Here is a 44,668-nt window from a genome sequence, read left to right on the forward strand (position 1 = left end):
GCCGCACGTCGCACATTCTCATGAGCATCAGATTGAATCAGTTGTTTGAGCAGGGGTAAAGTATCTGGGTAATCTTTCCATCCTTTCGCTAATTCCTCTATCGCTGCACGTCGGATATCCCAATTATCATCAGATTGAATCCGTTGTTTGAGCAGGGGTAAAGTATCTGGGTCTTGTTTCCATCCTCTGGCTAATTCCTGTATCGCCGCACGTCGGACATTCCCATCATCATCAGATTGAATCAGTTGTTTGAGTAAAGGTAAAATATCCAGGTCATCTTTCCATCCTTTGGCTAATTCCTGTACTGCTGCACCTCGAACATTCTCATGAGCATCAGATTGAATTAGTTGTTTAAGTAGGGGTAAAGTATCTGGGTCATTTTTCCATCCTTTCGCTAATTCCTGTATCGCCACACCTCGAACATTCTCATGAGCATCAGATTGAATTAGTTGTTTGAGCAAGGATAAAGTATCTGGGTCATCTTTCCATCCTTTCGCTAATTCCTCTATCGCTGCTATCGCTGCACGTCGGATATCCCAATCATCATCAGATTGAATCAGATGTTTGAGCAGGGGTAAAGTATCCGGCTCATCTTTCCATCCTCTGGCTAATTCCTCTACCGCCGCACCTCGAACATCCCCATCATCATCAAATTGAATCAGTTGTTTGAGCAGGGGTAAAGTATCTGGGTCTTCTTTCCAAGTTGTGGCAATTGCAGTAATTGCTTGGGTACGAATTTCTTCAACTAGGTCGAGAAACTCCAAAGCTCTATTAGAGTAAGGCATAAAGATCATATAACCATACTCTGTTAATCCTTTCAACCGCTCAAGCAATTTATTATCCGTCTCTAATATCCCCTGCCGATTCTTCACCTCCTCCAAACACTGCGCCGCCAGAAACACATTCATAAACTTCTCATCTTCCCCCTCCTGATTCATCAAATACTCAATAATCTCCCCCGCAAACCTTGACTCCTCAATCATCCCCACAATCAACCGCAAAACCTCATGCCAAGATTCATCCTGCCAATGCTTGCCAAAAACCTCCGTTTTCAACCCCTCCAGGGATAACCGCTGCGTCTCCTTAAACTGCCAAATAAACTCCCACGCACAGAAATATTCCAAAAACGTCCGATGCACAAACCCATAATAATCCGCTCCCAAATAACAGAGAATAAAATTACGTTCCCGTAATTGACGAATCAGTACCCGCGCCACTAACCGCGCCTGATTCACCTCTAGATTTTTCAAGGATTCGGTTAAAATCCGTTCTAAATCCTCCGCCCGAATCAAATTTCCTGCCAATCCCTGATCTGTGGCTTGCATAAAATACGCCACTCGGCGCAACATTGCCTGCTTATCCTTATAATCAATCGTCTTCGGATCAAGGCGCGAATCCTCAATTAACGCCCGTTCCACATCCCATTGATGCAGTAAAACTCGCGACGCTTGATGATACAATTCCGGTCTATCTCTAGGTAACTCCTGATTCCGATTTAAAATTGCCATCATCGTCAGCAATAGGGGATTCCCGGCTAATTCCCGAATTGCTTTTGACGTATCAATTGCCCGTTGTAATCGTTCTCGCTTCCAACCCTTACCCACCTCATCAGTAAAGGTTAATTCATGCCAACGATAGATAAAATCCTGAATCTGTTTCTCATCCAACTCTTGCAACAGGAAGTGGTGAAACTCCGCATTCCGTAATCGCTGCGGCTTATAGCCAATCACGCGAGACGTAACAATCACCTGCACATCTGGATACTCATTCGTGAAGCGATGAATATCAGTAATCACATCCTCCCGTTTACCCGGATCAAATACCTCATCCAACCCATCAAACAGCATCAACACCTTCCCCGCCTTTAACTGTTCCTGGAGTTGATGCTGATTCAGATGACAAATTGCCCCACTACTTTGATGCAAAAACTCTAAGAAATTCTGGCATTGTCCTAAATCTCGATTCCGCATATAGGTGCGTAATTCAATTAAGATGGGAATCGCTAAGGAAATGGCATTCTGTAGCGGCGACTGGGCATACATTAATGCCAGATATTGTAATAACGTAGACTTCCCCGAACCCGGATCACCTAAAATCACCAAATAGGGATAATTTCGTTTATCATTAATAACATCCAAAACCGACTGTATCGGCGCGTCTGAATAGACCCGTTGATAGCGGTTTAATTCCCCGAACTGAAACTCTGGATTTAACTGATCCGTTTCCCGCAATCGCCGCTGATGTTCCTTGGGCAATTCATACACTTGTGGCAAAACTTCATGGACTTTTCGCACGTTTTGTGCTATAAATATTCGCCATAACTTCAGCGCATTATAGGCACAGCCCGTGGTATCCAAACTATCTAAGCGCAGATTGCCATAGGCTTCCCGCAACCCCTCCTGATAGCGGCGCAAATCGAACTCCGGTATAATCCCCGCAGACTCCTGAGTATAGCGTGCGATCGCCTCCAACTTCTGCGAATCCAAAATCTCCCGCAATTCAGGCGATTCCCGGATTAACGCCTTGACTTTTCTGAGATACCGCTTCCCCACCTGTTCCCAATCAAAATCTTCTGGGAGCGATCGCAGGTTAAGCTGATACCATAGATTCCCCAACCCCTGCGTATCCAAACTCGAACACTCATCCTGAAACCCACTCCCCAAAATCCCCTTCACTGAGGAATTGTGGATAAACTTGGTTAACGCCGGAGAATACTCCTCCACCTCCACTTCCGACACCTCAGCATCTTCCAACTCCTGCTGTACCAACACCAGAAACTCTTTCAACGCTTTCCCGACAACCGTGTTTAGCGTATTGTCCTCAAAACACCCGGAAAAATCCCGAATACAATCCTTAAGAAAATCTTTCGTGTAATCTTCCAGCGTTCCCTTCGCCAGAGGCGCTAATACTTCCCGAAACACAAAGCCAGTAACGGAATAGACACCCCAAGCCGCGAACCAATCCAGCATGACTCTCGCATTCGTCTCTATTTTGTATCGAGTATAACTGTAGAATCACAGTCTTGATTAATCACCGTCTGCCCTCTGCCCTCGATCCTCCTGTTTTCACTGTATGTTTAATATTACACTTGTAAGACAGTAACGCCACAGTTTATGCTTTAATGATAAAAAAATCAGCATAAATTGATTCGCTTCTTATTCAGCGATTTTATTCAGGAAAGTCAGAACTTTCACTGAAGAGAACCTTCGGATTATTCAAAAAATTCAGAAAATTCAGTTTTATGCTAGCGTGGTCATCAGAGGTATGAATTGGAATGCCAGATGGCAGATGCAGAGGTCATAAGACTGATCGAATTAGCCGAGTATTGGATTGCCCAGAAGACAGGAAACGTACTAAACGACGCCCAAAAGACTATCCTGAGTCAAGCCTTAGCGGGTAAGAAACTCAAAACCATTCAGGTTATGGGCTATAGCCAAAATACTGTCCAGCGCGATTTAGCGCCGAAGTTATGGAAACAGTTGTCTGAAGTCACCGGGAAACGAGTCACGATTAAAACGTTACGTTTAATCCTCGCAGGATTGCCAGACGCAGATACCGAGAACTCCGAGACTCTGACTCCCCCACCGCCTCCCCCAGTCAGTACAACCACCTTCCCCTCTCCCATCTGGGAACTACCCGGAGGACAACTTGATTTAGCCTCACCCTGCTATGTCGAACGTCCAGCCGATGAATCTCGCGCCTATGAAGAAATTAGTAAGCCGGGAAGTTTGATTCGGATCAAAGCGCCGCGACAAATGGGCAAAACATCCCTAATGGTACGATTACTGTATCACGCTGAACGACAAGGATGTCAGTCTGTCGCCTTAAACTTTGAGTTAGCGGAACGGGAAGTCTTTGCGGATTTAAATCAATTCCTGCAATGGTTTTGTGCTACTGTTACCGATGACTTACACCTGCCGATTCAGTTAGAAAACCGTTGGAGTAAGTTTTTGGGCAGTAAAAAAAACTGTACCAATTATTTTGAAAAATATCTATTACCTACCCTGAGAAGTCCCCTAGCATTAGGACTTGATGCCGTTGACCGAATTTTTCATTACGAACAGGTCGCCGATGACTTTTTCGGCTTACTCCGGGCTTGGCATGAAAAGGCAAAACAACATGAAATTTGGAAAAACTTTCGCCTGATTATTGTTCATGGCACAGAAGTTTATATTCCCCTCAGTAACGACCAATCCCCCTTTAATGTCGGATTACCGATTGAATTATCCGAATTTGACGCCCATCAGGTGCAAGACTTAGCCCTGCGCTATGGTTTAGACTTCACTTGGAATGATGTCAAACAACTGATGGCAATGGTTGGCGGACATCCCCATTTGATCCGATTAGCCCTGTATAAAATTGCCCGTCAGGATATTACCTTAAACCGACTCCTAGAAGACGCCCCTACTGAAACCGGAATCTATGCGGATCATTTGCGCTTACATCGCTGGAATTTAGAGAAACATCCCGACTTAGCCGACGCCCTCACCCAAATCCTGGAAGCCGATCGCCCGGTGCAGCTAAAAGGTGCGATCGCGTTTAAACTGAATAGTATGGGATTAGTCTATCTGGTAGGAAATCAGGTGAGTATTCGTAATGATTTATACCGCCAGTATTTTCGCGAACGACTGCATCTGGAAAAACTTCAAAGTCAAGACACCAAAGAATACCGAGGCAGAATCATTCCCCATTCTCTGGGGGATAATGTCCTAGCCGCTATTGTCTTTACCGATATCAAAGACTCCACCCAAAAGCAGCATGAAAACCAGCAACCCACCCTAGCCGCCATTCATCGTGATCTCAAACTAATGACCAAATTATGCCACCAATTTGAAGGAGAAGTTCTCAAATCCATGGGTGATGGATTACTCATGTACTTTGTCTCCGCCGTCAAAGCCGTTGATTGTTCCCAAACTATTCAAAAAACCCTCTCCCTCGCCGCCAGAGGATTACCGAATGAGGCGGTATTACAGCATCGAATTGGCATTCACTTAGCTGATGTTTTTTTCAATGGCACCGATGTACAAGGAGATGGCGTCAATATTGCCGCCCGTTTACAATCTCAATCAAAACCCGGTGGAATTTGTATTTCCTGGATAGTGTATGAAGCGGTCAAAAATCACCTACAATTACACGTCACCGATAGTGAACACCGCTTGTTAAGAGGAATTGATGAACCCATGTTGTTATATCAAATAAGCGTTGACGGATAGAATAGTTTTGAGTGTTGACCCTTCACTACATTTGAGGGAACCTGGTTTTTATTGGTGTGTAGGGGCGGGTTTCATATCGTTTGAAATGGTGCGTTACGCTACGCTAACGCACCCTACTGGCGTGACCCACCTAAAATGGTGAAATAGATTTGGTTCGTAGTGAGGGCTTTAGCCCTCTCCAGCTAGGCGTTAAAGCACTAAAGTGCTTACTACAAACAAAGTCCTATTTTAACCCGGTCACGCCACTACACCCGCCCCGACTTCAACGAATGACCAATAACCAATGACCAATGACCAATGACCAATGACCAACGGTACAAACTATGCCTAAATGGAAACTGATAACCGAATTTACATTTGATAGCGCCCATTACATCAAAGACTACGACGGACCTTGTGGTCGGATGCATGGACATACCTATACAGTACGATTAGAAGCCACATCTTCAACCCTTCACGCCTCAGAACATTGTCCCCACCCCGTTATGGTGGCTGATTTCAAAAGCTTACGCTGGGCAAAAAAAGATGTCACCAAAGGCGGTTTAGATCACGGAATTCTTAATCAAATATTACCCGAAGGATACGAAACAACCGCCGAAATGATTGCCCAATACATTTATGACGAAACCAAAAAACGCATTCCCGAAGGCGTACAACTCAAAGTTGCGGTATCAGAGACACCGAATAGTTGGGTAGAATATGAGGAATAAATTATCAGGAATAAATGATTACGAATGTTTTTAGTCCATTTAGACGGCGGCGAGTCGAGATAGGTTAATTCTGATACCGCTACATTTGCCCAGGGACCATTGGTGTCAACTTAAGCTCAACCCCTCACCCCCAGCCCCTCTCCCACGCCGACGGGGAGAGGGGAGCAAGAGAATCCGGTTCCCCTTCTCCCCACGGAGGGAGAAGGGGTTAGGGGATGAGGGGGAAAATGTCGAGGAGTAGATAGACATGCATTAAATTAACAGAACCGACTTATAAATCTATCGGGTCGCCCTGCTTCCAGAAACGGGTGGTAAAATACCCCGCCGCTTTAAGGTTGCTTCAATTTGCCGTAACAGTTCAAAATCATTATCGGGCAACGGATAATTGTCTTGATTACCGCCATTTTCACTACCCTTTAAATCCGGTTCCAGAAACACAAACGCTTGGCGAAACTGTTCCGAATTTGCCGCAATTGACCCCTCCAAATGACAGGGAATAATCCGTTCAAACTCCCAACTGGCTACCTTCTCCACCCAGTTTAACGTTTCTTTCGGGGCGCGGTTCAAAATCAAAGTTTGCAGAATTGGTGCAACAAAGGGACGCCCATTCCCCCGCAAGGCGTCAAAGGATTTTTGCCAACCGGGTTTCCATTGGAAGGGAAATAAACCAAAATAGGCTTGCTTTGACCAATCCGGTGCCTTTCTCGCCTCCCGTAACGCCTGCGTAAAGGGTATTGTGTCCAAGGTACTGGGGCGGAAGAAAAATGCAAACAAACAGATGCGTTGCCATCCCTTGCGCCGAGTCATCTTATTATCGATAACGATATCCAAGGCATGATCTCTAGCATGGAATAATAACGGATAGGGATCAAGTTGCGCGATCGCAGGCGGATTTTCGGGTACACTAACTACAGTATCCGTCACCAGAAGCGTGCGCGATCGCTTGTGCCAAAATCCCACTTCAGCAAAGGGTCCTAACCCCAAATTCACTGGACCCAATACAGCATAATCAAATTCATCAGCAAAAGGCGTTTGGCGACTATCTGCGGGTAAAACATGAGTCCGTTTCCTGGGAAACCCCAGCCAACTCAGGGGCAAATTCACCGGATAACTCCACTGGTGCGGCGCAACAAACACCTGGGCGTGAGGAAACTTGCGGGCAAAGGGACCGACAAACACTTTATGCTCAATCCCCGACACCGTGGGCAGAATGATATATTTTACCTCACCATGCTCTGCCACCAATTTCTGAACTAATCGGATGCATTCCGGCGTTGGTGCAACAGGCGCATAAATCAACAGCCCTCCAGCATCCAGCTTAATCACCGTCATCCGAATAGGTACAACCACATAGAGAATCCCCTGAATCTGGTCAAACGTCCAAATCCTATCCTTGACCACTTCCACACAGATAGTGCGTCGTTTGCCATAAGGATACAGGGGTACAGGAAACCAAAGCGACCATGACCAGTCTTGAGAGTGGATGCTCGGATGACCCTGGTGTTCCTGCATCTGCGGTTCATTCCTCCTGTATTGTCTAAAGACTCAACCTGTTGGGCGGGAAATTTCCCCTATTATTCTACAACCGGAAGCGCCTCCACCAAAACGCTGTACGCCACGACAGCAAAAATGCTTTATCGTAATTTCCCGTCTGATGCGGTATCGGGAAGGGCGCAAGCCTTGCGCCCCTACAGTTCCTTAATCTATCAATTTAGGTGTGCCACGCCACGACATCTCTTAACTAATCTATTCTGAATCCGGGTCAATGCCCATGGCTCTTAATCGTTCCGCCAATCTTGCCGATTTTTGCTCGGCTTGTTCGGCGCGTTGGTGTTCTTGTTCGGCGCGTTGACGTTCTTGTTCAGCACGTTGGTGTTCTTGTTCAGCGCGTTGACGTTCTTGTTCGGCGCGTTGACGTTCTAATTGGGCGCGTTCTTCACCAATTAACAAAAGATTGCCTTCACTATCCCACCAACGCAACCAATATTGAGTTTGATTTTGATAAGTCCCGTGCCAAAGTCCCAGTTCTACTCCTAAGGGCGTAATCGGATAGTGACCCCGTTCATTCGGTTGGAGTTTTTGATAAGAAAAATTCAGCCAATTATAAACTTCAAGTTTTCTAGTTTTGACTTCAAAAATGCCATAGTAGGGAATGCGAATAATCCGTTCATACACCCAGAATTTACCGGGTTTAGTGGTTTCTCCTTCAGCGGAAACCGATAAGGGTGTAGCATCTCGTTCCTCGTCTCCATTGCCACTGGCAAATTCTAAGGCAATCATTGGTGCCATCAATTCCCGCCAGAGAACATAAGAACGGCGAATTTCACCATTCAGTAATGGGGGAACATTGGGAACATAGAACCAATCGGGAGCCTCTGCACCTTTTTCTGGAGGTTCGGTTTCGCGCCAATAAATCCCGCAATCTTGTCCAATAGCGTAGTCACCATCAGGATGGAGTTGCTGCAAAACTGAACCAATGGAATCGGTCAAAATTAGGCTTTGAGGATGTTCTTGGAAATTTTTCACAAAGGTGCCATCAGATTCAGGTAGTTGGGTATGGTCAGGAAAGGCAGGGGGTAAATCAATTTTAGTTTGAGTCATGTCTTAATCACAGGTAACAGAGAATCTACTCAATTTCAGGGTTGGTCTAGCACTTATATTTGAATAGTGTGACACAATTGTTCGGCTTAATCAGAGTAGTCGGGTGGGCAAGGGTTATCAATCATCAGAAAAGAGGCTTTGTCGGGGCGACCCGCCGCACCAAAGTAACACCGCCCATTGATTAATTTTATCGGGTCGCCCTGGATCAAATATCGGCTATTAAAGGGTGACCCGAGTCTATTAAGTGGATTGGTGTTATTAATTGATACAAGCGGGTCGCCCCTACACAATCACTCTTAGGTTCTTATCTGTTAGGTGACAGATATTTTTGGTCTTCATGTTTTATATCAGGGTAAAGTTTAAATAACTTTGTATGGCTGGTACGTGTAATACTTCGGGCGTGAATCGAGCCGAATATGCAACCAATACACCCCTAACCCGGAGGTGCTTACCCAGGTAGGACGCGGATTCAGTCGTTGTTCTAACGCTGACCCCACATTTTGCCACAAGGAGTGCTGCTGATGTTCGGGTGCTTCACGCATAAAAGCCGCCAGATGGCAGTATGGAGACATAGAGGTTTGTGGACAAGGCACAACCAGCAACGCATCCTTTCCCAGATTCGGGAATGTCACAATTGACTCGTTCTCACCTGCGGCGGAAAAATGGCGAGCAAAATCACTGGGATCAGCTTGTACATTTACCAGGGATGGACTATTGACGAGAACAAACTCGAATACCTGGTTTACTGTCGCGTCGGTGATAGGAGGGGTTTCCCAGAAAAAGGCGGAAAATGGAGCATCGGCGAGTAGGGAAATGAAAAATGTCCGAAAATCCGGGTTATCCTGCCATAGCTGGATGATTTCTGAGTAGAGGATTGGGTTATTATTGGACAGAAGCGAAATCTTCTGTATCCGACCCTTGTTGAGTGATTCGATGGATGATTTCCACATTGAGAGATCCGGTATTTTGTTTGATGATTAGACAAGTCACTTATTGACTAAGTATAACTGTTTAATTTTATTGAAAATAAGTTAAATGAATGGATTAGTTTTGGATGTTGTTCAGTGCAGGTAAACGTCCTTATATATTTTTTTAACGCAGAGGTTGGCGATCCAGGGACGCAGAGGGATTGGAAGTATGGGGAAAAAGATTTTATAAAATGACAAATGACGACGGACGAAGGACGAATGACCAATGACCAATGACGAAGGACAAATGACGAAGGTTAAACAGCGGGTTCAAGAACTGCGAAACCTTTTGCAACAAGCGAGTTATGCTTATTATGTCCGTGATAATCCCATTATGGAGGATGCGGTCTATGACCAACTCTATCGGGAATTACAAGACTTAGAAAGCCAGTATCCTAAGTTAGTCACTCCGGATAGTCCGACGCAGCGCGTGGGCGAGAAACCTGCATCAGAATTTTCCTCGGTTCGCCATAATATCCCCCTTTATAGTTTAGAGAATGCGTTTAATTTAGAGGAGTTGGCGAAGTGGCAAGAACGATGGCAACGTTATGCACCGGATGTCAAGGATGTAGAATATGTCTGTGAACTGAAGATCGATGGTTCCGCGATCGCACTCACGTACAAAGACGGTATATTGGTGCGGGGAGTTACACGGGGCGATGGTGTCACGGGGGAAGATATTACCCAGAATATTCGCACGATTCGCTCGATTCCTTTACGGTTAAGTACGGAAACACCGCCGCCAATTGTAGAAGTGCGAGGCGAGGCATTTTTGCCCTTGGAGGTCTTTGACGGGATTAATCGGGAACGAGAAGCCGCCGGGGAAGCGTTATTTGCCAATCCTCGGAATGCGGCGGCGGGTACGTTGCGACAATTAGATCCGAAAATCGTCGATCGCAGACAGTTGGATTTCTTTGCCTATACCTTACATCTTCCCGGATCAGAGGAACAGGAAACCGTACCAACTCTCAAGTCTCAATGGGAAGCGTTGGAATTCCTGCGGGATTTGGGATTCCGGGTGAATCCAAATCGGAAACGTTGCGCGTCTCTAGCAGAGGTGGAGGAGTATTATAAATATTGGGATAGTCAACGGCGTAGTTTACCCTACATGACGGATGGGGTGGTAGTAAAGCTGAACTCGTTTTCGCTACAAGATCAGTTAGGCTTTACCCAAAAATTTCCCCGATGGGCGATCGCACTCAAGTATCCGGCGGAAGAATCCCCTACACTGCTGCAAAAGGTTACAGTTCAGGTGGGACGAACGGGTGCATTAACCCCAGTCGCCGAACTCAAACCCGTACAGCTAGCCGGGACAACGGTTTCACGGGCAACGTTACATAACCGCGATCGCATCGAGGAATTAGATCTGCATCTCGGCGATACCGTCATTGTTCGCAAAGCCGGAGAAATTATCCCCGAAGTCGTGCGCGTACTTCCAGAATTACGTCCACCGGAGGCTAAACCCGTACAAATGCCTACTGATTGTCCGGTGTGCCATCAACCCGTCGTGCGTCCCCCAGGGGAGGCGGTAACGCGCTGTATTAATGCCTCTTGTCCCGCCATTCTCAAAGGTTCACTCAACCATTGGGCAAGTCGTGGTGCATTGGATATCAACGGGTTAGGAGAAAAGCTGGTGAATCAGCTAGTCGATTCCGGTTTAGTCCATTCCGTTGCGGACCTTTATCAACTTACTTTAGATCAATTAACCGATTTAGAACGCATGGGTGAAAAATCCGCCCAGAAATTAATCAACCAAATTGAACAATCCAAAACGCAACCCTGGTCACGAGTTCTCTACGGTTTAGGGATTCGCTATGTGGGTACAGTGAATGCTCAAATTTTAGCTCAACAGTTTCCCTCTGTAGACCAACTAGCCGCCGCCCGTGTTACTGATATTGAAAGCGTCTATGGAATTGGATCAGAAATTGCCCAATCAGTTTATGATTGGTTTCGAGTTCCCAGTAATCAGACCTTAATCAATCGACTGCGAGAAGCAAATGTAAAACTGGCGGGTGAACCCAAGGAAGCATCTGCGGAGGCAAAATCTCAACCGTTGCAGGGAAAAACCTTTGTGATTACCGGAACGTTACCCACACTGAAACGAGATGAAGCCAAAAAATTAATTCAAAACGCTGGCGGGAAAGTAACCAGTTCTGTCAGTTCTAAAACCGACTATTTACTGCTTGGTGAAGATGCCGGATCGAAATTAGAAAAAGCCCAAGAATTAGGTATTAATCAGATCAGCGAATCTGACCTTTTACAATGGTTGAAGGAATAGGTTGTAACTCAATTATAGGGGCGGGTTTAGGGACAATTGTCGGGGCGGGTTTAGGGACAATTGTCGGGGCGGGTTTAGGGACAATTGTCGGGGCGGGTTTAGGGACAATTGTCGGGGCGGGTTTAGGGAATTAATTCAGCTATTCACCGATAAATGAACAACAAAACCCGCCCTCCCCACCGATAAAGGACGAATGACGAATTGATAAACTTTAGCTTAAGTCTTGGAGCGCTTGCTCCCAATCCCAAACACCTATCCCTTCACCTTGAAAGCGCGATAGGTGTTTTAGGTTTCTTCGTCGTATCCCGACTCATCAGCCATCCAGCCATTGACCAGTTCGATGACATCCTTTAGGGAATCATCTTCTGTTTCTGGGGATGAAGATTGGCGAATAGAACCTAGGCTCTCATTAAACAGGCTCTGATTAAAAATCGGAGCTTGTGGAGTGGTTCTTTTGTAAGTTTTTACCGAAACATCCCGACAAGCCGCTAATATTATAATGTCTTCACTGATATCTTCACGTTTAAGCAAATATTTTGATTCAATCAAGGCATCGATTTTTCTCCTAGCCTCTAACAACTGCTCTAGAGAAAGGGCATCCAGTCGTTGAATAATTTCGTCAAGGGGTTTGGTTTCTGTCATAACGATTAAAGGCAACTCGACTCTCTCTATCCTAACGGGGACTGAGTTTCAGCGCTGACTCCACACCACCTCTTACCCTCCTACCTCCTGCTTCCTGCCTTCTACCGTAATAACCGAACCGCACCAGAATTAGCACTCACGTAACAAGAGTGCTAAATTTGCTAATGGAGTAACGAGCAAGTATTGGGAACCCTATGGCAAAAATCGTTTCGTTTAACGAAGAATCACGGCGAGCCTTAGAACGGGGAGTCAATGCTCTGGCAGATGCAGTCCGGATTACCCTTGGACCCAAAGGGCGGAATGTACTGCTAGAGAAATCCTTTGGCGCTCCCCAGATTGTTAATGATGGTATCACCGTCGCCCAAGATATTGAACTAGAAGACCCCTTAGAGAATACAGGGGCGCGACTGATTCGAGAAGTCGCATCCAAGACCAAAGAAATTGCCGGAGATGGTACCACAACCGCTACCGTTCTGGCACAGGAGATGATTCGGGAAGGACTCAAAAACGTTGCGGCTGGTGCTAATCCAGTGGCTGTACGTCGAGGAATTGAGAAAACCATTAATCATCTGGTTAAAGAAATTGAGTCCATGGCTCAACCCGTCGTTGGTGACGCGATCGCACAAGTCGCCACTGTCTCCGCCGGGAACGACGAGGAAGTCGGGCAAATGATTGCCGAGGCGATGGACAAGGTAACCAAGGATGGAGTAATTACCGTAGAAGAGTCAAAATCGCTCTCCACTGAACTGGAAGTCGTGGAAGGGATGCAAATTGACCGGGGTTACCTCTCCCCCTACTTTGTCAGCGATCAGGAACGGATGACCGTGGAATTTGAAGATTCCTATATCCTGATTACTGATAAAAAAATTAATAACATCCAAGAATTAGTTTCCATCCTGGAAAAAGTTGCCCGTGCCAGTAAACCCCTACTGATTATTTCTGAAGATGTAGAAGGGGAAGCCTTAGCCACCTTGGTGGTAAACAAAGCACGGGGAGTTCTCAACGTCGCCGCCGTCAAAGCGCCAGGATTTGGCGATCGCCGCAAGCAGATGCTGCAAGATATTGCGGTTCTGACTGGGGGTCAGCTAATTTCTGAAGAAATCGGTCTCAGCTTAGATAGCGCTTCTACTGAGATGATGGGAACGGCACGGAAAATCACCATCGACAAAGACTCAACCACTATTGTCGCCAGTGGTGAAACCAAGCCAGAAGTGGATAAGCGCATTGCCCAAATCCGCAAACAGCTTGAGGAAACCGATTCTGACTACGATAAAGAGAAACTGCAAGAGCGGATTGCTAAACTTGCTGGTGGTGTAGCGGTAATTAAAGTCGGTGCAGCCACAGAAACAGAACTCAAAGATCGCAAGCTGCGGATTGAAGATGCCCTGAATGCCACCAAAGCCGCGATCGATGAAGGGATTGTTCCTGGCGGTGCAACCACACTGATTCGCTTAATTTCCAAAGTTGATGGCATCAAAGCTAACCTGGATGCTGAAGAGAAAATCGGTGCGGATATTGTCGCCAAAACCTTAGAAGCCCCCCTGCGTCAGATGGCAGATAATGCCGGGGTTGAAGGTGCAGTGATTGTCGAGAAAGTGCGAGAGAGCCAAGGCAATATAGGTTACAATGCCGCAACTGGCAAGCTGGAAGACTTAATTGCTGCTGGTATTCTCGATCCCGCTAAGGTTGTGCGTTCAGCACTTCAGAATGCAGGTTCCATTGCCGGGATGGTTCTAACCACCGAAGCCCTGGTTGTCGAGAAACCTGAGCCGCAACCCGCAGCGCCTGACATGGGCGGCATGGGCGGCATGGGCGGCATGGGCGGCATGGGCGGCATGGGCGGCATGGGTGGCATGGGTGGTATGGGCATGATGTAGTCCTCACCTATCTGCTATAGTTCATGACCGAAGCAGCTTGTCTAGTTGGACAGGCTGCTTTTTTGGCTATAAGGCAGAGGGTCAAAGGGGTAAGGTGGGCATTGCCCACCCTACTAGGCTGGCAAGCTTAAAGTTGTGGGTAAAATTTTTCTGGAGCGCTACTCTCATAAGGGTTTCAGGAAATACTTGACCACTGTTTTAACCTTGCCAAGCTACTACATAGGGCTTGCTGAATAAGTGTTGTGGTGGGGTTAGAAAGCAGGGGAAGCAGAGGGAACCTGATGTAAAGTTTTTTTTCAATCGTCCGTCTGGTTCGTAGGAGGCACTCAGGTTTCTAGAGTAACCAATGAAACGGTTATTGATCGAGGTGACGTATGTTCAAACAACTGCCTTTCAAACGACTAGGACTAACCTTATTAATGGCGTCCAGTGTCAGTTTTGCCATTAACTTGAGTTATTCACCACCATCATTGGCAGAATTGTTCACGCTTCAGGATGGCACTCAATGCCAAGGAAACTTTCAAGGATCAAATGGTAGAGGGTTGTGCGTTTATGAGAGAGACCCCCAAGGTAACCCTTACAACTATTATGAAGGAGAAATTCGCAATGGTTTGCCATCAGGTCGAGGAATCTTCGTATATAACAATAATGACCGCTATGAAGGAGACTTCAACAACGGTCTTCCCCACGGTAAAGGAACATTTATCTTTGAGAATGGCGATCGCTATATCGGAGACTTCAAGGAAGGTGTACCCAACGGAACGGGAACATTTCTCTATGATAACGGGGATCACTATTCAGGAGGAATTCTTAATGGTCAGTTCCACGGTTTTGGCACATTTATTTTTGCTAACAACCGATACGAATCTGATGACGATGATCGGTACGATGGACAGTTTCTTTTAGGTCAAGCTAAGGGCAACGGTACACTAAGATACGCTGATGGCATCATTTGTCGAGGCAACTTCTACAATAGTACTTTTACGGGACGCGGTACTTGCACCTATCCCCAAGGTTCCTCCTATCGAAGTTATACAGGAGAAATACATGATGGTATGCCTGGAGGTGTTGGTGTTCTGACGTATGTGAATGGTGAAGTGTACAGAGGAAATTGGCGCGATCGCCCTCGGTAAAAGTTAGCTTTGTTGTGTAGGGGCGACCCGCTTGCACAAATCAACACCTGTGTCCACTCACTTGGCTTGGGTCGCCCTTTAAAAAGGGGGTAATAACTGGCGAATATGAGGATAATTGAGATATAGTCCGAAAGTCAAACCCTTGAAACAGGATGAGGCGTGGGTGATGTTCCCAATCCTTCGACAACTGATTAAACGCCAAATTAGCCGCATTTACGTTTTCCTGGCTGTCTTAACCTTCTGTGTCACAACCCTGACTCACCTCCCGGCTACTCAAGCGACTCTTCCCCCAACCGCACAACCTTCAATTTCTCCGCAAACGATGGCGCAACAGGGGAAAACCCACTACGACGCCGGAGAGTACATAGACGCCATTAATCTGTTACAACAAGCTGCCGATGCTTTCCAATCACAGGGAGATACATTACGGCAAGCCATGACATTGACCAATTTAGCCTTAGCCTATCAACAATTAGGACAGTGGCAGGATGCCCAGGATACGATTACCACTAGCTTACAACTTCTCGATAATGCCCAAACCCCTGACGCCTGGACATTACAAGGGGCGGCGTTTAATGTTCAAGGACAATTGTATTTGGCCCAAGGGAATCTAGAAGCCGCCCTAGATAGTTTTACCACGGCGGTCAATCGCTATACTCAAACCGAGGATGAAGTCGGTTTGCTGCACAGTCAAATTAATCAAGCTCAAGCCTTACAATTGGCAGGGATGTATCGCCGCGCCCTGGATAGTTTGCAACAAATTGAACCTCGATTACAACAACAACCCGATTCGGCGCTAAAGGCGATTGGTTTGAGACGGTTAGGGAATGTACTGCGCTTAGTCGGGACAATGGATGATGCCAAAGAACGATTAACCCAAAGTTTACAAGTGGCACAAGTGATTCAATCTCCCGAACAGATTAGTGCTGCCTTTCTGGGATTAGGAAATACGGCGCGATCGCAAGGACAAATCGAAGCCGCGCTCAATTATTATCAACAAGCCGCTGATACGCTTTCAGGTGACTCCTCAACTCAGATTCAAGCGCAACTCAATCAACTAAGTCTCATCGTTGCAACACCAAGCCTCTCTGCTGATCCAGCATTTATTCAATCGTTGCAAAATCAAATTAGTCAACTCCCGGCGTCTCGTACTGCAATAGAAGCACGAATTAATTTAGTGGGTTCGCTGAGGAAACTTCAATCTCAGGACTATGCTAAAACCTCAGATATTGCCCAGTCTTTGGCGATAGCCGTGGAACAAGCCAAACAGCTTGGCGACAACCGCAGCCAATCCCTCGCCCTGGGTGAATTAGGGGCGCTTTATGAACAAACGCAACAATGGAAAGAAGCGCAAGACTTAACCGAACAAGCGTTAGTCATCGCCCAGTCGATTAACGCCCCCGATATTGCCTATAATTGGCAGTGGCAATTAGGACGACTGCTGAAAGCACAGGGAAAACGAGACGGTGCGATCGCGGCGTATAATGCAGCAGTAAATACCCTGGAATCGTTACGTCGAGATTTGGTGAGTATTAATTCTCAGGTACAATTCTCGTTTCGCGATCGCGTGGAACCAATTTATCGGGAATTGGTGCGATTATTATTATCCTCACCCACTGACAATCCGGATCAAAACGATTTAGCCCAAGCCCGCGATGTGATAGAATCGCTGCAACAAGCCGAATTAGTCAATTTCTTCCGGGAAGATTGCTTAAATGCGAACCGGATTGTGATTGACGAAGTGGATCAAAATGCGGCGGTAATTTACCCAATTGTATTAGGCGATCGCTTGGATGTGGTAGTATCCTTACCCGATGCACCTCTGCGTCATTTCGGGACACAACTACCTCAAGGGAAAGACTCCAATCTATTTAGCCAACTGCGAGCCGCGATTTCTCCTTTAAGTGTAGAACCCAATCGCGGACAGCTAATTACTATCCCTGAATCCTTGCAAAACATTTTTCGGGCGCAAATTTTGGTAAAGGAGGGGAATCGTCGGGCGACATCTGAGGAATATTTACCCTTAGCCCAACAGCTTTATGATTGGTTAATTCGCCCGATTGAGTCAGACTTAGCCGCCAGTGGCGCGAAAACCCTCGTTTTTGTCTTGGATAGTCCCCTGCTAAATCTACCCATGGCGGTTCTTCACGATGGTAACCAGTTTCTGATTGAAAAGTATGCGATCGCCTATACGCCGGGACTGCAACTTTTAGACCCCAAACCCTTGACAAGAGGCGACATTTATGCATTCACAGGCGGGCTTTCCGAATCGCGCCAAGGGTTACCTGCCTTACCATTTGTGGAAACCGAATTGCAGCAAATTCAAGCTCAAGTGTCCGGTCAACTGCTACTGAATCAGGAGTTTACCACAACCGCTATTGAACAGGCAATTGATTCCGTACCCTTTCCGGTGGTTCACCTCGCCACCCATGGTCAGTTTAGTTCTAAACTGGAAGATACCTTTATTCTCACCTGGGATAATCGCCTCAACATCAATCAACTGAATACCTTATTGCAAACCAGAGCCGGAGGCGATCGCCAACCCATTGAATTATTGGTACTTAGTGCTTGCCAAACTGCAACAGGGGATAAACGGGCGGCGTTAGGATTAGCAGGTGTAGCGGTAAGGGCGGGGGCGCGTAGTACCTTGGCGACGCTATGGTTTGTTAATGATGCGGCTACGGCTAATTTGATGATTCGTTTTTATCAAGAATTAACCGACAAAACGTTGACGAAAGCCGAAGCCCTGCGCCGCGTTCAAGTTTCTTTATTAAAGGAAAAAAAGTATCAGAATCCGGTATACTGGGCACCGTTTGTGTTGGTGGGGAATTGGTTATAGTTGTCATTTGTCATTTGTCATTTGTCATTTGTCATTTGTCATTCGTCATTCGTCATTTGTCATTCGTCATTCGTCATTTGTCATTTGGTCTCCCCCATGGAACAAAAAGCGAAGCATCCTTTGGTCTCCCCCTTTTTAAGGGGGACGGAAGGGGGATCTTAAAGGTGGGCTAGGAGAGATCAGTCTTATCCAATCAGTATTGGCGTTAATTCTATGTCTAAAATTGAAGCATCTACTCTTGAAGAAGCCAGAACCAATTGGTGTATCTACGCTCAACGGATAATAGAAAACTATCATCGCGATGCGATTAATCCAAATAATGTCGTCAATACTATCTATACCCGTTTGGACAAGTTTCTGGAAAGTAAGCCAACGGTGGAAAATGGCAAAATCTACACCAGCACGTATTTTCCTTCCGTAAATGAAGTTAACGCTGATTACGAACAGATTTGGTGCAAAGTCAATACAGCTCATCGCATTGATGCTGCTAATTTAGGGTTTCGCTCTCTAGGGGAACATCAATCTAACTCAAAAATGAACGAACTGGCGTTAAACTGGGCATACAATTATGTTGATGATCTTATCAAAAACGCCTATCAAGCTGCCGATATCACTATAGATTATCGGGAAAGCCAACAGTTAACCGGATTTGCCTGGTCTCGTACCGAACTTGTTTGGCAAAAGATTAACAATAAATTCTATAGTTTAGAGACTCCTTATTTGAGAACGGGAAATTTATTGTTCGAGGCTTTGAGCTATAAACATTACTGCAAACTTTTATCTCCGAAAGGAGCAGTTGATTTTATCGAAGAAATCAGTAAAATGTAATCAGCAACAAAAAAATATTTTTCCCAATCAGACATTGGAGTTAACGATGATTGAACTGAAACCACTGATTTTTCCCGCTTTAGCCACAATTGCCACTCTTTTGGTTTACTTTGTTCTCACGATCAATGTGGGTCGAGCCAGGGCAAAATATAATGTACCTGCACCTCAAATCTCAGGAGATGTCAATTTTGAGCGTGTGTTCCGCGTGCAACAAAATACGTCAGAACAATTGCTCCTATTTTTACCCAGTTTATGGTTATTCTCTCTGTTTGTTAGTCCAATTTGGGGAGCGGGAATTGGTGCGATTTGGGTAATTGGACGAATTATTTATGCCTGGGGTTACTATACAGCGGCGGAAAAACGCGGTATTGGTTTTGGAATTAATTCTCTATCTCTTCTCGTTCTGCTAATCGGTGCTTTAGTGGGAATTATTAAATTGTTCATCAATACCCCTTTTGGAGTATAAGGAAGCTGTTCGGCATTTAAACCTTAATTTCAACCGAAATCACAGTTCCCACTTTTACCGCATTAAACACTAATAGTCCTTAACCACCAACGACTAACTGCGCCGTCATCTTCAGTTTTAGAACGTTTAAGAGCTTCTTCAACTAAATCAATCGCTAATCCCGGCAAGACTTGAGATTCTCGAATCAATTCAGCGTTTGTTGCGGACAGAGAATAAGCGATTATCTTGCCAGCATTGACATTGGCAACCCAATATTCTCGTACTCCTAGACGTTGATAGAGTTTTTGTTTGCGCTCTGTGTCATCCTCCAAAGATGAAGCGGCAATTTCAACCACTAACGTTGGGGGATCAAGTTCATTCAAGTTAACGGGTGCATTAGTATGAGGCGGAAAAGTTATAGTTTTACCGATGTAGAAGGCAATATCCGGCTGGCATTCTCGCAATCTGGCTTTCCTGAAGCTGGTATTCGTTAGTTCTTTGATGGGAATATTTTTAATGGTGGCATACAAGACAATCACCGTAGAGAGAATGGAGTTGTCCTGACCGTGTGCCGAACCGAGTGGAGCCATTTCAATCCTCATGTAACCCTGATCATAATAAAACCTGCCACTGGCTAAGGTGGGATCATCAGCAAAGGTGAGAAAATCTTCCCAGTTGGCTTCAACCCAAGTATCGGTAGCAACAGTGGATATAATGGGCGGTGAATTGACCATATCTAGAACGTGCAGCTTCTGTGGCTCTCCATTAGCTTAACGTACAAATGCCGTCAAATCCTTTCACCAAAACTCTCAATTTCCACCTTATCCCCTACTTGCAGTGTTCCCAACTGTTCTTGAATCACGTTTTGCCCAAAAAAGATTTGCCCATTCCGCAGCCGATAGTTTGCCAATGTCGCTAACGGTTCTTTGCCTCGTATACCCTGAGATTGATCTACTGTGGTAATCGTACATCGAGAACAAGGTTTAACCACGCGAAAGGGAATTGCACCGATGCGAATTTGACGCCAACTGTCTTCGGCATAGGCTTCACAGCCAGAAACCACTAAATTAGGACGGAATCGATTTATGGGAACAGCTTGTTCTAACCGTTGATTTAAGTCGTGCAACGAGGCTTCAGAAATGAGTAAAAAGGGAAATCCATCGGCAAAACTAACCGATTCGCTGGGATTAGCATAATTTGGATTAATCGGGCGGATGGAGTCCTCTGGCATATAGACTAACTGACAGGGAATGTCGAGAAATTTGCTAAACCACTGACTGAATTCTTTATCCAATGGCATAGCTTGGCAGATATCATTCCAGATTTGCACTGGGAGGCGATGGTCACTTTCATAGTCTAGGGGAATGGATAAGCTGGGCTGGTTGGGTGCTTCTACGACTAACTCGTTCTCCCCCAACCGCACTTGAATCAACGCCATGCGAGGAAACTGACGCTGGGTGAGAAACTTACCCTTTTCATCCACGAGCATCCAGCGTCGATCATAGTGTAAACCGCGATCGCTCACCTGAGCCGTAGAGAGTGCGATCCCGCCTGCTGACTTAATCTGGTAGATATAGAGTCCACTCAACTGAATAGAAGCCATGTTTAAGCCGCCGATTTAACCGTAAAATCTATCCCACAATTTTAGCTGGGTCACGCCAGTAGACTAAGTTCAGAGGAACTTCTACTATACGCAATAACTACCATGAAAACCGCAGCGCGTGTTATTCATAGTGACCCTGACATCCTGGGCGGAACCCCTGTTTTTGTTGGAACTCGTGTACCGTTTGAAACGTTGCTCGATTATCTCGAAGCTGGCGATCCACTCGATGAATTCTTAGATCATTTTCCCAGTGTTCGGCGTGAGCAAGCGATCGCAGCTCTTGAATTGGCAAAGGAAATGCTGATAGCTTATGCGAATCCTGCTTGATGAGTGCGCCGTTCTACAACACTTGGACAAAGCTAGACAAAATTGGATCTTGTTAGACATTATCCGGATTGCTTCCTGTTTCACTCTGGCGGTGTCGGCACTCGACCAGTCCACAGTGTCCAGCTTTTTAGTTACAGTTACTTCCCCCAGGTATATGGCTACGGCAGCAACCCCTTGAACTCAATAATTACCAATCGTTTCAGCCTGATTGTGCCGATAGTAACCAGAACTTATCTTCCGTAGTAGTTAAGATTAAGAGTGGAAACAGTTCCAACCCTGGTAGGGTAATGCCGTTATCCCTAAACCTCAGTCGTTTAGTCTCCCAGTTTAAAACCTGTTAGGACTCTGCCAAGGTTTACTCTTCCAATCATGTTCGTCGAGTTCCTGCTAGATAAATATGACGACTGTCACTCAATCTCCCTACACTGAAGACCAAATTTCAGCTTGGCTGCGCGGCTTGTGTACCGTGGCTTGGGCTGATGGTCACTTTGATCCCGAAGAAAAAGAGATCGTTTCTCAACTGACTCATGAACTCCTGGAGGTGGATAAAGATCCACAGTCAGTTGAACAAACGATTTCTGCCGAAGAACTGGCTGCGGCGTTAGGTCACGACAAGCATACCGCCGAGAATTTTATCAGAACGGCTGTCATGGTAGCGATGGCAGATGGTATCTACTCGGTGAAGGAAGCAGATGTTCTGCAAGAATTCTGCGAAGCGCTGGGACTGCAAATCGAGGCATTGAATGCCCTGCGGCATACCCTTTACGATGGTGAGGGAACGGATACCCCGGATGTTGTCCACCAAGACGCCCAGCAACCAGGAACCTCTCCCCATCCCCATTCAGATATTCTGCATCCTCTACGCAAATGGCTAGACGGGATGGAAGTTCATGACCCACGAGTTGCCCGATTTGTTTGTAATATTATCCCCTCTCAATGTCCGTTTGAACGAGATGTAAACCTATTTGGTCGCAAAGTCGCCCACATTCCAGCCATGTGCAAGCTCAATCCACTCTATGATCAGTTAGTCGGCTTGCGCTTCCGGGCATTATCCTATCTGGCAGATGAACGGGGCGAAGATGTCTCGAAATATTTTTAGTGTAGAGATGTGCCATGATTCGTCTGTAGGGGCGGGTTTCACTACTATCATTTCTTCCCTCACCCAGATGTAACTAAACCCGCCCCGACTAGATTAAACGTAAGACGTCTTTGACAAATGACCAATGACGAATGACAAATGACAAATCATGCAATTTATTGATCAAGCAGAAATTGAAGTAGAAGCTGGGAAGGGCGGCGATGGGATTGTCGCCTTCCGGCGGGAGAAATATGTGCCTGCGGGAGGACCTGCGGGTGGGAATGGGGGACGCGGGGGAGATGTGATTTTGGTGGCGGCTGAACACCTGCAAACCTTGCTGGATTTCAAATATGCCCATCGCTTCCAAGCCGACAATGGAGGACGTGGGGGACCAAATAATCGAACGGGTGCTAATGGGCGCGATCGCACAATTCAAGTTCCCTGCGGTACAGTTATCTATGATGCAGATACCCAGGAAATTATCGGGGATTTAGTCCAATCAGGACAAACCTTTTGCGCGGCTAAGGGAGGTAAGGGAGGATTAGGGAACAAGCATTTTTTGAGCAATCGCAATCGCGCTCCTGATTATGCCTTACCCGGACTCCTTGGAGAGTATCGCCGCTTGCGTTTGGAGTTGAAATTACTGGCAGAAGTGGGCATTATTGGTTTACCCAATGCGGGTAAGTCTACCCTCATTGCTGCCCTTTCTGCTGCACGCCCGAAAATTGCCGACTATCCGTTTACAACGTTAGTACCCAATTTAGGTGTGGTTCGCAAACCTACAGGTGATGGTACAGTGTTTGCCGATATTCCGGGATTAATTGAAGGGGCGCATCTGGGAACCGGGTTAGGGTATGACTTTCTCCGCCATATCGAACGCACGCGCTTATTATTGCACCTAATTGACGCTACGGCTGATGATCCGATTGGCGATTACCAAACCATTCAAGCCGAGTTACAGGCTTATGGACGGGGATTGTCAGAACGTCCTCAAATTCTGGCATTGAATAAGATAGATGCGGTTGATTCAGAGACGGTAGAACTGCTGGCGACTGAACTCAATCACTTAACCCATGTACCCGTGTTCCAAATTTCAGCTGTGACTCAAAAAGGGTTAGAGTCGCTGTTGCAAACCGTTTGGCAGTCTTTGGATCAGTTGAAAGATGTAGAGGCGGAAACGGTTACCAAGGTTTGATAGTGGGCAGGGTGTGGGGTGTGGGGTGTGGGGTGTGGGGTGTGGGTGTTTAAATCGCTCCAATCCCTGGAAATAAAGGGAGAAAAGCTGCCTTGTTTTGAAAAGCGGCATTAACTTTACCTTTTACAAGTAAAATTGTCAAATACAAATAAGTAATTATACAGCGCTTTTCAAGTGAGGTACACAGACAGATCCCCGACTTCTTCGAGAAGTCGGGGATCTTGCTTAGAGACTGTACCTCATCAACCACCAAATCTGCTGTAATTATCCTGAAAACGAAAATTAAGTTCCAGAATTCCGGAATGAGGGGATGAAAGGATGAAGGTAAAATTACACCCTTATCCAAGGTTCTGCTAGTTCGTCTCTGTTGAGCAACGTTTATACCTCTTTACATTCCATGATATAAATACTCTTTCAAGAAAAGAAAAGCCAACCGTAACGTTGATTGCTTTTCCAACGACAGTTGGTTGCAAGGCTTCAGAGTCTAGCTAAGATCTAAAGTCAAAGAAGTCTTAGTTAAACATAGTTTTTGGAAAAATAAAAATGGATTCGACCAGCAGACGATTAACGGATGCGGCAAAATGTCATATCTAATTTCTAATCAAGGTTTTAAATCGGGAGCAAAGTTTATCACAACTTTATTTAAGTCATCTTGACTATGTTTTTTCCGTAAATCATGGCTATAACGCTTGTAGTTTGACTTGGCAAGATGCAATTATAAACAATAAGGACATTTCGAGATTAAAGCTGGATAATCTCTCAGACAATAAAACAGCTTGACTATTGACTTGCCACACATTCAATTTTTTTATTTCCATCAGGGCTAGGCATCTCCACAACTCAGTTTGAATTTTTTTGGACATACATTTCATCATGGCTCATTCAAAGGTCATTGGCAAATTATCACTAACGACAGCTCTGGCTACGTTAATTGCCGTATTAAGCAGTCCAGCCGCCCAAGCACTGGTTATTGATTTTGAAGATAATGCGATTGAACCTAACACTAATGAAGATGTTTTATCCTCGATAACGTCGCAAGATTTTTTGTTCAAGCCCACTCTCCCCCGTGACCAAACGCAGTATGCATTAGCGAATAATGTATTTGAGGCACACAATGACAGCACCTATTTTGTGATCCGGAATTTAGTAGACAACGACACATTGGAGCCGTTCATCAATCCTGTCATCATGTCTAAAGTTGACAAAACTCCCTTTTCGTTAATCAGCTTAGACTTAGCCGAATGGGGGGAACCCTGGGATCAAGCCAAAATGGTTGAAGTCACTGGCTTTTTAGCCGGAGGCGGTTCAATTACAACAATGATCTCCTTTGATGGCATTACTGATGGAAGTGGACCTCAAGAGGATTTTCAAACCGTAGCCTTTAACCAGCAGTGGAGTAACTTGAATAGCGTTGAGTTTAAAGGAATAGATGCACCTGTTTCTGATGATCCCAGTGAAGAGCCTGGTTTTCAGGTTAATAGCTTTGCTATTGACAACATTGAAGTAGAAGAAGCGTTTGAAGAACCCCATACAGAAGTTCCTGAACCTGCTTCGATTCTAGGTATCTTTACACTGGGAGTAGTAGGGTTTGGTTCTAGATTGACGAAAAAAATAACTCAGCGTTAACTAATCTGAAACACTGATATAGATTGGCTTCGTAGTGAGGGCTTCAGCCCTCTTCAGCTAGGCATTAGAGTACTAAAGTACTCACTACAAACAAAGCCCTATTTTAGCGGGGTCATACCACTAGGGGCGTGGATCGATTCCTTGGTAAGCGATGATAAAGTTAATCGCTAAGTAGGGTTGCAGGTTATTGTGGGCGTTGTTCTCACTACTACCGATACTAGAAATACAGTCCATTTCCACGAAATTAGTAGCTCCAGTAGCGTAGATGCTACTTCTCGGTTTCGACAAAAGGGCAGATCCACTCGGACTGGTTTCGTTGGAGTCAGCATTCGTCGCTTTTAATTTCATTTGAATTTCTGGTAAGTTCGCTTGAGTTAATTCAACCTGCTCTGTTCCACTTTTATCACCCAAGCCATAGGAGTTGCGATCATTATCACTATTTCCTGCCATCGGGTTTATCCCCAGAGGAACGCGACCTCTCAAATCAGGGACGCGAAATTTGTTTTCATCATCACACTGTCCATACAATCCCTGTAAAATTTCCGCCAAAACTTGGGTTGCTGTTGTGACCGGATGGCATTCTCCATTACATAGAAACCAACCATCAGGAGCAAAATCAAAAGCAACCATGGCAATTTGACCAATAAACGGTTCTGTCATCATCAACTCCTCAAGTTTTGTATAAGGTAACGTTGCGCTAAAACTCCCCTCTGCTTCCTGTCGTCCTAACAAAAAGGCGGGAAATGATGTAATCATTCTTGGGGTTCAGGACTCCATTAGTTTTCTTTAGAGCTTAATGACATAGTAATGTAGCCAAACTTTACCGAACCGTCAAGAAGATTTTGTTACAAAGTTTAAGATTTAACCCTATCAACGTGGCGTCGATATTTTTATTTTTTCAAAAAAAATAGTCAAACTAGAGTTAGCGAGTAAAACTCCTGAAGATAACTGAGTTTCGCCATACCCTGTCTCTGTAGACTGGAGGGAAATAGCGAAGGGTAAGTCCTGAGCCATTATTTTTGAGACGAGAATATAAAGTATGCTGGATTTGGCAAGTTCTACCGGATTGGGGGACTAGCGATGAAACCTATCTCATTGTGCATTCGCTGCTTGTTTGTCGGTGTTGTCCTCACCGGGGTAATGCCTTACCTAAATTTTCCCGAAACAGGACGGTTTCCTAAGCGCGATCGCACCTTAAAATCAGCGATAGCTTGGCTGGACTCAATTCCCCCAGCCCAGGCTCAACCCATTACCCCAGCCGCCGATGGTACTGACACCAGAGTTACCCCTGAGGGAAACCGCTTGGATATCCACGGTGGAACGCTTTCGGGAGATGGCGCAAATCTCTTCCATAGCTTTGATCAATTTGGACTCTCCCCCGATCAAATTGCCAACTTTATCTCCGATCCCCAAATTCGCAACATTCTGGGACGGGTAGTTGGCGGAGATACCTCTGTGATTAATGGTCTAATTCAGGTAACTGGCGGAAATTCTAATCTATTCTTAATGAATCCGGCGGGGATCATTTTTGGCGCTGATGCCCAGCTTAATGTTCCGGCTGCTTTTACTGCAACCACAGCGACGGGGATTGGCTTTGGCTCGGAGAATTGGTTTAATGCCTTCGGTGAGACTAATTATCAAAATTTAATTGGGACTCCGACTAGCTTAGCGTTTGACTTGGCTGAATCAGCAGCGATTATTAATCATGCCAATCTAGAGGTGGGAGAAGGTCAGACTTTAATCTTAGCGGGTGGTAGTATTGCCAACACAGGGCAACTGACAGCACCAGGAGGACAAGTTGCGATCGCGGCTGTACCGGGCGAGAATTTGCTCAGAATCAGTCAACCGGGTAGCCCCCTCACGTTAGAGATTACACCCCCTCGCTCCGCCACTGGGGAGCAATTGCCCATTAATCCCCTCGATTTACCTGTTTTACTGACGGGGAATAGCGGTCAACTTGTCAACGAAGGGCAAGTATCAACCACCGATACGAATCAGGGGGGTTCAATTCATGTCGTTGGTTCTAGGGTGGATAACTTGGGTCAAATTCTGGCTGATGGGGCGAATGGGGGTAATATTCAGGTTCAAACTGATCATTTCCTGGACACGGGACAACTGAGTGCAACCGGGAACCAGGGAAATGGTGGGGAAATTCAGGTTAATTCTACAGGCACAGTCATTCAAACCGCTAGCGCAACAATCCGGGCAAATGGTTCTCAACAGGGAGGGGTAATTGAATTTAAGGGTAATGCTGATACAGTCTTAACCACTTCAGGTGACATTGAGGCGACAGGAGAAGTGGGCGGTACCGTCCATTTATTTGCTGAGACGGTTCAGTTATTGGCGACTGATATTGATGTTAGTGGTAACAGTGGCGGTGGAGAGATTTTAGTCGGTGGTGATTTTCAGGGACAAACGTCAAATGCCATTAATGCCCAAAATACCATCATTAATCATAGCAGTCGTTTAAACGCCAACGCTTTGACCACTGGTAACGGAGGACGGGCGATTGTTTGGTCTGACCAACACACTCAATTTTCCGGTACGATTCAGGCACAAGGTGGTGCAATTAGCGGTAACGGTGGTTTTGTGGAAGTATCGGGTAAAAATACACTCTCGATGACAGGTTTCGTTGATGTGGGGGCTGTAAATGGATTGGCTGGGACACTGTTACTCGATCCAAAAAATATCATAATTGACGATAGTGTAGGCGCTATTCCTCAGTTTGACCTCGTTGATCCGAACGCTGACAATGGTTCTGGATTTGGTGATGCCATTGTGCCATTGAGTACGGGGAATGTGGCAGTCACTAATCCAGAGGATAACTTTGGTGGGGATAATGCGGGTGCGGTTTATCTGTTCAACGGTTCAACCGGGGCATTACTTAGCACACTGACGGGTCAAATGGATGACCAAGTGGGGAGTGGTGGTGTTACAGCCTTAAGTAATGGGAATTACGTCGTTGCTAGTCCACAGTGGGACAATACCGTTGAAGGCGCTACAAATGCTGGGGCAGTAACATGGGTTGATGGCGCTGTGGGAATTAGTGGGGTTGTTGATGCAACCAACAGTTTAATTGGCACTAAGCGTGATGATCTCGTGGGTGATGGCAACCCATTTTCAGGGGTTGAAGGTATAACCGCACTCGCCAATGGTAACTATGTTGTCGTTAGCCCAAACTGGAATGGCTCAGCAGGAGCGGTAACTTGGGGTGATGGCACAACTGGGATAACTGGAGAAGTAAACGCTGCTAACAGTTTAGTTGGTAATGTGTCCGGTGATTTTGTTGGTAATAGTGGTGTTACAGCACTTGCCAACGGTAATTATGTAGTGAGTAGTCCGTTCTGGAATAGTGCAGGAACTAATAATGTTGGAGCAGTGACTTGGCGTGATGGTACCACTCCCACAGGTAATCAGCAGGTGAATGAAACCAATAGTTTAGTGGGAACTCAAGCCAATGATGAAATTGGTAGTGGGGGTGTGACAGCACTCACGAATGGCAATTATGTGGTGGGTAGCCCCGATTGGGATGGAAATCGGGGAGCAGTAACTTGGCGTGATGGTACTATTCCCACAGTTAACGAAAATGTGAATGAAACCAATAGTTTAGTGGGAACTCAAGCCAATGATGAAATTGGTAGTGGGGGTGTGACAGCGCTCACGAATGGCAATTATGTGGTGGGTAGCCCCGATTGGGATGGAAATCGGGGAGCAGTAACTTGGCGTGATGGTACTATTCCCACAGGTAATCAGCAGGTGAATGAAACCAATAGTTTAGTGGGAACTCAAGCCAATGATGAAATTGGTAGTGGGGGTGTGACAGCGCTCACGAATGGCAATTATGTGGTGAGTAGCCCCGATTGGGATGGAAATCGGGGAGCAGTAACTTGGCGTGATGGTACTATTCCCACAGATAATCAGCAGGTGGATGAAAGCAACAGTTTAGTGGGAACTCAAGCCAATGATGAAATTGGTAGTGGGGGTGTGACAGCGCTAACGAATGGCAATTATGTGGTGAGTAGCCCTAACTGGGATGGAAATCGGGGAGCCGTAACTTGGCGTGATGATACTACTCCCACAGGTAATCAGCAGGTGGATGAAAGCAACAGTTTAGTGGGAACTCAAGCCAATGACCAAGTGGGTAGTAGTGGCGTTGTTGAATTAAACAATAGCAATTATGTTGTCAGCAGTCCCAACTGGGACAATAATACAGGAGCCGTTACTTTGATGGATGGAAGTACTGGACAAGCCTGGGATGGTACAAATAGTATTAGCGATCAAAATAGCATTACTGGTCGCCAGTCGAATTCAGGTTTAGATACAGTTGTTAATGACCCAGTTAATCAGACGTTTTGGGTACAATTTGCCAACGAAGGTAATGGTCGAGTAACCGTCGGCGTTCCCACTGATCTAACATTTGCTAACTTATCTGGTAATTCGGTAACATTCTCTCCCTTCTTTTTACAACGCACCCTGAATACGGGTACAGCCGTTGTGCTGCAAGCCAATAATGATATTACTCTTAATACTCCACTGGATATCGATAATCTTAGCGGCAATGGCGGAAACCTCACGTTTCAAGCCGGACGCAGTATTTTTATTAACGAAAACATCACGACAGATAATGGGGATTTAACGTTAATTGCCAACGAAACTCTGGCAAATGGAGTGGTTGATAGCCAGCGAGATAGCGGTAAGGCTGACATCGTATTGGCAGATGGAATAACACTAGATACAGGTGAGGGAGATATTAATATTACCCTGAATACAGGTGAGGGGTTAACCCATAATCAAAGCGGTACTATTACTCTAGAGGGTATCATCAACACCAATCATCTGACGATTGAACATAAGGGCTTAAGGGGTGAGGTAATTATCGCACAAACCGCTAACTTTGACGTGATCGGCAATCTCACGATCTCTAGTCGTACCTTGACTCTCCCGGAAACCATCGAACTTAACCTGGAGGGCGGATTACAATTAAATATCACCGAAGCGGTAGAGTTGGCGGGTCAAATTACAACGACGAATGGTAGCCTGGAGTTGAATGCACCAATTACTCTAACTGGCGATACTGTCTTTAATACAGGTGGTGCAGGCACTATTCTGTTTAACAACACGCTTGACGGTAATCATAACCTTGAACTTTCTGCTGGCACGAATAGTATTACCTTTGATAATCTAATTGGCAATAGTACCCCACTGGATAACCTGACGATTAATGGGGGTTTAAATCTCGCCACTACGATTAACTTGACGGGAGGATTGGAGCAAAATGGCACAAATCCAGTGAATTTGGCTGGGACAATTACCACAACAACTGGCACGATTGATTTAAATGGTGCGGTTACGCTGACGGGTGATAGTCGTCTGAATACGAGTGCGGGTGATGTCCGTTTGCTGAATCCAATTAATGGGAGAAATGGAACGGAAACCCTAAACCTAATCGCGGAAACGGGTACAGTTAAATTACCCGAAACGATAGGGAGTACAACCCCAATTGGCAATCTAACAATTCTTAGTGGTAATCTGGATATCCCGACAACAGCCCGGATTAATCTCACGGACAATTTTCAACTCAATGGCGCGAATCCGCTGAATTTCGCGGGTGAGGTGACAACAGCGAATGGTACGATTGAATTTAATGCTCCAACCATCCTAAATGGCGATACATTCCTGAGGACAAATGGCGGTGATATCCGGTTTAATAATAGGCTCAACGGTAACGGGAGTTTGGCTAATCTAAACCTAGCGGCGGCGGGAATGGGAAATATCGCGTTTGCCGATAGTGTTGGTGAAACAATGCCACTGGGGAATCTGACTATTTTTAATGCCAATAACTTCACGGCGAATGCTTTGATTAGGGCGGCTAGTCTAAAGCATACGACAGGAATTGACACAATTAATCTGCAAGATGTGCAAACGTCTGGGGGGGCGGTTGAACTGACAACTCGTAATACTCTAAAGACGGGTAATATTATGACGGCTGGCGGTGATATTCGTCTCACTAGCCATCAGGATGCAGTGAATAGTGGTAATCTCAATTCTTCAGCGGCGACGGGTGGTGATATTGTGGTCGAGGCTGAGGTGAGTATTGATGCAGGAGAAATCAATTCCAGTGGCAATATCGGCGATGGCGGTGACGTTAGTCTTGATCCCCAGGACTATATTCGGGTAACTTCGATTAACGCCCAGGGGGGAAGTAATGGTAGAGGGGGTAATGTTGAGATAGAGAGCGATCGCGTCTTTCAGGCAACGGGTAGTTTTTCCCACAATGGTAGGGAAACTAGCATTTCTACGGCAGGTGGAAATGGTGGCGGTGATATCACGATTCGTCATGGGGGAGACGGAATTATTCCCTTTGATGTAGGGGATGCCACAACTAACGGCACAGCGGCTGCCATTACCAGTGGTGAGTTTACCATTACCCCTTTCCAATCCTTTAGGTTTACCCACACTGAAGGTAATATTCAGATTATTAGCGTTGATGATACCCGTGATATCCCAGTTAACCCGGTTGATTTAACCACCGCTGATTCTAATCAAAGTCAATCCCCAATTGAAAAGGACGAATCTGGGGTGATGGAGATTGATAACTTATTCAGTCGCGATTATGAGGAATATTTTGGCAGGGCGAAACGGGCGGGGATTACCTTAGAACAAGCGCGAGAAATCTTACGCGATAATGAAGCGGCGACAGGGGTGAAGTCGGCGGTGATTTATGTGGTATTTGCCCCGCAAACAATTACTTCTGTGCCTGAAGGTGCAGATGTTGCGCCCAATAATACCAGTTTATTACGATCGCTAACCCCGCAACCGAGCGATCGCCTGGAGTTAATTCTCATCTCTGCTGATGGACAACCGATTCGGCGATCGGTTAATGTAACCAGAGCGGAAGTCCTGGAAATGGCAGATCAATTTCGTCGCACGGTAACCAATGTAATTGATGACCAGAACTATCTGCCACCCGCTTACCAGATGTATCAATGGTTGATTAAACCTATAGCCGCTGATTTAGCCGCGCAAGACATCAAGCATTTGGCATTCGTTATGGATACGGGGTTGCGTTCCATACCCATTGCCGCTTTGTATGATGGGGATCAGTTTATCATTGAAAACTATAGTGTCGGCTTAATGCCTAGCCTCAGTCTCACCGATACTCGTTATCAAGATGTCAGAGATGATTCGGTGTTGGCAATGGGGGCTTCAAAGTTTCGGGATAAGGCATCTTTACCTGGTGTTCCCATTGAGTTACAGGTGATTGCTGATCAAGTGTGGCAAGGTGAATCCTTTCTGAATGAAGAGTTTACCTTAAATAATCTCAAGCAAGCACGCCGAAAAGTGGCGTATGGTATTGTGCATTTAGCCACCCATGCCGAATTTCAACCGGGGAAACCTGCGAATTCTTACATTCAGTTGTGGGACAATAATAAACTCAAGCTAGATCAGATGTGGCAGTTAGATTGGCATAAACCGACGGTGGAACTGTTGGTTTTAAGTGCTTGTCGCACGGCGTTAGGAGATGAGGAAGCCGAGTTAGGATTTACGGGGTTAGCGGTACAATCTGGAGTCAAGTCAGCCCTAGGCAGTCTCTGGTATGTTAGCGATGAGGGGACACTGGGACTAATGACCACATTTTACGAAAACCTTAAGCAAAGTTCTACTAAAGCTGAAGCCTTGCGAAAGGCACAACTGGCAATGCTTAGAGGTGAAGTGCAACGAGAAGGCGATCGCTTAATCACGACGAAGAGTAGTATTCTCTTACCCCCTGATTTTCCGGCGTCGATTAACCAAAACTACAGCCATCCTTATTTTTGGAGTTCCTTTACCCTAATTGGTAATCCTTGGTAATCAGGGAACAGGGAACAAACAGGAAGGTTTGAGGGCGATTGGCAAAACTTAATACACTGCCATTTTCTTTTGTCTAACTACTTATCACCCTTGGTTTTTCTTTAATTCCTTTAACGTCTGATACATTTCCGGTAACCGATTATAAATCGCGGATACTTTCAAAAATAATTTATGGGGAACGGCGGGAGTACCCGAGACAATCGCCCCGGCTTCTACATTATTATGAACCCCTGTTTTCGCCGTTGCGATCGCGCCGTCTCCAATCTTAGCTTGATTGGCAATCCCGACTTGTCCGGCGAGGATTACTCGATTCCCCACATTCACACCCCCAGCCAAGCCAACTTGCGCCGCGATCGCACAACCACCTCCCACTTGACACCCATGACCAATTTGGACTAAGTTATCGATTTTAGTATGATGACCAATCCGAGTTTCTCCCACCGCCGGACGATCAATCGTCGTATTACAGCCGATTTCCACCCCATCTTCTAAAACCGTATATCCCGATTGTTCCATCTTGAACCACCCCTCTTTCGTGGGGACAAAACCAAACCCTTCCGCACCAATTACTGCACCGCTATGGATCACACAATCCGCCCCAATTTGGCTACGTTCATGAATCGTACAGTTAGCGTGTAAAATGGTGCGATCGCCAATTTGCACATCGGGATAAATCACCACATTCGGATGAATACAAACCCCATTACCAATCCTCACCCTCGCCTGAATCACTACATGCGCCCCAATATAAACCCCCTCCCCTACCTGCGCCTCTGGGTGAATCACAGCGCTAGCATGAATTTCCGGTGCAGGTTTCCAGGGTTGATAGAAAAGCGCGATCGCCCGGGCAAATAATAGTCGGGGTTCCGATGCGCCAATCCAAGCAATACCGCGTTCTGTGGCTTGTCGTTGTAATCCTTCATCCGGGGGTAAAATTAACGCCCTCGCCTCAGTGGTTTTCACCCTAGCAGCAAACTTAGCCCCCTCAATATAGCTGATCGTACTCCGGGTGGCTTGGTCAATGGGGGCGATCCCCTGAATCTCTGGATCACACTCTGGATTAGCTAATAGACTCGTGCGATCGGTGTCGATATTAAGGTTTTGTACCAGTTCACTAAATTTCATCTTCGTCAGGGTTCATAGTTGATCGTTCATGGTTCATTGTGAAGCCATGGACGTTTTTCGCAAAGGATTCAACTAATTTCTAATCGGTCTATTATAGTTAACCGTTACCCTGCCATTGGTTTGATTGACAGTGACGCTGGTTTCTACCGTGAACACATTCGCACCAGGAGGGCGTCCTTTAAAGGTAAATGTTATGGTATTATCGTCGTTCTCTGTATAAGGTGCATCTTGTACCGGACCATGCATCGCCGCTTCCGCCCGATATTGCCTCAATCCACCATTAATCCGTTCAGCCGCTTGTCGGGCTAGATTTTTCGCTCGATTCAGGTCAATGTAATATCCGGGATCTATTTCTGGAGATGATGCAGGCGATCGCGGGGATGTCTGGGCTATGCCATTGACGGCATTCCCAGCAAATGTTATCAAAGTTAGGGCAGAAACTATTAGGATTTTATACATATTTCTATCCTCACAAGTTTGAAGACATAGATTATAGATTATAGCGTTTTTCCTAAGGATGAGGGAGTGCAAACCTTGAGGGACACAAGCCTTGCAATCTTTGTTGTTCAGTTATCGGTGGGGAGGGCGGGTTTTGTTGTTCAGTTATCGGTAAATATCTAATTTAGTTCCTAAACCCGCCCCTACAATTGTTCCTAAACCCGCCCCTACAATTGTTCCTAAACCCGCCCCTACATTTTGCCCATTGCTTGACCCGCTAACCAAGCCGTTGTCCAAGCATTCTGAAAATTAAATCCGCCCGTAATTCCATCAACATCCAGGATTTCACCCGCAAAGTAAAGCCCCGGACAGCAGCGACTTTCCATGGTTTTAAAATTCACCTCTTTTAAACTTATCCCGCCGCAGGTGACAAATTCTTCCTTAAAAACACCCTTTCCTTGAATCAGATAACGTCCCTGATTCAGTTCTTGTACCAATTGATTCAGGGCTTTTTTCGAGAGTTCTGCCCAGCGTTTGTTTTGGTCAATACCAACGTAGCTAATTAAACTCTGCCATAACCGTTTCGGAATCGGAATTGGGCAACTCGTGCTGATATGACGGTGCGGAAGTTGAGATTTAACCGATAGTAATAGCTGGCGTAGATAATCTTGAGTGTATTGAGGAAGCCAATTAATCACTAAGGTAGTTTTGTAGTGACAATCGTGGAAAAATCGAGCTGCCCAAGCCGACAATTTGAGGACAGCTGGACCACTTAATCCCCAATGGGTAATCAGTAATGGTCCCGTTTGTTCCTTGACAGTTTTCCCGGCTTCTGGTAGTTTTATATGAACATCATTTACACTAACTCCAGCTAAATCCTGTAAGCGTGGGTCTGATATCGTAAACGTAAATAAAGAGGGAACCGGGGATTGGATAGAATGACCTAAATCCTTAGCAAAGCGATAACCAAGGGGATTACTTCCCGTCGCCAAAAGTACGCGATCGCATTCGATTATTTCCCCGGTTTTTAACTGGAGTTGAAACCCAGAAGTGAGGCGAATGGATTTAACTGGAGTCGCGGTGCGAATCTGAACCCCTGCGCTTATCGCCCCATGGATGAGACAATCAACAATGGTTTGCGACGTATCCGTAACCGGAAACACCCGCCCATCCGCTTCGGTTTTCAGGTGTACCCCCTGGGCTTCAAACCAGGCGATTGTATCTTTGGGTTGAAACCGTGTAAACGCCCCACGCAAGGCTTTCCCCCCCCTGGGATAGGCTTGTACCAAAAGGGCGGGGTCAAAACACGCATGGGTGACATTACAGCGCCCCCCACCAGAAATCCGCACCTTAGTTAAAGGCGTTTTCGAGGCTTCCAGCAGGATGACTTGGGTGTGAGGATGAGCGGATGCAGATGCGATCGCGCCGAAAAAACCAGCCGCACCCCCACCGATAACGACAATTTTAAGAGACAAGGTGCTTGCATTACTCAGGGTTATGATTATTCTAAGGGTTCAAAATCCGATTTAGCCGCCCCACAGACGGGACATACCCAGTCATCAGGGATATCCTCAAAGGCGGTTCCGGGTTCGATACCGCCATCGGGATCACCTTTTTCGGGATCATATTCGTAGTTGCAAACGGTGCAAACATATTTTTTCATGTTGTCTTCTCCTATTATCTGATTCAGTTGTACAGTGTATCGTACACTGTATTGCACAACTTATTCAGGCTAGCTATAGTGGGATGGAAGAGTTTGGCACAGCAATTATTTGCTATTTTACCGAAGAAAAATGCTTTTTGGGATTTTCGATAAAGGTTGCTTTGGAATAGCCTGCTAATTTTGCCGCTTATCCAAGGGAGAGGTGTCCGGTTTCAAAGAGTTTAATCATGAGTAAAAGTCGTGCTTCTTCAACGGGTATGTCGGGAGGGAGTTGGACTTGGAGGGCGTTCATTTCTTTGATTCAGATAAATAGGGTTTAGCATACTAATACTCTAACAAGTGATTCAGGTACGCCAGTTATCTAACGCAACGTGAGTGTTGAGTGTGTAGGGGCGGGTTTCACTACTATCTTTTCGGTTGCACCCAGATGTGACTAAACCCGCCCCGACTCAGGTTTTTGGACTTCCCATGAAAATTTAGGTGAAAGTCTGAGTGTCACTTCTCCCCGTTCAGCCCGTTCTGCTAATCTCAGTGATCGTTGAGCAAAGTCTGGTGGCTCTCCGGTTAATAAACGGAGTAAGACATTAGCATCAACCCATAAGTCTGTCATGAGTTTTCAATCTGAGTTTTTTGGGCAAGTGTTTCCGCGACACTCTGACGAATTGCCTCTTTACCGGGATAAGGAACAGTTGCAGGTAAGGCGCTGTAAAATTCCCTAAGTCGCTTAGGCTTAATGATTCGCAATTTTAGATCAGTTCCTTCTAGGAGAAGTAATATTTCCTCTCCTCCTTGAAGTCCGAGTTTTTGGCGAATGTGGGCAGGAATTGTAATTTGTCCTTCCGGTGTTAGTTTTACTTTCATGCCATATTTACTCAAAGTCTAAAAACCTGAATCGGGGCGGGTTTAGTTACATCGGGTTACAATCGAAAAGATAGTTGTGAAACCCGCCCCTACACAATTCATACCAAATCCGGGTTAGCCACCCCCTTTATCAGCTAGTCCGCGCAGGCGGACTTTGTTTGTGTAGCTGCGACTTCTAGTCGCCAAGGCAAAAAAGGGGTTTCTGAAATTTACCTATCTATATTTATTAATCCATTTTTGTTTGGCTATTAATAGTTTCTTTTCCCAGCTAGGTGAAACCGCACCTAAACCTTGATAAAAAATAGATGGTATTTGCATAATGTATGCAAGTAATGCTTCTTGCCTTCTAAACTTAATTAGGTTTACCTTAGTTTCGTTGAAAATAAGCTTTGACAAAATGTAAACTTTAACAAATCTGACTTGATCGCAAAAAATATACAGTTCATATTGATTGAACTTAAAAAATTCAATGATTTCTTGGGCATAAAGCAAATTATGCAGAGTTGTCAGCGCTCTTTCTTCTAATACTATATTTATAGCCTGGGTTGGCTGATCGATTAAGGAGGACATTAACATAGCTTCAGAGGTGGTTGAGTCTTTAAAGGTATAGCCACCACTGAAAATTAAATAGTTTATTTCATTTTTTAAGGCGTATTCCATGACAGAATTCACGTACCGCTTTAATTGATTGTCTAAATGACTACCATAACCGCAGACAATACCCACTTTCATGATGTTAATTTTATCCTGATAAACAAAGCTAAATAAACAAAGCTAAAAATTATATTGGTTTTTTCTTATTTCTAAGCAACAGATGAGGGAACACACGAGTGAACTTAAATAATCTGTAAATTCTAGACCAATTCAATACTCCTGCTTTACGATATAGATTCAAGCCTTCAAATAGTGTTTTGATGAACTTGAAAAACTGGCGTTGACGCCAATAAGAAATGGCTAGACCCATTATACAGCTTGCTGCACCTTGCATCTTACCATTCTCCTTTCTCCAGTTAAATGCTCCTTTGAAATTTTTAACCGCCTTATGATTTTCTCCTTTATCTATAAAAATAAATCCTAGTAGCTCGTAGGAATCAGTTATTCCTCTTTGATCTTCCATGTTTTTATATCCATCCAGAGATTTTTTGCCAAAAACTTCTGCCTGTTTATAGTTTTTATTCATCCGAAAAGCCCAGGATAAGTGATGCTCGATCCAAACTAATGCTGGTTTATCCTCAACCTCTATGGCTTTAGCTCTGGCTTTTTCTAAGGTAGCTATTGACTTGTTAATCCGAAATTCTTTCCTTTCAATAATCCCTTGATGAACTAAAGGATTAATAATTTTATGAAACATCCCCTGTTCTTCTAATATTTGTAAAACTTGCGAATATTGTATCCTTGCCTCTTTAAATTTACCTAAATTCATTTTACAATAAGCAAAATTGGATAATATATCTGTTTTTAGCTCCAAAAATTTTGCCTTTGAACCTAAGTTATTAGCAGATTCTAAAAAACTTTCAATCAATCTCAAGGAACACTTAAGATTTGGGATACCTTCTTGGTAAAGTTCTCTCTGAACTTGAGATATAGCTAAATGTGCCTTGGCTTCTATATAGATTTCTGAGTTCTGAGATGAGTTTAAACATAACTCTTCATAAATACGACTAGCTTCAGGTAAGTTGCCCGTTTTTCCCAAGGCTTTAGCTTTCAAGATTCTGATAGACCTCAGATCGGTTCCAGTATCCTGGAATGAATTGATAATTTCGTTAGTAAGTTCCAATACCTTAGGCGAAATCCCCTTGAATATCAGATAGTCACACAAGGGCAATGCAAAGCTAACTGCTGTTGTGTTGATACTAATCGGTACGGTAAGAATAGACTGTACTCGATTCCAGTCTTTGCTCTTACATAAGTGATGTAATGATTTTGTATAACGTTCTACATTTTCTAAATCAGTAGCATCAGATGGTGGATCGTCATCATCCATAAGATAGTTTTCTACGGCTATATAATGATCAAGCTGTTCAAACGGAACTTCATCTAGATTAATACCCCACTCAGCCCAAAGCAATTGACCAGGTTCTTTAAAGTTATTTCCCATCTTAACTACACCCCATTGTTAAAGCTGTCCAGTAACCTTCTTCGATGAGCGATCGCCACACTGCGAATTAGATTATGTTGTCCGACAACGCGCTTGTTATTGTGGTTGATTGATTCCTCGACTAGAAAGCGATTACTCAATTCCTCTAGAGCCTGATCCTGCCGTTCTTCGCTACATTCTTGACTTTCCAAACGCTTCAGCCACTGCACCAAATGCTTCAACCAATATGCCTCTTTTTCTGGAGAGCGATACACTGAAGCAGCGCAAACTAATATATAAGCATCAAAGACATCTCTTTTTAATCGGTCAAAAGCTGATTCAAGTCGTTCGTTTACTTGTATTCGCAGTTCCTTTGTCAGTGTATGTAATTTCCAATTATCCTGTTCACCTAAGTTTTTTCCTGCCTCAGCCTCTGCTAAAGCCTTTTCCACTTCTTCTATCTTGTCGCCGCAATCCTCCCAGTATGCCTGCACATTTCCAGAGAAAGGCTCACTGCTAATTTCCCCGATAATTACCCGCAAAACTAGAGGATGACCTTTGTAGGCTTTGCCAATTCGCACCAGTAGGCGTTTATCGGCTGACTCCTCACTAACATCTAATTCTGTTGTCTCGAATAACGCCACCTGTTCTGATTCATCTAGTCCATACACAATTTGGCGATGCCAGAAATTACTGTAACGGGAATCTAGTAACTGAACTGGCAAATCTTGTGAGGTGACAATTAACCGACTTTGGCAAGATTCGGCTGACAACAAGCTCAAAAAGAATTTGAGCCACCACTCATCAGCAAAATCCCCCCAGCCTTCCTCGTCATTTCCTGTCAACAGTCTTTCCATAGAATCAATCAGCACTAGCACCTGATTCTTGTGCAAGTGTTTGATTAACCTGGACAGTAATAGTTCTGGCTGTTTCTCTTCTGCTGAGAGTCTTTCTCCCCATTCCTCCAACCATCTGGCGGCGACACTGGCAAAATCGGTGGTTTTGTCCTGATAATCAAAATTAGCTCTCCGCAGGTTATTCTTCCAATCCCCCTGAAACCAGTCTTGTAGTTCCACCGCCAAGCGTTCAGCCAAGGCGGTTTTACCAATTCCGGTGATACCAACCAGCAGTAATAGCCGACACCTCCCTCGCAGCTTCTCACTCAGTTCAGTAACTAACTGCTCTCGACCTACCCAGGCTTCATCATAGGCAAAAAATTCGGGTCTGGAATCTGTCTGCGACGGTGGACTATCATCAACAATCTCTTGCCAATTCTCTATCCCGACAGCCTGACAAATTCCAATAAAGGCATCTTGCTGAATCGGCTTGCCCTGCCGAAACCGCTTCAGGGTTGCTGCTGAAGTCTTAGCATCCTGATACCAAGCGGCGGCTGTCGCTGTCCAACCTTTCTTTTTTCTTGCCTGATCAACTTCTTCCAGTCCCTGTTTAGATGCTTTGAGAGTAACCGCCATGCTTATCTACTGAATGTCCGGTTGATGGCTCAATTTTGGCTCACTTTCAACAGTAGCAGCAAGAATGAGCCGAACGTACAGCTTTTAGAGATGGGTAGCTAAGGAATCATAAAGATGTTGAACGCAAAGGAAAGACATATTCATGTCCAAGGAACAAGCTACGATTTCCACCAGCCAAACTAACCCAACGACTCCATCTATCGATCCGACGCCGTTATTGCAGTATGGGGATAATCCGACGGCGATTATTCTGAGCATCGCTATTCTACTCTGGGTCTTGCGTCCGGTGATGTTACGCCAACAATCAAATCCTGGGGAAACGCCAGGATCGACTCAGGGTAAGTTGACACCTTGGGGTAAAGGCGCGATCGCAGCCTTTGTGCGTGCTTTTAATTCCAACAATTAACGGTTTAGCGCCGAGGATGGCTCTACGAAAATTGTTCTGCATAAGTTCCAGCCGCTCAGAGTTAGATCCGACTGAACAACCCTTGATTCTCGCCAATCAATCTTAAACTATGGAGGTACAACCCTTGAGACGATACCCCCGCCCACGTAGCCCCTAATACACGAGTGATGAGCAACCATTTGAGCGCCGTAAAAATCCCCACTAACACAGCTTCCCGATATTGGAGTGCGATCGCGATTGATGCAGCCGGGAAACGCCAAGTCCGGGAAATTACCACAGCAAAGGCATTTTTCCTGGAATCATTCCCTGATTTTACCCCAGAGACTCAAGTCTCGGATACCCAGGTTCAGCGTCAACTCTGGTACTGGATGCAGGAAGCAGGGGATGCTGGTAGAGACGTTCCGGTGGAACGTCTGGAAGCTGATCAGAGTAGTATGGCTCAACTTTGTCTCAAATGCTTTATGTCACAGCAAATTGACGCTGTTTGTCGGGGGTTAGCCAGTCGGTTTGGTGCGGAACATGGCTTTACCAGTAACGATCTATTACCCTTTGTCTTAGATGAAGAAATCGGTAAACCCCGCCGCCATTCTCCCACCTACCAATCCTTCCTCGATGAAATCTTACAGAGTTTTGACCCCGAACAAAGCAGCCTCGCCACTTGGACAACCCGTCGGGTGAAACACCATAAACCCCTAAATCAGTTTCTACTTGAACATGGGATTTATTTAGTCAGTGATTGGGCAATCCTAAATGATACCAAACCCAAACAACTCCACCGGATTTTCACCGAGTTTCACAACTTAACCCCATCGGAAATCCAACGCGCCCAACACCTTCTCGATGCTTATCACGCCGTCTACCGCAGTCAACGCCTAAAACAACGTCTCGCTGGAGTTAAAGGAAAATGTTACCCCCCCACCCCCGAACAATTACAACAAATGGCGCAACGCCTCTCGCCTCCCCTACGCCCAGAACCCCTCCTGCGCCAACTGCAACTCATCGCCTCTCGACTGCGTGAGTACCGAATTTATGTACGCGGTGGGAAGTTAAAAAGCGAATCTTTGGATGCAACGCTAAATGAACCCCTAGATGTCCCCGATTCTGAACCCACACCCGATGAACAAAGCGAATTTTTAACCGCCTATCGCCAACAGTTTCTTCAGGGTTTAGATCAAGCCATCGCCCAAATTACAGGCGATCGCACTCGGAAGTTACAGCGCCGAGATTCCCAAAAAGCCCAACAGTTTCTCACCGCGTTGCATCTGTTTCACTGTCAAGGACAATCCATGTCCGATATTGCCCGCAACTTTAACTATAAAGGACAATTTCAAATTAGCCGTTTACTGAAACTGAAAGCTTTTCGCGCTGATATTCAACGAGAATTACTGGTTTATTTAAGCGATCGCATCCTGGAGAAAGCCCAACGCTATACCAATCGCCAACGCCTGCAAACGGTTCATCACCAGATTCAAGAGGCGATCGCAGAACAAGTCACTAAGGTGATAGAAGACGCGGCGACAGAAGCGAGTACGGCTACCCATGAACGCCATCAAAAAACCCGCAGCCTCTTTGCTAAAAGACTCTGCCATTATCTAGATAACAGGAGTAATATATCATGACTTTCTACTCAACCACTCAACCCGGGCTTGATGGTGACGCTTTCGCCATTGAAACCATCCAACTCTCTGACGATGCAATTGAACAAGCCGTTCACCTCGCCCAACCGATTGCTAATGAGGAACGCCAATGGCAAACTTATCTTAATGCTTTAGCCTTATTTGGGTTTGAGACATGGTTAGCCGAACGGAGTTCTGATTTAACCGTAAATCGCGATCGCACGTCCCTGTTCGACTCGGCGACAGCAAATCTCATTGAAGCGGTTTGTCATCTTCAAGTCAATGGGTTTAACCTCTGTCTAATTGCCCAAGGTAGCCTATCGGATGATCAAGTATCCTTACCCCGAACCGTTGTCGATATTCCCGAATTCATCCCCCATTTCTACGTCATAGTAGACGTACAAGAGGAAGAAGAAACCGCTGTGGTTAAAGGGTTTATCTCCTATCCCCAACTCATCGAACACCGGGATACTCTAGGCTTAACCCCTGAGGAGGATTGGACTTATTCATTCCCCCTCGATTGCTTTGACACCGAACCTAGTCACCTCCTCTTAGAATTACGCTGTTTAACCCCCAGCGCCATACCCCTCCCCCCAATTCCCAGTGATCGCCGCCTGCAACTTGCCCAGACGCGATCGCAACTGGAAATCAAACTCCCCCAACTCCAGTCTCCGGCGTCTCAACTCTGGCACCATTTAACCTGGGAACAAGCCACCCTCGTACTCACCCGTTCGGAGTTACGCACCTGGCTGTATCAACTGCAAACCGATCCCCAAAGCCAACCCACCCTCCGCAACTACTTATCTGATGTACTCAGCCGCATCACCCGAAACGTGATTAATGTGGGACGCTGGTTGCAGGATGAATTAGACGAACTCGCCCAAGAACTCTCCTGGCAACTTCTGCCTAGTTTAACCCCCGCTACCGCCATGCGATCGCCTACCGCCGAATTGGATGCGATCGTGCAACAACTGGAGTACAATAACATCGAGATTCCGCCTCAAGCCAAGGGCGCGTATCGCAATCTCCAAGTGGCAGACATCCCCCTGCGCTTATATGCCATAACGTGGCCCCTCTTATCTGCAACCGTCCCCGAATGGGCGTTACTGATAATTTTAGGTACAGATTCGCCAACGGGTTTCCCAGAGGGTTTAATATTACAGATTAGTGATCAAACCGAGAGTTTAGTCGAACAAGAGTTAGATGCCAATAGTTCCTCTTTCTTCACCAGTGTAGTGGGAACATGGCAAGAGACATTTGTGGTCACGATCCGCTTAGGATCGGATATTGAACACATCCTGCCTCCCTTTGGCTTCAATCTTTAGAATTAGAACTAAAGCCCTGAACTAAAGTACTCGAAGAGAAGCCGCTCCGCGTCTACGGGCTAAAAGCTAAAACCCGTTAAAACGGGTTCAAACTGATATCTTGCATCTTTGTCAGTGGGCTTGCTGCACAAAGCAAAAATCCTTAACCATCAATACTTTGAGCTTTATTGACAGAGAGTTTGATTCAATGAAATCGGGTAGCATCCTTCATAAGTATGGCATCACTTTGCTCAGGAAAAATGTACCCTTGCTCCCCCAGCTTCCCCAGCTTCCCCAGCTTCCCCCGCTCCCCCTCACCACAACACTTATTCAGCAGCCCCTAAGCTAGTCCGCGCAGGCGGACTTTGTTTGTGTAGCTGCGACTTCTAGTCGCCAGGGCTTCTAGTCGCCAGGGCAAAAAAGGGGTTTCTATTAAAATAGAATATAAAACTTTTGGTTCCTTGGGTTTTAACCCAAGGCGGTTGGTGAGAC

Annotated in this window: 35 protein-coding genes; 18 read left to right on the top strand and 17 right to left on the bottom strand. The window is 45.6% G+C overall.

All coding sequences use genetic code 11. The annotated features are described in order from the left end of the window. Nucleotides 1-2,969: NACHT domain-containing protein (locus RIC07_RS34375; protein WP_446398432.1), on the bottom strand; the 2,969-nt coding region annotated here is incomplete at its 3' end. Between the two features lie 312 nt (nucleotides 2,970-3,281). Between RIC07_RS34375 and RIC07_RS34380 the strand changes: the two genes are divergently transcribed. Beyond that, nucleotides 3,282-5,213, top strand: coding sequence for an AAA-like domain-containing protein (locus RIC07_RS34380; RefSeq protein ID WP_446398433.1), 1,932 nt, complete (start codon nucleotides 3,282-3,284; stop codon nucleotides 5,211-5,213). A gap of 323 nt (nucleotides 5,214-5,536) precedes the next feature. Further along, nucleotides 5,537-5,923: a 6-pyruvoyl trahydropterin synthase family protein gene (locus RIC07_RS34385; RefSeq protein ID WP_446398434.1), complete on the top strand. Its 387-nt coding sequence runs from the start codon at nucleotides 5,537-5,539 to the stop codon at nucleotides 5,921-5,923. 279 nt (nucleotides 5,924-6,202) lie between these two features. Here the strand turns inward: RIC07_RS34385 and RIC07_RS34390 are convergent, their stop codons facing one another. Further along, nucleotides 6,203-7,435: a DUF4336 domain-containing protein gene (locus RIC07_RS34390; protein WP_446398435.1), complete on the bottom strand. Its 1,233-nt coding sequence runs from the start codon at nucleotides 7,433-7,435 to the stop codon at nucleotides 6,203-6,205. Here RIC07_RS34390 and RIC07_RS34395 point away from each other — a divergent pair. Beyond that, nucleotides 7,415-7,678 (top strand): hypothetical protein, encoded by a 264-nt coding sequence (locus RIC07_RS34395; RefSeq protein WP_446398436.1) that lies wholly within the window; start codon nucleotides 7,415-7,417, stop codon nucleotides 7,676-7,678. The genes RIC07_RS34390 and RIC07_RS34395 overlap by 21 nt on opposite strands. Here RIC07_RS34395 and RIC07_RS34400 read toward each other — a convergent pair. Together RIC07_RS34400 and RIC07_RS34405 are read right to left on the bottom strand one after the other, a co-directional pair. Beyond that, nucleotides 7,670-8,524, bottom strand: a complete 855-nt coding sequence (locus RIC07_RS34400) for a Uma2 family endonuclease (protein WP_446398437.1) — start codon at nucleotides 8,522-8,524, stop codon at nucleotides 7,670-7,672. The genes RIC07_RS34395 and RIC07_RS34400 overlap by 9 nt on opposite strands. Nucleotides 8,525-8,883: 359 nt before the next feature. Continuing rightward, nucleotides 8,884-9,474: a DUF6940 family protein gene (locus tag RIC07_RS34405; protein ID WP_446398438.1), complete on the bottom strand. Its 591-nt coding sequence runs from the start codon at nucleotides 9,472-9,474 to the stop codon at nucleotides 8,884-8,886. A 244-nt stretch (nucleotides 9,475-9,718) separates the two neighbouring features. Between RIC07_RS34405 and ligA the strand changes: the two genes are divergently transcribed. After that, nucleotides 9,719-11,770: an NAD-dependent DNA ligase LigA gene (gene ligA / locus RIC07_RS34410; RefSeq protein WP_446398439.1), complete on the top strand. Its 2,052-nt coding sequence runs from the start codon at nucleotides 9,719-9,721 to the stop codon at nucleotides 11,768-11,770. Continuing rightward, complete coding sequence (locus RIC07_RS34415; protein WP_446398440.1) at nucleotides 11,755-11,904, top strand: hypothetical protein; 150 nt, start codon at nucleotides 11,755-11,757, stop codon at nucleotides 11,902-11,904. The genes ligA and RIC07_RS34415 overlap by 16 nt, the downstream gene beginning before the upstream one ends. A gap of 151 nt (nucleotides 11,905-12,055) precedes the next feature. Here the strand turns inward: RIC07_RS34415 and RIC07_RS34420 are convergent, their stop codons facing one another. Further along, complete coding sequence (locus RIC07_RS34420; protein WP_446398441.1) at nucleotides 12,056-12,412, bottom strand: hypothetical protein; 357 nt, start codon at nucleotides 12,410-12,412, stop codon at nucleotides 12,056-12,058. Between the two features lie 194 nt (nucleotides 12,413-12,606). Between RIC07_RS34420 and groL the strand changes: the two genes are divergently transcribed. The 5 genes from groL (at nucleotide 12,607) to RIC07_RS34445 (ending at nucleotide 19,555) form a co-directional block, all read left to right on the top strand. Further along, entirely contained in the window at nucleotides 12,607-14,289 is a 1,683-nt protein-coding gene (groL, locus tag RIC07_RS34425; protein ID WP_446398442.1) for a chaperonin GroEL, read from the top strand. A gap of 374 nt (nucleotides 14,290-14,663) precedes the next feature. Next, nucleotides 14,664-15,422 carry an MORN repeat-containing protein gene (locus RIC07_RS34430; RefSeq protein WP_446398443.1) on the top strand — a complete coding sequence of 253 codons (759 nt, stop codon included), beginning with the start codon at nucleotides 14,664-14,666 and terminating at the stop codon, nucleotides 15,420-15,422. 115 nt (nucleotides 15,423-15,537) lie between these two features. Beyond that, a complete protein-coding gene (locus RIC07_RS34435; RefSeq protein WP_446398444.1) occupies nucleotides 15,538-18,261 on the top strand; it encodes a CHAT domain-containing protein in 2,724 nt (907 codons plus the stop codon). 213 nt (nucleotides 18,262-18,474) lie between these two features. Continuing rightward, nucleotides 18,475-19,089 (top strand): hypothetical protein, encoded by a 615-nt coding sequence (locus RIC07_RS34440; protein ID WP_446398445.1) that lies wholly within the window; start codon nucleotides 18,475-18,477, stop codon nucleotides 19,087-19,089. Between the two features lie 46 nt (nucleotides 19,090-19,135). Continuing rightward, the gene (locus tag RIC07_RS34445; RefSeq protein ID WP_446398446.1) at nucleotides 19,136-19,555 is read left to right on the top strand and encodes an MAPEG family protein; all 420 of its coding nucleotides are present in this window, start codon (nucleotides 19,136-19,138) and stop codon (nucleotides 19,553-19,555) included. Nucleotides 19,556-19,617: 62 nt separating this feature from the next. Here the strand turns inward: RIC07_RS34445 and RIC07_RS34450 are convergent, their stop codons facing one another. Further along, entirely contained in the window at nucleotides 19,618-20,268 is a 651-nt protein-coding gene (locus tag RIC07_RS34450; RefSeq protein ID WP_446398447.1) for a Uma2 family endonuclease, read from the bottom strand. A 53-nt stretch (nucleotides 20,269-20,321) separates the two neighbouring features. Continuing rightward, nucleotides 20,322-21,137: an MOSC domain-containing protein gene (locus RIC07_RS34455; protein ID WP_446398448.1), complete on the bottom strand. Its 816-nt coding sequence runs from the start codon at nucleotides 21,135-21,137 to the stop codon at nucleotides 20,322-20,324. Between the two features lie 102 nt (nucleotides 21,138-21,239). On the opposite strand from RIC07_RS34455, the gene RIC07_RS34460 reads away from it, so the two are divergent. The 4 genes from RIC07_RS34460 (at nucleotide 21,240) to RIC07_RS34475 (ending at nucleotide 25,363) form a co-directional block, all read left to right on the top strand. Then, nucleotides 21,240-21,464 carry a DUF433 domain-containing protein gene (locus RIC07_RS34460; protein WP_044205930.1) on the top strand — a complete coding sequence of 75 codons (225 nt, stop codon included), beginning with the start codon at nucleotides 21,240-21,242 and terminating at the stop codon, nucleotides 21,462-21,464. A 397-nt stretch (nucleotides 21,465-21,861) separates the two neighbouring features. Then, the gene (locus RIC07_RS34465) at nucleotides 21,862-22,563 is read left to right on the top strand and encodes a Mo-dependent nitrogenase C-terminal domain-containing protein (protein ID WP_446398449.1); all 702 of its coding nucleotides are present in this window, start codon (nucleotides 21,862-21,864) and stop codon (nucleotides 22,561-22,563) included. Nucleotides 22,564-22,711: 148 nt separating this feature from the next. Continuing rightward, nucleotides 22,712-23,737, top strand: a complete 1,026-nt coding sequence (gene obgE / locus RIC07_RS34470; RefSeq protein WP_446398450.1) for a GTPase ObgE — start codon at nucleotides 22,712-22,714, stop codon at nucleotides 23,735-23,737. Between the two features lie 873 nt (nucleotides 23,738-24,610). After that, a complete protein-coding gene (locus tag RIC07_RS34475; protein WP_446398451.1) occupies nucleotides 24,611-25,363 on the top strand; it encodes a PEP-CTERM sorting domain-containing protein in 753 nt (250 codons plus the stop codon). 120 nt (nucleotides 25,364-25,483) lie between these two features. Here RIC07_RS34475 and RIC07_RS34480 read toward each other — a convergent pair whose 3' ends face one another. Then, on the bottom strand, nucleotides 25,484-26,119 hold the full coding sequence (locus RIC07_RS34480; RefSeq protein ID WP_446398452.1) for a phage tail protein: 636 nt from the start codon (nucleotides 26,117-26,119) through the stop codon (nucleotides 25,484-25,486). 324 nt (nucleotides 26,120-26,443) lie between these two features. Between RIC07_RS34480 and RIC07_RS34485 the strand changes: the two genes are divergently transcribed. Further along, nucleotides 26,444-33,214, top strand: coding sequence for a CHAT domain-containing protein (locus RIC07_RS34485; protein ID WP_446398453.1), 6,771 nt, complete (start codon nucleotides 26,444-26,446; stop codon nucleotides 33,212-33,214). Nucleotides 33,215-33,298: 84 nt separating this feature from the next. Here RIC07_RS34485 and lpxD read toward each other — a convergent pair whose 3' ends face one another. The 9 genes from lpxD to RIC07_RS34530 all read right to left on the bottom strand — a co-directional run bounded on the left by lpxD (nucleotide 33,299) and on the right by RIC07_RS34530 (nucleotide 40,850). Next, nucleotides 33,299-34,339: a UDP-3-O-(3-hydroxymyristoyl)glucosamine N-acyltransferase gene (gene lpxD / locus RIC07_RS34490; protein ID WP_446398454.1), complete on the bottom strand. Its 1,041-nt coding sequence runs from the start codon at nucleotides 34,337-34,339 to the stop codon at nucleotides 33,299-33,301. A 72-nt stretch (nucleotides 34,340-34,411) separates the two neighbouring features. Next, nucleotides 34,412-34,798, bottom strand: a complete 387-nt coding sequence (locus RIC07_RS34495; protein WP_446398455.1) for a hypothetical protein — start codon at nucleotides 34,796-34,798, stop codon at nucleotides 34,412-34,414. A gap of 230 nt (nucleotides 34,799-35,028) precedes the next feature. Then, nucleotides 35,029-36,252: an NAD(P)/FAD-dependent oxidoreductase gene (locus RIC07_RS34500; protein WP_446398456.1), complete on the bottom strand. Its 1,224-nt coding sequence runs from the start codon at nucleotides 36,250-36,252 to the stop codon at nucleotides 35,029-35,031. Between the two features lie 26 nt (nucleotides 36,253-36,278). Next, nucleotides 36,279-36,440 carry a rubredoxin gene (gene rd, locus RIC07_RS34505; protein WP_006099872.1) on the bottom strand — a complete coding sequence of 54 codons (162 nt, stop codon included), beginning with the start codon at nucleotides 36,438-36,440 and terminating at the stop codon, nucleotides 36,279-36,281. Between the two features lie 433 nt (nucleotides 36,441-36,873). After that, nucleotides 36,874-37,050 (bottom strand): hypothetical protein, encoded by a 177-nt coding sequence (locus RIC07_RS34510; RefSeq protein ID WP_446398457.1) that lies wholly within the window; start codon nucleotides 37,048-37,050, stop codon nucleotides 36,874-36,876. Further along, entirely contained in the window at nucleotides 37,047-37,301 is a 255-nt protein-coding gene (locus RIC07_RS34515) for an AbrB/MazE/SpoVT family DNA-binding domain-containing protein (RefSeq protein WP_446398458.1), read from the bottom strand. Before RIC07_RS34515 ends, RIC07_RS34510 begins: the two co-directional genes overlap by 4 nt. 213 nt (nucleotides 37,302-37,514) lie before the next feature. Next, on the bottom strand, nucleotides 37,515-38,033 hold the full coding sequence (locus RIC07_RS34520) for an ElyC/SanA/YdcF family protein (protein WP_446398459.1): 519 nt from the start codon (nucleotides 38,031-38,033) through the stop codon (nucleotides 37,515-37,517). A 49-nt stretch (nucleotides 38,034-38,082) separates the two neighbouring features. Next, on the bottom strand, nucleotides 38,083-39,399 hold the full coding sequence (locus RIC07_RS34525; protein ID WP_446398460.1) for a hypothetical protein: 1,317 nt from the start codon (nucleotides 39,397-39,399) through the stop codon (nucleotides 38,083-38,085). 5 nt (nucleotides 39,400-39,404) lie between these two features. Next, complete coding sequence (locus RIC07_RS34530; protein ID WP_446398461.1) at nucleotides 39,405-40,850, bottom strand: AAA family ATPase; 1,446 nt, start codon at nucleotides 40,848-40,850, stop codon at nucleotides 39,405-39,407. Between the two features lie 142 nt (nucleotides 40,851-40,992). Between RIC07_RS34530 and RIC07_RS34535 the strand changes: the two genes are divergently transcribed. The 3 genes from RIC07_RS34535 (at nucleotide 40,993) to RIC07_RS34545 (ending at nucleotide 44,197) form a co-directional block, all read left to right on the top strand. Then, nucleotides 40,993-41,256 (top strand): hypothetical protein, encoded by a 264-nt coding sequence (locus RIC07_RS34535; RefSeq protein WP_446398462.1) that lies wholly within the window; start codon nucleotides 40,993-40,995, stop codon nucleotides 41,254-41,256. A 167-nt stretch (nucleotides 41,257-41,423) separates the two neighbouring features. Next, a complete protein-coding gene (locus tag RIC07_RS34540; protein WP_446398463.1) occupies nucleotides 41,424-42,875 on the top strand; it encodes a hypothetical protein in 1,452 nt (483 codons plus the stop codon). Next, on the top strand, nucleotides 42,872-44,197 hold the full coding sequence (locus RIC07_RS34545) for a DUF1822 family protein (RefSeq protein WP_446398464.1): 1,326 nt from the start codon (nucleotides 42,872-42,874) through the stop codon (nucleotides 44,195-44,197). Before RIC07_RS34540 ends, RIC07_RS34545 begins: the two co-directional genes overlap by 4 nt. Nucleotides 44,198-44,668 lie beyond the last annotated feature (471 nt).

The sequence above is a fragment of the Coleofasciculus sp. E1-EBD-02 genome (assembly GCF_040218245.1).
GTDB lineage: Bacteria > Cyanobacteriota > Cyanobacteriia > Cyanobacteriales > Coleofasciculaceae > Coleofasciculus.

Coding starts and splice junctions, on each gene's coding strand:
- RIC07_RS34385 (WP_446398434.1), top strand. CDS start 5,537: ATGCCTAAATGGAAACTGATAACCGAATTTACATTTGATAGCGCCCAT.
- RIC07_RS34485 (WP_446398453.1), top strand. CDS start 26,444: ATGAAACCTATCTCATTGTGCATTCGCTGCTTGTTTGTCGGTGTTGTC.
- RIC07_RS34535 (WP_446398462.1), top strand. CDS start 40,993: ATGTCCAAGGAACAAGCTACGATTTCCACCAGCCAAACTAACCCAACG.
- RIC07_RS34465 (WP_446398449.1), top strand. CDS start 21,862: ATGACGACTGTCACTCAATCTCCCTACACTGAAGACCAAATTTCAGCT.
- RIC07_RS34495 (WP_446398455.1), bottom strand. CDS start 34,798: ATGTATAAAATCCTAATAGTTTCTGCCCTAACTTTGATAACATTTGCT.
- RIC07_RS34450 (WP_446398447.1), bottom strand. CDS start 20,268: ATGGTCAATTCACCGCCCATTATATCCACTGTTGCTACCGATACTTGG.
- groL (WP_446398442.1), top strand. CDS start 12,607: ATGGCAAAAATCGTTTCGTTTAACGAAGAATCACGGCGAGCCTTAGAA.
- lpxD (WP_446398454.1), bottom strand. CDS start 34,339: ATGAAATTTAGTGAACTGGTACAAAACCTTAATATCGACACCGATCGC.
- RIC07_RS34455 (WP_446398448.1), bottom strand. CDS start 21,137: ATGGCTTCTATTCAGTTGAGTGGACTCTATATCTACCAGATTAAGTCA.
- RIC07_RS34545 (WP_446398464.1), top strand. CDS start 42,872: ATGACTTTCTACTCAACCACTCAACCCGGGCTTGATGGTGACGCTTTC.
- RIC07_RS34460 (WP_044205930.1), top strand. CDS start 21,240: ATGAAAACCGCAGCGCGTGTTATTCATAGTGACCCTGACATCCTGGGC.
- RIC07_RS34520 (WP_446398459.1), bottom strand. CDS start 38,033: ATGAAAGTGGGTATTGTCTGCGGTTATGGTAGTCATTTAGACAATCAA.
- RIC07_RS34530 (WP_446398461.1), bottom strand. CDS start 40,850: ATGGCGGTTACTCTCAAAGCATCTAAACAGGGACTGGAAGAAGTTGAT.
- RIC07_RS34380 (WP_446398433.1), top strand. CDS start 3,282: ATGGCAGATGCAGAGGTCATAAGACTGATCGAATTAGCCGAGTATTGG.
- RIC07_RS34540 (WP_446398463.1), top strand. CDS start 41,424: ATGAGCAACCATTTGAGCGCCGTAAAAATCCCCACTAACACAGCTTCC.
- RIC07_RS34415 (WP_446398440.1), top strand. CDS start 11,755: ATGGTTGAAGGAATAGGTTGTAACTCAATTATAGGGGCGGGTTTAGGG.
- RIC07_RS34430 (WP_446398443.1), top strand. CDS start 14,664: ATGTTCAAACAACTGCCTTTCAAACGACTAGGACTAACCTTATTAATG.
- ligA (WP_446398439.1), top strand. CDS start 9,719: ATGACCAATGACGAAGGACAAATGACGAAGGTTAAACAGCGGGTTCAA.
- obgE (WP_446398450.1), top strand. CDS start 22,712: ATGCAATTTATTGATCAAGCAGAAATTGAAGTAGAAGCTGGGAAGGGC.
- RIC07_RS34445 (WP_446398446.1), top strand. CDS start 19,136: ATGATTGAACTGAAACCACTGATTTTTCCCGCTTTAGCCACAATTGCC.
- rd (WP_006099872.1), bottom strand. CDS start 36,440: ATGAAAAAATATGTTTGCACCGTTTGCAACTACGAATATGATCCCGAA.
- RIC07_RS34440 (WP_446398445.1), top strand. CDS start 18,475: ATGTCTAAAATTGAAGCATCTACTCTTGAAGAAGCCAGAACCAATTGG.
- RIC07_RS34515 (WP_446398458.1), bottom strand. CDS start 37,301: ATGAAAGTAAAACTAACACCGGAAGGACAAATTACAATTCCTGCCCAC.
- RIC07_RS34525 (WP_446398460.1), bottom strand. CDS start 39,399: ATGGGAAATAACTTTAAAGAACCTGGTCAATTGCTTTGGGCTGAGTGG.
- RIC07_RS34420 (WP_446398441.1), bottom strand. CDS start 12,412: ATGACAGAAACCAAACCCCTTGACGAAATTATTCAACGACTGGATGCC.
- RIC07_RS34400 (WP_446398437.1), bottom strand. CDS start 8,524: ATGACTCAAACTAAAATTGATTTACCCCCTGCCTTTCCTGACCATACC.
- RIC07_RS34480 (WP_446398452.1), bottom strand. CDS start 26,119: ATGATTACATCATTTCCCGCCTTTTTGTTAGGACGACAGGAAGCAGAG.
- RIC07_RS34405 (WP_446398438.1), bottom strand. CDS start 9,474: ATGTGGAAATCATCCATCGAATCACTCAACAAGGGTCGGATACAGAAG.
- RIC07_RS34475 (WP_446398451.1), top strand. CDS start 24,611: ATGGCTCATTCAAAGGTCATTGGCAAATTATCACTAACGACAGCTCTG.
- RIC07_RS34390 (WP_446398435.1), bottom strand. CDS start 7,435: ATGCAGGAACACCAGGGTCATCCGAGCATCCACTCTCAAGACTGGTCA.
- RIC07_RS34395 (WP_446398436.1), top strand. CDS start 7,415: ATGACCCTGGTGTTCCTGCATCTGCGGTTCATTCCTCCTGTATTGTCT.
- RIC07_RS34510 (WP_446398457.1), bottom strand. CDS start 37,050: ATGACAGACTTATGGGTTGATGCTAATGTCTTACTCCGTTTATTAACC.